The organism is Paraglaciecola algarum (genome assembly GCF_021532655.1).
GTDB classification, from domain to species: domain Bacteria; phylum Pseudomonadota; class Gammaproteobacteria; order Enterobacterales; family Alteromonadaceae; genus Paraglaciecola; species Paraglaciecola algarum.
Window position 1 is genome coordinate 57672 of record NZ_JAKGAS010000012.1, and the last position, 51638, is coordinate 109309.

Consider the following 51638-nt stretch of genomic DNA (forward strand, 5'->3'; position numbering starts at 1 on the left):
AGGTTCAATTCTAACGCCACCAAAAACCACCCCATAGCGCAGATTTATATGCTGGCTATAGGTTGCGACACTCTTGGCTACTTGTGCAGCAAGTTCGCGAGTGGGTGTGATAATTAATGCCCGAGTATGTTTGGGTTTTGGCTTCGATTGGCTTAATAACTGAATTATTGGAAGGCAAAAGCTAGCAGTTTTGCCTGTGCCAGTATGTGCAGCGGCCATAACATCACGCTTGTTAAGTATGGCGGGAATCGATTTCATTTGTATCTGGGTAGGTATTTTATAACCTTGCTGTGTAACGGTTTTTATTAACTCATTATTTAGACCTAAACCGCTAAATGACATAAAACTAAATTCCTGTGTAACAAGGTTGTGGATGTTGCTAACTTAGGGCGGCATAGTAAGGCACATCCAATACTTTTACAAAAAGCGATTTTATCAGTCATCTCTAGTGATGGTAATAAATTGGTTGATGTTTAAGTCTGTTAATTCACTTTGTTTTCCATCGGGCCAAATGATTTTAACTTGGGTTAACTTTGTTGCTTGGCCTAGGCCAAAGTGAGCTTCCACAGGGTTTTGTGAAACATAATTATTACTGGTTCTCAATTCGCGCATTTGTTCAGTGTTATTGGCAGTAATAATTATTCGCGCGCCTAGGGCTTGAGTATTTTTAGATTTTTCGCGAAGTTTTATATTGACAAAGTTATTGATACTGCCGGAATTACAAAACAGTTTTGGTGGCTGATTATAATTGGCCACGTACAAATCCAAGTCTCCATCTTTATCATAATCAAAACACACTAGCCCACGTCCCATATCGTTATCGATAATGCCAGCCTGCTCAGATGATTCGGTAAAGGTACCGTCACCATTTGACATAAACAAACGAGAAGGGTCTTCTAAAAAGCGTTCATCAATATTTTCACCTTGCATACCGTTTACATGAAAAATATCTAAATTAGTGTCATTGTCAAAGTCAGCAAAACAAGCTCCCCATCCCCAATAACCGTCCCGAACACCAGCTTCATCGGTTTTGTCAATGAAAGTACCATCCCCTTGATTTTGGTATAACCGGTTACCTGGGGTTAGTGACCCAAAGTGAGTGACTCCGTCTTTAAATGTGATGGCAGAGACAAACCAATCAATGTCGCCATCATTGTCGTAATCACCAATTGCCGAGCCCATGCCAGCATTATCGCTAATGATTTCTCTATCAGTTGTATCAGAGAAGGTTCCGTCTTTATTGTTAATAAAAATTCTGGTGCGATGGTTATCAGACACCAACAACAAGTCTTGCCAGCCATCGTTGTTAATGTCAGCAAAGTTGGGAGTGAATGATTTGTCGCGGGTGCCAAATTGTTGCATGACCTCTGTGATCCCGACCTCAGTGCTTACATCGGTAAAGGTATTATCTCCATTGTTGCGCCAAAAATATGGGTAGTGTTCTTCTGATACTGAGCTCCAATGGGTAATAACTAAATCCAAATCATCATCTTTATCATAATCGCCCCATGTAGCCCCAAAATTGTTACCTGGTAAGACTAAACCTGAACTTTGAGTAATATCTAAAAACTTGTCGTTGGCTCTGCTTAAAAACAATTTTGGTGCCGAACCACCCACACTGCCAACAAACAAATCTAAACGTCCATCACCATCTAAATCACCAAATGCAGGACCACTTCCGCGAAATAATTGATTCACCTCTGCAAATTCGGCCACATCAGAAAATGTACCGTCAGCCATGTTTTTTAATAACAAGTTGGGCTGACCATCGCCACCCACCGCGTATAAATCAACCCAACCATCATTATCAAAATCACCAGCGGCAATACCGCCAGACATCTCTAAAATCCCGTCACCATTGGGCATGGAGTGGCTATAATTTATTCCTGCAAGTGATGTGATATCCACAAAATTGAGCTCTGCTGGGGCGTTATTTGCTGAGTGGCATTGGTGAGACGTATTGTCATTAGGATCAACTGACTCGACTAATACGGCTACACCAGTTCTTGTCGCAGGAGGAGTAACGGCTGGGGGAGATGTAGGCTGTACAGGCGAGCTGCTAGAGCCTCCTCCACAGCTTACTAATGAAAATAAAACCAATGGTGAAATAAGATAGGGAAGTAAATTTGTATTCATAATGTGTACTACAGGTGATTCTCTAGATAATGTTTATGGTCTTTAAAATTGAGTCCACACTTTTGAATAAAATCATCGATATATTCAAGATCATATTTATGTGCGGGATCAGTTTGCCCAACTTGCGTTAATTTTTCAGGAAATACCCCATATCCAGCTAACAGGCATTGCCATGAAAAAGGCGGGTAATAGCTAGGTAAGCTGTTTTTGCCATTTGCGGCAAAGGTTTGATTTAAATCTTCGCCAGCCATCCAAGCGTTCACAATCTTTTTTAATGTGTTAGATATATTTGGGTTTTCTGAATTGGCTCGCCAATAGTCAGTGTCATCTCGTGAACTTAAACGGTAATGGGCCACAATATAGTCGCGAATGCCTTCAAAACGATTATTAAGGTTTAGATTAAATGTGTCTTGGGGTTTTGTTGAAAAGCTTGCAGGCTCAAAAGCTTGTATGAAGCCTTCTATGGTTTCTTGCACAAAGTGCAGTGCCGTGGCTTCTAATGGCTCGATAAATCCTTGAGATAAACCCACAGCTAAACAGTTTCGATACCAATGTTTTTCTACTCGGCCCACTTTCATTTTTAGATGCCGAGCTTCCACATCAGAATCTACTAAATTGAGCTTTTGTCTAAGCTCTAACTCAGCATCGTTAGCGTTTGTATAATCTGAGCTATAAACGTAGCCGTTACCCGTTCTATTGGTTAATGGAATGTCCCAAGCCCAGCCATGTTTTAAGGTAGTTGAAATAGTTTGGGAATTTATAGATTCGCCTGTAGAGGAAGCTATTGTTACTGCGTTGTCATTAAACAAATTATCTTTATAGCTATGAAAGGGCACTGCTAAGTGTTTTTGGATTAATTCGCCATTAAAGCCAGAACAATCCACAAAAAAGTCTGCTGAAAGTTGTTGGCCATTATCAAGTTGCAAAAACGCCAAATCACCGTTGGCATGTTTGCCAACATCTAGCACTTTTGCTTGAATATGGTTAACCCCCGCCTGTACCGATTTTTTAGCTAAAAACTGACCTAATAACCCAGAGTCAAAGTGATATCCGTAACCTATTGGAAAAGGGAAGTTTTCGTTTGGAATAGGGGATTTATGGTGTTTGGCTAAATATGCAGATAGATAGAATCGGTCAGGGTGGCTATCTACCGAAATACCTTTTCTACGAAACATGCTGTTATAAAAAAAGGCTGGGGCTGAAAACGCATCGATTCGAGAGGCAAAGGGATGGAAGTAACTATTAAATCCTGGACGAGATGACCAACCTTTAAAAGTAATGCCATTTTTGTAAGTGGCATTACAAGCTGGCATCCATTCACTTTCTTCAATACCAATTTGCTCAAAAAATGTTTTCAGCTGCGGCGTAGAGCCTTCACCTACGCCAATAATACCAATGGCAGGGGATTCTACTAAGGTGATATTTACCGCCTTATCTTTCCACTTAGCCATCATCAGGCTTGCGCTCATCCAACCCGCTGTGCCACCACCTAGTATGACTATATGTTTGTGTGTTGAGGAAAGATCTGCATTCATAATTTTATTAATAATGATTATTAGCCTAAATTTTCGGAGATTTAATATTCATCTATTGTTTAAATTAAAAGTGATTATTGGTTAGAAAACAATACGTGAATAATAAAACAGCTAAAGGAAAAAGAGCCACGTTAGCGTGGCTCTTTTATTATTTATCGTCAGACTTTATAAGTTGTAGTTAATACCAAAGTAAATAGTACGCCCAAAGTATTGGATCGTACCGGTACGATTGGTTTGGCCAAAGTAAGACACGTTTGGTTCGTCGGTTAAGTTATCAACTGACATAACAGCCTGTAGGTTATCGTTATAGTTATACGACATCTGGGCTGAGATAATGGTTTCTTCATTAAAGTAAGCAGATTGGCTACTACCAATGGCAATTTGCTGGCTCAAATATGGTCCACGATGACGGGCACTAATACGCGCATTTAACTTTTCATCATAATCATAGAAAAGTGTGGCACTAAATACCCGATTAGATAAACCTTCAAGAGGAGCATCTTGGCCAGTTTCACCTGGTACAGCTGATAATTGGGTAATTTCACTGTCAGTGTATGACCAGTTAACATTGGCACCTAACCCAGACCATGCACCTGGTAAAAAGGTGAAGGTCTGTGTGTAAGCCACTTCAATCCCGCGCATGTAGCCACCTTCGCCATTGTTTTCAGCGTGAGTGTAATCACCGTCTTGGAATTGAATTGGTACACCGTTGGTATCAAATAACTGCGGAATATCGATACCTATTTGTGCTAAATCAAAATCTCTTTCAGTGATAGAGCTAACAAAGTTAGTAATATCTTTGTTCCACAGTGCTACCGTAATTGCACCGTCTGTATCAGTGAAATAATGCTCGTATGATAAATCAATTTGATTAGCATAAAACGGACGCAAAAACGGGCTAGTATCACTATTATAATCTAAGAATAATCCACCTTCACGCTCATTCACACTCACACCACCAGTAAGTGCTAAATCATTCATATCAGGTCGCGATAGAACTTTTGCTGCGGAAAACCTGAATAAGTCGCTTTGAGTAACTTCAAAAGTTAAGTTTAATGAAGGTAGATAGTCAGTGTAAGTGACACCATCAGTACCACGCACATAACCGTCATAAACTAGGCCGTTATCATCAGCGATAGGTTCACCATTACCTGGGCCTACATCTAACAATCCGGTACTTGATTGTTCTGTTTCAACCGCACGAACACCAAAATTACCACGTACTGGAATATTACCCACTTCAGCATCGATATTGGCTTGAATGTAGGCTGCAGTGACATTTTCCTCAATTACGTTATTTTGAGTTAACGTCCAGGCATTATTCCAATCTGTTTTAGGCGTTTTATCTACATTAGGGATCCAACTATCTAAAATCTGATTCACATCCAACGCCAAATACTGTGGCATGTTGCCAAAGTCGCCACCTAAGGTAGAAGTGGTGACTTCTCCACTAGATAACTGATAAGGTTGAAAACGTTCTGCTTCAATAATGTTACCATCGTCATCTTGTCCGTAAGTTATGTATTGACCGCTACGTGATGTTTGATCAGAAACACCATATACAAAACGGCCACGCTCTAATGAATACTCTCGTTTAGATGAACGTATTCCACCTTCAATTGAACTAATAAACTCATTATCAAGGGCATATTTAAAGTCAATTTTGACTGCATCGGACGAATTAGATTCAATACGTGGATAAGCTTCAGCGGCGACAACCATCATATGGTTAATGTCAGTGAAATCTCGGTTGATGCTAACGGTTGGTGACTCAAGGCCATTTAGTTGGTATTGCACCACTAAATTATCGTCAATAATTGGCGTGTCTAAACTTGCATCTTCAAAGTAGGCTAAACGCATAACTCTGTCTTTACTGTCTTCGTCACCTTCAGAATGGGCGATATCAACAACAACTGTTAATTCGTCATTCACGTCCCATTCGCCTTTTAAGCCCCAAGAAGATACTGAACTTTCTGTGGTAGCATCATCTGCTTGAGTTTGTACCCGAATTCCACCACGTTGTGAGGTTAGGGCTGGTGGAGCATCAACCATGTTGTTTGGGTCACGAGAAAAAGTACCACCAATTAGGGTATCTCCAGCCAATATAGGATTAGTTAATACTCCTGCGTTAGGGGCTAAACCTAGATTGGCTAAACGTACACTACTTAAACCGTCAATACGTAAACCACGGTCAAATTTTTCTGAATCAAATTCTGAATGAAAACCATCAAATTGGAAACGTAAGTCGTCACGAGGAGCCCAGTTTAAAGCCACAACTAATGCTTCACGGCTATCTTCACCACCACGGTCGTGGAGTTCAAAGCCATCTGAGGCAAATAATTGTTTAGGTAATCCATCGTAAATACCGCCGTATTCGGCAGAATAAGAATTGTCGATGGGGGTCGCTCGATCGGGATCTTGATTGTATTCGTCGAATTGCAAGCTAATAAATTGGTTAGCAATTGTCGGCTGTTCCATCAAGGCAACACCAACCGAAACACCTACAGTGTCATCCATAAATTTGGCTTGATAAGAGGCAGTTAACCTTTTACCTAGGGTATCGAGGTATTCATTGTCAGCAACAGCATTATTCACATTGCCGTGGGCTGAAAAACGAAATTTTTGATCTTCGTCATTGTCTAAGGCGTTGGCCGTTTTAAGTTCTACTGTACCCGCTACACCACCTTCGATTAATGACGCTTTTGGTGATTTGTATACTTGAGCGGCTGAAATCAATTCAGCTGGAAATTGGTCGAACTCGACTGAACGCCCACCAGAAGAAGACACTTGCTCGCGGCCATTAAGTGTAGATAAAACAAATCCACCAGATAAGCCACGAATATTAAGTTCGCTCGATTGTCCATCTCGTCTTACAGATGTAACACCAGGTAAACGTGTTAACGCATCTGCAATGGATACGTCAGGCAAGCCACCAATGTCATCTGCCGAAATAGCATCAACTATAGTATCTGCATAGCGTTTTGTATTTAAGGATTTTATAACACTACCTTTAAATCCCTTAACCTGAATCACTTCCATTTCGTTGTCTTGGTTCGCACTCCCATCGGCATCAACTTCTTGTGCCAAGGCAGAAACAGAATGCAAAGATAACCCAGCAGCTATTAGGCTGAGTGTCATCATGCTCGGTTTGAATTTTTTCATTTTAATCTTTCCTAGTGTGTTCTAGTAACTTACAGTTCTGGAGGTTATTAATTACTCAATCAAGTGACTCACCAGTCTGCAACAATTTAGACAATCCATATCTATTTTAGGAAGTTTTAGCTGTAACGTGACAAGGCTAATGCTAATCGCTTAGGGCGTTTATTCAACCTTTTATTAACACTGAGAACTGACAAAAAGCTCAAAAAATAACTGTTTAGAATAACTATAGTTAATTAAAATCAATGGTTTACGTTTTTTTGTTGAGCGAAGTGACCAAAAATGAATACGTATTCATAGTGGCTATATTTCATTTACATCATATTACATTTCATCAACAATACGCCTGCATCGATTTTAAATGTACTAAGATTTAATTCGAGCAAGATGGTAGGGACTCCAGGAATAGTTTGTGAATACGTGACAGTATTATTTTATAAAACTAGAGAAATAACCATCGTAGTGACTGGCGTTTTATTTAGCTGGTGACTCAGTAAAAAACATTGGAGATACCAATTATGTCTATGTACATAAGAAAATTATTAACACCAGTACTGCTGGCGCTTACGGCCACAGTATTGTACGGATGTGGTGGAGGCGAACAAGGACTAACTGGCACCACTACTAGCCCACTTATTTGTAAAGCCCCTGAAACACTGACAGAAGACGGGACTGCATGTGAACTTGTTATTGTTCCTTGTAATTACCCTGAAGTGCCAAATGATATAGGTTTGTGTGAAATGGACACAGGCCCATGGAGAGACGGTGCAAATGGCATCACTATGCCAGAACCAGAATATATCCCTAAAGACGGTGAAGTTGTTCTTTATTATGGCCTTAAGAGCGGTGAATATACAGGCTGGGGATTACATGCTTTTAACGAAGCAACCTGTACTTCTTGGGCTATGTTTGATGCTCCTGGCGGCGAAACCACTGGTACAAGTTGGGGAATACCCATTGACCCAGTAGGTGTTGATCCTAATTTTGGTGTGTATTGGGTAATGGATATCAAAGCTAATCCAAACTGTGGTAATTGGATCCCGTATAACTTTGACGCAGGTGTGCAAGTACAATTTACCGCTATTGCAGAAATTGCTAACAATCCAGACAATCAAAGCTTCTTTTTGTTAGAAGGTTTAGATGCGGTTTTTCCGAACCCTCGTACCTTTGAATCGTTAGTGGTACCAGGTGGTGCAACACTTGTGTGTGAAGACCCGCAGGTATTAAACGAAGCTGGCGATGCATGTATTGATGATCCAACTGCGTTAGAAACATTTGTGCCTGGTGAAGCTGAGCTATACCTGAAAGGCTCGTTTAACGATTGGTTTGGTGAAGATGCTTCAGATGAAGTTAAAGCTCAATACGTATTTAGCTATGCTGAAGGTATTTATACTATGGCAACTGATATCACTGGTACTGCTGAAGACTACAGCTTTAAAGTGGCTGATCTTTTATGGTCTGAACCTACGTCATTTGGCGCAGCTGCCGGTGAAGAAGCTGTGGTATTAGGTGAGGGTAAAACCTTAGTTGTGGGCGAAGACGTAGGGCAAAATATTACCTTAACCGCTCCAGTTGATGCTAATTACCAATTTACCTTTGATGCAACGGATGCAGAAATGCCAGTGTTGACTGTAATTGAAGTACCACTAAAACGCGTTATGTATGTAAAAGGTACTTTAAACGATTGGTCGAATACTGATGTTATGACATATCAAGGTGATAATATTTATACAGCAGATTTAGTACTGACTGCTCAAGACTATGAATTTAAAGTCGCAGATGCTAATTGGACTGAAGATACTAACTTTGGTGCGGCCGCTGGCGATGAAATGTTAGCCTTAGATACCAATAAAACCTTAGTGTTTGGTGAAGGTATTGCACAAAATATAACTTTAACTATTCCCGCAGCTGGCACTTACAGGTTTACTTTAGACGCGACAGACACTGCTGCGCCTATTGTGAGCGTAGTAAATGCGGTTCCTTATGGCGCAACTGAAATGTTTGTTAAAGGCTCTATGAATGAATGGAGTAACGGCACAGCTATGGTTTATGAAGGTGATAATATTTATAGCGCGGTATACTCACTGGAAGCCACAGACTACGAATTTAAAGTAGCAGATGCAGATTGGACCGAGGCGACAAATTTTGGTGCGGCGGTTGATGACGAAGCGATTGCATTAGACATGGCAAAAACGCTAGTGTTTGGTGAAGGTATTGCACAAAACATAACCATGACAGTTGAAACCGCTGGTGACTTTAAATTCACCTTAGATGCAACTGATCCTGCTGCGCCAATTATTACAGTAACCAGTTATATGCCTTATGGAGACACAGAAATGTTCGTTAAAGGCACTATGAATGAGTGGAGTAATAGCGCTGCCATGGTGTATGAAGGCATGCATATTTACACCTCTGTATATGACCTAGAAGCAAGCTCTTATGAGTTTAAAGTAGCTGATGCTGACTGGACAGAAGCCACTAACTTTGGTGCGGCCGTTGATGACGAAGCCTTAGTATTAGATACAGCGAAAACCTTAGTGTTTGGTGAGGGAATTGCTCAAAATATTACTTTAGACCTAGCTGCTGCAGGTAAATATAAGTTTACTTTAGATGCAACGGATACAGCTGCACCTATTATTAAAGTAGAGCTTGTAACGGAATAGTTTTATTCTAAAAGTTTAATTGTATACATCGAAAACCGTGACTTAGGTCACGGTTTTTTTATGCCTGAAAATAAGCAGTTAATCATAATTTAACTTTTTGAATACGTATGTAACAACTGTTCAACATTTCATTAAACCCTTAGCATGAGTGAAATAGAATTTTTGTACTAAAGGTAAATACCGATGATGCACACCAGAGTAAAAAGTGCGCTTAGTTTGATGACAGTTGGGCTAATTTTTTCTGCTTGTGGAGGTGGTGGTAATTCACCATCACCAACCACTCCTCCCACAACACCACCAGTAAATAGTGCACCTAAAGTTGATACTTTCTCTAGCCAAATTAGTGAAAACAATGCCCTTGAAGTGACCTTTTCGTGGACTGTATCTGATTCCAATAGTGATACTTTATCCTGTGTTTTGGCCCCCGGTACGGGGGTAGAAAATATCAATATCTCTAATTGTGTTACTACCAATAATACAGTGGTTACTTATCCCCAAGCTGGAAATTATGATGCTAAGTTAACCGTATCCGATCCGAGTGCAGCGAGTGATAACGAAAATTTGGCGTTAGTCATTGAAGATAATTCCAATGGTATGCCTCAACCGGTAGCCATCGCAGGTGACAGTCAATTAGTAATTTATTACAACCGCCCTGATGGGAACTACCAAGGTTGGATTTTGCACCTTTGGAATAATGCTGATTGCAATGCTTATGCTGATTTTCCGGCTGATGGCGGAACAGAATGGACAACTGGCCAAACTCAGACGGGTATCGACCCCAATTACGGTGCCTACTGGACCATAACATTGCGTCCTGAGCTTGCTGCTTGTGCTAATTTTATTGTGCACAAAGGAGATGAAAAGGATGTGGGTGGACTCGATCACCGCGCCAACTTAACCGGCAATCGGATGATTTGGACTTTGTCAGGCATTGCTGATTTATATGCCGAAGCGACACTTTATCCAGAGGGCGTTTTAATTGCAGATACTGCCGCTCATTGGGCTGATGTTGACACTGTGTTTTGGGATACAAAAGCTCAAAACGTATCTAAAGTTCGAGTTTACAGTGCAGCAACTGATGATATGGGCTATGACGGCGAGAAAGGGATTGAAGGCGATAACTTCATTGAGTTTTCTCCCTCAGCAGGAACTCATCCCGCTAACACTTTGAATATGCCTAGATATAGCGGGTTAGATCCATTTACTGCTAGTGATGCTGCGGCGACAAAAGTTAAACAAATGCTTACCGGAAAATTGTTGGCAATAGCATATGACTCTGCAGATACTGTGCTTGCAGCGACATACGTACAAACGCCAAGAGTGTTAGACGCTTTATATACCCAAGCGGCTAATGATGCTGACGAAGCATTGTTAGGTTTGGATTATGCGGGATCTGGCATAGTGGCAAACGTTTGGGCACCAACGGCTCAACAGGTAAATCTAAAGGTTTATAACGCTGCTAAAGTCTTGCAATCAACCACAGCTATGCAGGTTGATAATAATACTGGTATTTGGTCTGTTGAGCTGGATGAAACAGTTGATAGGCAATTTTATCGTTTTGAGCTAACGGTTTACCATCATATTAATCAACGTTTTGTAACCCTTGAAACCACAGACCCTTATTCAGTTTCTTTGTCTACCAATGGGGAATATTCTCAATTTGTCAACTTAGAAGATGAAGATTTAAAGCCTATAGGTTGGGATGACCACGTATCACCAGAGCTTACTGATCCAGAAGATGCCATCATCTATGAAGGACATATTAGGGATTTTAGTATCCGTGATGAAAGTACTAGTGCTGAAAATAGAGGTAAGTATTTAGCTTTTACCGAACACAACTCTTTACCAGTAAGTCATCTAAAGTCATTAGCAGATGCAGGATTAAATTACTTCCAATTATTACCCTCTAACGATATTGCGACTATTGGAGAGGATCCCAATGACACCATTAATTTAACCAATACAGTTGATGAATTGTGCGCCAAAAACAATACAGCGCCAGTATGTGGGGTTGAAAGTGCTTCAGCAACATTGTTATCTGTGTTTGAAAGTTACGATCCTGAAACCTCAGATGCTCAAGCTTTACTTGAGTCTATGCGAGGTCTAGATAGTTTCAACTGGGGGTATGACCCTAAGCATTACTCTGCTCCAGAAGGAAGTTATGCAACTAACCCAGATGGTGTTAGCCGCATATTAGAAATGCGTGAAATGAATCAAGCTTTGCATGAAATGGGCTTAAGAGTGTCGCTAGACGTGGTTTACAACCATACTAGTTCATCAGGTTTATTCGATAACTCAGTGTTAGATAAAGTGGTACCTGGGTATTACCACAGACGAGATTTAACCACAGGTAACGTGTTCCAAGATACGTGTTGTGAAGATACTGCACCAGAACATCGAATGATGGATAAACTCATGACCGATTCATTAGTGTTATGGACTCAGGCCTATAAGTTCGACGCGTTTCGTTTTGATATTATGAGTAATAATGCCAAACAATCAATTTTAGGTGCTAGAGAGCTTGTTCAGGCTATCGACCCTGATAACTACTTTTACGGTGAAGGCTGGACACGCAATGACAACGGATACGAACAAGCTAACCAGAACAATATGGCTGGCAGTGAAGTGGGGACATTTAATGATAGACCTCGAGATATAATTCGTAGCGCATCACTTTTCAGTGATTCAGGTAGTCTAAATGATCAAGATATTATTCGCCTTGGACTTGCCGGAACTCTAGCTGACTATATGTTGCAAGATAAAAATGGCAATCTTAAAGCTGGCAGTAGCTATTCGGCTAAACCGGCGTATGGCAAAGATCCTGCGGATATCATTAACTATGTGTCTAAACATGATAACGAAACTTTATGGGATCAGTTGCAGTATGGTTTATCTGCAGATATGTCTTTAGAAAATCGAGTTAGAGTGCAGAATATAGCTGGTAGTTTGCCCTTTGTTAGTCAAGGAATTCCATTTTTCCAAATGGGTGGTGATCTTATTCGGTCTAAATCTATGGATAGAAATACCTATGATGCTGGTGATTGGTTTAATTATATAGACTTCAGCAAAACTACTAATAATTGGAACGTTGGATTGCCACTTGGCCAAGACAACCAAGGACAATGGACTACCATTGGTCAATTAATTGCGAATAGTGAAACCCATCCAATGGCTGCTCAAATTGAGCTGTCTGCTGCTGTATTTAGTGAATTCATCAACATACGTGATTCTAGTAAGTTGTTCAGATTGCCTAGTGGACAAGACGTGATCGATAGAGTGGGGTTCCACAATACCGGTAACAATCAAACTCAAGGTTTAATTGTGATGAGTATTGATGATGGTATCGGTGTTGATGATATTGACCCAAATCATGATGCGGTAGTGGTGGTAATTAACGGAACAGACACTGAGCGGTCCCAGACAATATTAACTGCCAGTGGATTTGAGCTGCACACAGCACAGCAAAACTCTGCAGATGTAATCGTACAAACTGCTAGTTTTAGTGCTAATGCAAATAGTGGCACATTTACAGTGCCTGCATTAACTATGGCTGTGTTTGTGAAACCACAAAGTTCAGAGCAGGGAACTGGTCTTGCTGCTGACGTAACTCTCAATAAGCCAGATGTTGCACCATATGGCAACACCACTGTTTATTTACGCGGATCGATGAATAACTTTGGTGATGATGGCTTAACCAGTGATGATACTTTGAGTTATGCAGGTGATGGAATTTATAGCCTTGATTATACACTTGCTGCTGGAACCTATAATTTTAAACTGGCTTCCGAAGATTATTCGATAGTAGATTTAGGTTTTGCACAAGTTGAATTTGCAGAGGGCTCTATTGCTACTACGGAAGATGGTGACGGTAATATTAGTTTTGAAGTACAGGCGCAGAGCAACTATCACTTTAAGCTTGATGCTTCGCAAGCCACTCCAATCTTAAGTATAAGTAGTATCAGCCCAACCGTAAACTGTGACGCTTTGACAGATTCTGCTGATGCTATTCCATTTAGTGTTACCGGAGGTGGGGATCTTTATGTACGCGGCAGTCATTCAGGTTGGGAGCCACAAGAAGCCTTCCGTTTGCACTATAAGGGTGAAAACAGATATCAAGCAGTGGCTGAATTTAGTGGTGACTTTCAGTTTAAGTTAGCTTCTGATGATGGTAGTTGGGTGACCCAACTATGGGCACAAGGCGAAGACTCCAATATTCTAACTGAGAATTTGGCTGTAGGGGTGACATACCCTGTTGCTTATAATGATGCTGGCTCTACTAATAATCAAACTGTATTAACCAGTGGAACCTATAGTTTTTTACTTATGTTAAATGAACAAAACCCATCCCAAGGTAGTTCGGTGGGGAGTCTTATTATTCAGCAATGTGAGCCATAAAATATTAAGTTAATTTAATTGAGCTTCTGGAAAATAAGCACAAAAAAGCCAACTTAAAAGTTGGCTTTATATTTTAAAAAAATGAGCAGAAGACTAAACGCTGATGTTAACCTGTGAACCTACTCTTTCACCTTCTTGTGGTGCATTTTCTTGAGTGGCAGTGGTTTCTAACTTTTCTTGTTGTTGTTCAGCTTGAACAACTTGTTGTGGCGAACCGGTTTGAGTCGGTGCACTTTGAGCAATTGAGCCTGCCCCTGCAGATCCTACGTCCATACTGTTCTCCTAATTAAAAATGACTGGATTGATAATTACCATTCTAGTTGTTTATTATTTATTCTGCTAGGAGAAAATTATTGCTCGTTTATAGTGAGATAATAGCTTCTAACCTAGTTTGCATGTCATTAGCTATAATTGGCTGGGCCAAGGCATTAGGATGTATACCGTCGTTTTGCATTAAATTATCGTCTAAGGCTATGTTTTGTAAGAAAAAAGGAATTAATGTTACATTAAGCTCGGTAGCCAAACTGGTATAGGTATCGGTAAACATACGTGTGTATCGCTTGCCATAATTGGTGGGGATCTGCATTTCTTGCAGGATGACCTCTACGCCACTTTTTTTAGATAAAAGGACAATAGATTTAAGGTTATCAGCCATTTTATTCACTGGATGACCTTGTAATCCATCGTTCCCCCCCAACTCTACAAATATGTGGGTAGGTTGATGTTGCTTAAGTAACCTGGGTAATCTAGCTAACGCGCCGTCTGTGGTTTCACCACTAATGGCGGCATTAATAAGTGTGATTGGTTTATCTTTCCACGCATCTTGTAACAAACTTACCCATCCTTGCTCTTGCTTTAGACCGTAAGCTGCGCTTAGGCTATCACCTAAGATCAATAATTTTGTTTGTTTGGCTTGTAAGTGATCCGAAATCAGTAACAAGGGTATAACAAATACTAGTAATTTAACTTTATTTAGCAACGATTGGGTATTAATAAACAACACTATGACTCCAGAACTTATAAATAATACAAATATGATTAGTACAAAGGGTATCAGTAAAATAGTTAATACGACCCAAGGTGAACTTCAGATCCTCCAACCAATTAGTTTTGATGTCAAGGCGGGTGAGTCGGTTGCCATAGTGGGTGCGTCGGGTTCCGGTAAATCTACTTTGTTGAGTTTGCTTGCTGGCTTAGATGAAGTCAGTGATGGTGAAATATACTTGGATAACCAAGGTATGCACTCTATGGACGAAGAACAAAGAGCACAGCTTAGAGGTGCTAAAGTCGGCTTTATTTTTCAAAGTTTTATGTTGGTGCAAAGCTTAACTGCAATCGAAAATATTATGTTACCGGCGGAAATAGCTGGCCACAGTGATGCAAAACAACGAGCGTTAGATATTTTGCATAAAGTTGGGTTAGAGCACAGAGCTGATCATTATCCTAACCAGTTATCTGGTGGAGAGCAGCAAAGGGTGGCTATCGCAAGGGCCTTTATTTCAGAGCCTAAAATCTTATTTGCCGATGAACCAACAGGAAACTTAGATGCAGTAAATAGTGAAAAGATTGAAAAACTGTTATTTGAATTGAATCAAAATTCCAATACCACCTTGGTATTAGTCACCCATGATCAAGAATTAGCCGATAAATGCGAAAGGCAATTACACATGCAAGCTGGCGTGTTAACAGAGATAACTACTGAATCTGAGCAGCTAGAGCAAGCTGTGAATGCAGGTTAATTGACATGACTAATCATACTTTTAGTTTAGCTTGGCGTTTGTTTCGACATGAAACCAAACGAGGCGAATTGACCATTATTTTGTTGGCAATTATTTTATCGGTCGCCTCAGTTTTATCTCTATCTTTGTTTAGTGAGCGATTACAACAAGCTTTGAGTGACAAAAGTGCTGAATTTATTGCCGCTGATCGCGTGTTGGATGCTGATAAACCCGTTGATTTGGGGTGGATAGAACAGGCTAAACAGATGAAGCTAAATACCGCGCACCAAGTTTATGCACGCTCTATGGTGTTTGCTAACGAGCAAATGGATTTAGTAGATTTACGAGCTGCTGATAGTGGTTACCCACTTAAAGGTAAAGTAAAAATATCTCAACAACCGTTTAGCCCTGGTGAGATAACTGAAACCTTACCAGCAACCGGCGAAGCTTGGATCGAATCCCAATTATTTCAAACTTTATCAGTATCTATTGGCGATAAAATTGAAGTGGGTGATGCAGAGTTTACCGTCACTCAAGTGTTAAGCGAGGTACCTGATGCCGGATTTAACGTGTTTGGCGGCGATCCCAAAGTCCTTATCCCTAAAGCAGATTTGGCTGCAACTAATATTGAAGGTCCAGGTAGTCGGGTTGGGTATAGTTACTTTTTTACCGGCGAAAAGGATGATTTAGATGATTATTATACTTGGCTAAAACCTCAACTGGATAGAGAAATTCATGATTGGGATTCGGTTGAAGATGAGAATACGAGAATCGGCCGGTCGGTAGGAAGGGCAGGACAGTATTTTTTATTAGCCAGTTTATTGGCCATAGTGTTGGCTGCAGTGTCGATTGCTGTGGCTGCGCAACGGTATAGTCAGCGACATTATGATCCTGTGGCTATCATGAAAACTTTAGGCGCACCTAAAGCCATGGTACAAAAAATTTATCTTTTACAGATTTTATTTATTACTGCATTGGGCATTACTATTGGGGCTGTGTTGGGCTTTGTGATCCAACAGTTAGTAGTGACTGCCATAGCAGATAAGGTAGATGTTTCCATTGATGTATGGCATTGGCGACCTTTATTGATAGCCATTTTTACCGGTACTGTGTGTGCAGTATTGTTTTCTTTGTATCCATTACTTAAATTATTTTCTGTTTCACCGCTCAGGGTTTTGAGACGAGATTTAGGCGCAAACTTGAGCTCTCGCTTAATTCAGTTTTTAGCCTCTGGCGGCGCCATATTTTTATTGATGTGGGCTTATAGTCAAAACCTTAAAGTGAGTGCCATTTTATTTTCATCTGGTATTGCTTTAGTCGTAGGTTTGTTATTTGTGACTTATGGCTTAATTTGGCTCGGCCGAAAAATGGGCCAGGGGAGAATGGGGGCTTGGCAATTAGCTTGGGCGCGTATCCACCGCAGAGCCATGGATAATAGTGTTCAACTGATTAGTTTTGCGGTCACTATTATGTTGCTGCTGGTGGTACTTGTGATGCGTAACGATATGGTTCAGCAATGGCAAGATCAGCTGCCAGAAGGAACACCTAATTATTTCATGGTAAATATTAGTCAAGCTCAACAACCTGAGCTTGAGCAGCACTTTTTGCAAAATGGTGTGGAAGTTAAAAAGTTCTATCCTATTGTGCGCGGTCGTTTCGCAGCGATAAACGATGAAAAAGTGCGGACTGCGGTTTCTAAAGAAGATCCTGAGAAACAGAATCAAGGGCGCAATGGGCTAGGGCGCGAAGCTAATTTAACGTGGAGTAATGAGTTACAAAATGGCAGTAAGGTAATTGATGGCAAGTGGTTTGGAGATAACCCCTTACCTGAAGAAGATCCTAGTCCTTTTCAAGTTTCAGTAGAGCAAGGCTTAGCAGAGCGTATTGATATTAAAATGGGTGATACTTTAACCTTTAATATTGGTAGCGAAATTGTGCATACCCAGGTGACCAGTATACGAGATGTGCATTGGCAGTCTATGCAGCCAAACTTTTTCTTTGTTATTGAACCTAGAGCATTACAAAACTTTACACCTACCTATATTTCAAGTTTCAATTTGCCAACCCAGCGCAAGGCAGATGTGACTCAGCTTATGCAACCATTTGCGAATGTCACCTTAATTGACGTAGATGCGAGGATAAATCAATTACGTAATATCGTTGATCAGGTTTCTATGGCGGTAGAGTTTATTTTGATTTTAGTCCTAGCCGCAGGCTCTTTGGTTTTGATTGCCCAAGTACAGGCCAGTATGGATGAGCGACAGCAAGAGTTAGCTATTTTGCGCACTTTAGGAGCCAAGGGTAATTTGATACGGGCCAGTGTGGTATTTGAATTTGTGATTATTGGTGTTGTGGCAGGCATTATGGCAGCACTTGCCAATGAGCTGACCTTATACATGTTGCAAACTCAAATATTCCAAATGCAAGCTAGTTTACATTGGCAATATTGGGCAGTGGCACCTATTGCTGGGGCGATTGTGGTCGGGATTTTGGGAGCATTGGGTTGCTGGCGATTATTGTCGTTAAATACTAGCCACTTGCTCAGGCAGATGGTTTAGGGCAGCGTAAAAGTAGTATAAGCCGCTTGAAGCAGAATAAAGAAGGAATTAGCAGAAATAGGCAGTAGTTAGAATGTAGTGGAGCTTTGTTAGTTGCTAGTTATGCCGGTTGGTATTACTGCCTCTAGTACCGTCATCCCTGCATTCTCGGTGGTTCAATTTATTTTTAGCTCGGGTCTCGGTAGCTGGCATCTTGTGACTATCCACTGCGTTACTTTTTAACGCAGTGGAATACGTGGGAAAGCTCGGGGTAAACAAACTCATAGCCACTTTCTAATAATCTTTTTGGTACTACTCTTTGTCCGTAAATGAGTAAATCCGCCATTTCGCCCATCAGCTTTCGTAACACGAATTCAGGCATTTTTAAAAAGCATGGTCTGTGTAAGGCCGAGGCAAGTTGCTTGCTAAATTCAGCATTTGTAACGGGGTTAGGTGCGGTAAAATTATATACACCACTACACGTATCATTTTTAATTAAGTGCACTATGCCTTGTAACATGTCTTCAAGATGTATCCACGACATATATTGTTGCCCATCACCAATTGGCCCTCCTATCCCTAACTTAAATGGGGGTAACATTTTAAATAGCGCCCCGCCTCTTTTACTGATGACGATACCTGTTCGCAAAATACAAACTCGGGTTTTATCTGACTGTGCTTGTTTGGCTAAAAACTCCCATCGTTCACATAATTGATGGCTAAACTCGTCATGAGCTTGGTCAAAGCTTTCATCAATTATTGTGTCATCTTGGCGACCGTAATATCCAACTGCCGAACCACTTATAAACACTTCGGGAGGAAATTCACTGTTTTTGATTAGTTGTACGACTTTTTCTGTTATGGACCAGCGACTGGTTTCAATTTGTTGTTTTTGTTCCGGTGTCCACTTTTTGTCTGCAATGGGCTCGCCAGCTAAATTAATCACCACATCATATTCGTTAACATTTTCGAGCTGGTCTAAATTCGATATGAAGTGGATTTTATGGCCTAATATTTTTTCAGCCATGGCCACATTTCGGGTGTAAGCTGATATATCGCATGGCCTAAGTAGAGGAATAAGGTTTGAGCCTATTAGCCCTGTACCGCCTGTCATTAGTATTTTCATCATATCCCTTGTTAATTCGTGGTCCGCTTTAAATCGTGAATAGTTTTAATTCAGCAAAAGTTTTATTATTTATTGCAAGATAAACATAAAGACACTGAATCTGCAAAGCGTAATGCGTGAGGCTTATCTACTTCTGCTTCGGCATAGATCACCCAAGGATGTTCTGCTGCTATTTCAAGTACATCAGCGGTAAGTTTTTCTAATAATGAAAAACGGTTGTTTTCAACTAGCTGAATAATACGCTTGGTAATGGTTTTATAGTTTAGCGCATCCTCCATCTTATCTGTATCAGTAGCTTGGTCGGCTTTATAATCAATTTTAACGTTAACAATCACATCTTGCATATTGGCAATTTCATCATCGTTAATACCTATATACGTACGTAACCTTAGATTTTTAATCCTAATTGTGGCTGGATTTAGCGTCATTATTTGTCCTTATGTTTTCTTTTTATTCTACGCTATAAAACACGATACAGATCTGTTAGTTTGCTAACAAGACATTCATTTAGAATTATATAATGCAAAGTAAATCTCAAACATCGATTAAAGCACTCTTAGTGTTGGCCTCACTTGTTGTTATTTTGGCTGGAGTAAAAGCTGCCACCGCAATTGTGGTGCCTTTTTTGTTATCAGTATTTATTGCCATGGCTTGCAGCCCCATTATTACTTGGGCTAATCAATATAAATTACCCCGCGCTGTAGCGGTTATTATCGTTATCTTATTAATTGTGTCTCTCGGCTTAGTGTTGGCTGGATTAGTTGGCCAGTCGATGAATGAATTTAGCCAAAATATGCCAAAGTATCGCGAGCAGTTGGTGCAAGAGTTTGCATGGGTAATAGGCCAACTAGATAGTTTCAATATTAGTATCGATAAACAGCAACTTTTATCTTATCTAGATCCGGGGGCTGCTATGAATATGGCTAGTAACTTGTTATCTAGTCTGGGTGGCGTGTTAACAAACTTCTTACTGATATTGCTGATTGTAGTCTTCATGTTGTTTGAAGCAGAATCTATTCCTAAAAAGATCCATATTGCATTGGACGATCCGAATATGAAGATGCAACAAATAGATAAGTTTTTAGTATCGGTAAAAAATTATCTGGCGATTAAAACTTTAGTCAGTTTAGGTACAGGGTTGGTGATTGGTATTTGGTTGTATGTGTTGGGCGTTGATCACTTTTTACTTTGGGCTGTGTTAGCATTTTTACTCAATTATATTCCCAATATCGGTTCTATTATCGCAGCGGTGCCAGCTGTATTGTTAGCCTTTGTTCAATTGGGGGCGGCAAGTGCTGGTTTAGCCGCATTAGGTTTTGTGGTATCGAATATGGTGATGGGTAATGTGGTTGAACCTAGGTACATGGGGAGAGGATTAGGCTTGTCTACCCTAGTTGTATTTTTGTCCTTGATTTTCTGGGGCTGGTTGCTCGGTACTGTAGGTATGTTGCTGTCAGTACCGCTCACTATGATAGTCAAAATTGGCCTAGAATCTAGCCCAGACACACGCTGGGTGGCGCAATTGTTAGCGGGTGAAGACAATGAACTTGATGCAAAAAAAGAACAGGAAATAGCAGCTGGTGAATAAGGCCTATACTCAAAATTATTGAAACTAACTGACAGGGTTGAACGACAAGCGGAACAAGACTTTGCTGGTAGTGAGGATGGGCTTTACCGAGCAAGATTAACACTATGAACAAATGGTAGAGGCTGACTGATGACAAATTTGGCAAATTACTTTATTTATACAAAAAAACAACGTTCTTCTTCGATGTCACTTGTTTTAAATGGGGGCATATTATTTTTTCTATACTTGGCAGCACATAAATATCTCCCTTATTTAACGAACGATAAAAGTGCGCTTTCACAACTTCTTGATATTTTAGACATAGCTATTTGGTTTGTTGAAGCTTTTATATTTGGGCTAGCAATCTGGTTTTGGTTTGAAAATAAGGAAATTAAGGTTTGTGTTACGCCGACCACATTATCTTATTTTGATCCTACCTTCAGTGATGTAAGCTGGCAGGTCAATATTTCCGATATTACTGAATTAAAGCAAATAACCGATACAAGGCAAGATTTTTCTTCTAACTTAATAGTCCTAAAAAACGGCGATACCAAGCAACTAATGTATGGGAATTATCGTGGATTTGATCGTCGAGCCTTTTTCGACGCCCTTGTATTAGCTAATCCGAACATCACTGTTCCAGAAAAGATATATAGCTACAAAATACAAAGACCAACCTGGGCAAAACGTATTCGGAATAAATTTGGAATAAATGAGTAACACCAATTCATCTTGATATGCAGTCACTCAGCGAGAGGTTAAAAGGGTTTAATCAAGGCCCATGATTGGTAGCTCTTTACTAAAAATCACCTCGTTCTCTTTCGAGGTCATGCAACACAGAGTAACCCCTTTTGAAACTCGCCTGAAAGGAATGCCCCAGCGACTTTTTGCGCCTATCTTTTTAAAAAGAGCTGGTTCTGGCTATTTAAAAGGGAACAACCATTCTGTATACCGACGCCTTATTCAAAACACGCTGGACGAATTCTGAATGGTCAATTATTTACTGTAATTGTTATTAGATCTGGGATTTGTTTTTGTTCTATCACAGATGGCTCCCTGCTAACAGCATAAGGGGATGACTGTGTAACACGTGACATAGTTTGAGCTAAGATCCACTGAAATTTGTGGATAGAATAGAACTCCTAAATGCAAAGTCTTAGCTAATTCTTGTCTTTCACCTTTTCTGTATGAAGCTATGTATTTTGTGATTTGTAGTGAGCGTTTTTAGCTTTTGTTGTCACTAGAAACTAGTCACTAGTCTAGTAGCTGTTGTTATCTTTGTTCGTTGTTAAACATAGTTTTCATTTGGTTGGCGAAAGCCACAAACTTTTCTTTGATGGTGCGTTTTATTTTAATATCTAAACCGCCAAACATGACAAGTCCTTCAATTGTGAGGGTAGGAGCTTGCTTTGATGCGATAGAAGGTGCGGTATTGTCTATGCCACCCAATATACAAAAAGCTTTAGAGATAATATTGATGTCTTCTGGCACTTTTATATCGGTACCGCCAAATAGGCAGAGTACCTTTATAGTGACATTAGGTGTTGTAAAAATTGCATCAGTAAAATCAATATCGGCTCCACCGAATAGTGTAATGATCCTGATTTCTTGAGGTACGGTCCATTGACCACTGCGGCATGAGCCTCCTAGAATATTAACAATCGTGTCTGTTTCATTGTTATTAGCTGCTGCATAATTGACGTTAAATTGGCGTTCTTTTTGAGCGCTAAATTTTTCATCTTTTGGTTTTTCTAAGTCTTTGGCTAAATCGACTATTTCTTGATGATTGGTACTTGCCATGGCGTGGTCGAGTCGTCTTTCGAATGCTTTATCAGAAATAATGCCGTGGCTGTAATTATAAATAAGGGTATCAATTACTTCTTCACGTACTTTTTCGATGGGGCGATCTTCTAGAATAACAGCCATAACTTTTCCTTAACTTTTTGCAATAAACTTGAATAATATTTATAGAACAGCAGTAAGTATGCCAATTAAAATATACTTTATATTCAATAGGTTAGCTTTTAAATTAAATGTATGAATTGTCAAATTAACTATATTTTCGTGGTTTTAACTATTTATTAAGATTAAATATCAGGGTAATGGCTGCACCACCGAGCGCACTTGTGGTAATTTCTAATTTTCCTTGATAGGCCGCTAGTAGGTCACTAACTACTGCCATGCCAATACCTTGTCCTTCTTTATAGCTATCTAGGCGAGTACCTCTCTTCAATAAGCTTTGTTGTTTATCGGCGGGTATGCCAGAGCCATCATCTTCAATAGTAACCTGAACATTTTTTTGCATCACTTTTGTGGAAACCAGAACCTTACTAGAAGCAGCTTTACAGGCGTTATCGATGACATTCCCCAAGATTTCCATGAGATCAGTTATATCTCCTTGAAATTGACCATTTTGTTCATCTTCTTGATAGCTTAATTCTAGTTTTTTATCTACGTAGACTTTGCTCATGGCATTTAATAACTTTTTGACTACAGGTTTAATCTCAACACCCTTTTCAAATGCACCTGAAGTGCCTGCTACCGCACGCTTAAGTTGTCTTTGTATTTGCATGTCAATTTGCTGAATAGGCTCCCTAGCGTCTGAGGGCAGGGCAGAATTACTAGACAAAACCGCCAATGGAGTTTTTAAGCTATGGGCAAGATCACTTAGGCTGTTTTTATAACGACTGCGTTGTTGTTCTTCTGAATCTAATAAGTGATTAATACTGGTTTTTAACTTTTCTAATTCAGGTGGATATTGTTGGTCGACACGTTTTAACTGGCCTTTTTCTGCTAAACGTATTTGTTTGTTTAATTTGTTTATCGGCAATAAAGCAGCGTTTAAACTAATTAGCAATAATACCAATAATAAAATGGCTACTAAGCCTAACCACTTCCAAAGGGTATTGGCGAACTTTTGTTTTTCGGTATCGAATACGTTTTTGTCTTGAAGAATGTAAAAACTGACTGCTTGATAACCTTTAGGGTGTTCAAATTCAGCTGTGTAAGCGTAAAGAAAGTATTCTTGATGAAAGCTAAAGTCTTCTTCTCCAATTTGAGGACCGGGTATGTTGGGAATGTCTTGCCAGTTTAAGGTAGACAAGGATTGCCATAGAAGGCCTTGTTCACTTTGAATAAAGGCATATAGACCAGATCCCGGAATATTAAACTGGTCATTATACAATTGTTCAGGCATAGCTACTTTGCCTTTCACGAACTCAAACTCTGAGATTAGACTGAGACTTTGTACTCTGAGTTGTTGCAACATGGATTGGGTTAAGCTGCTATTAAAGGCTTTTTCTAGGGTAAAGGCTGTGAGTGGAATAAAAATAAATAAGGTTAATAGAGCAGCAGCGAAAGTCCTTAAGCGTAATGATAAATTTTGCATTTATAAGACTCGGTTTATTCGATAACCTCGGCCACGCAAAGTTTCAATAGGGTTAATACTGCCATCTGGATCGATTTTTTTACGTAATCTACCCACAAACACTTCAATCACGTTACTGTCTAAATCAAAATCCTGATCATATATATGTTCAGTTAATTCTGTTTTCGAGACAATTTTTTGTGGGTTGAGTAAAAGGTACTCGAGAACCTTGTATTCATATGCAGTCAACTCAACGTACTCTCCATTAATGCGAACTTCTTCGCTTAACGTGTCTAGGCTAATGGGTCCTTTTTCAATAGTTGGATGAGCTTTACCTGCTGCACGACGAATGAGTGCTTTTACCCGGGCTAATAATTCTTCGTTGTGGAAAGGTTTAGTTAGGTAGTCGTCTGCTCCAGCGTCTAAACCTTCTACTTTTTCTTGCCAGCGATCCCTTGCGGTTAATATTAAAATAGGGCAGGAGATATCATTTTTTCGGGCCTTTTGGATCACTTCAAAACCGTCGATTATCGGTAAACCTATATCAATAATGGCTAAGTCGTAGGGGTGTTCCGCTAATAAAAACAGGGCTTTTTGTCCATCATCAGCTAGATCAACACTGTAACCATTTTGCTGTAACAAAGCGTCCAGTTGAGTTAATAAGCGGCTGTCGTCTTCAACTATTAAAATTCGCATAATTAATTCTTTGAACCTTGTTGGCTAACTTTTCCTGATTTTTTATCAACATTTACTGACACAACTCGTCCTGATTTTTGTAACAGTTTGACCTGATATTTATGTTTATTTTGATCCACCTTTAATACTCGTCCATTCACCTTTTGCTGTGCCTTTTGAGCAGCTTGAGATTTATTTAAAGTACTCGGTTTTGGGTCATCAGCCGTAACATCTGTCGAGATGATTAAACAGCTGATAACACAAGTCATTAAAAACCGAATGTAACTAGGTGATTTCAAGGTTTTACTCTAATTCTGTAATATTGATTAAACGAGTTTACCTTAATCATGGTAAGACTTAAAAGCACTTGCAGCTTTGTGTTAAATGATTAAGGTAATTACTGCTTATTTACCTATAAATACGAATGTATTTATTAGGTCTATCTTGGCTGAAGGTACTGTAATATCGGCCTTTATTTTTATAGGTAACTTGGTATCCACGTAATCTTCTTTGTTTAATAGTTGATAGGTGACTAGCATTACAACTGTTATGAGAATAATAGTGATTTGAGTGGTACTTTTTGTGTTTACGATCAATTTCGTGAGCAAGCACACCACCAATAATTGCACTAGCTAACGTACCTGCTACTTTATGCCGATCATCACTTGCTGCATTACCGATACTACCGCCTATCACTGAGCCTATTACTGCAGCATGATTATTCCGATCTCTATGAATGGGATAGTTTGAATGATGACGGTAGTCACAACTGTCTCTGTTATGTCTAACAGACACATATTCATACACAGGTGTCACGTCAATTACTCGCGCTTTATAGTAGTTTTTATGGCTACGTTTTTTGTTGAATGAGGCGTTGTTATGAGTGACTTTGTTATAAGAGTTTTTATAGTAAAAAACTGGATCGTGATTAGCCTGAGCTAAAGGCGTAATTAAAAATAAAATTAATGCACTGCTGATTATATATTTCATTGTGTCACCTTCTTGGTACTAAAAAGTAGTAAGTGACTATGATGTTAATCTTCTATGGCTGAATTTTAACTGAACTGAACTGAACCTTTACCCTAAATTTTGAGCTTAAACCCCTAGACTGAATTAAAGACTGTTATATAAGACTTTAGCTTGCTCTTGTTCGGCAATCATCACTTTATTGGCAAATAAGGTGTCTAATTCTGCTTTTGCTTCTTTGTTTAATCCAAGTTGGCTAAGACTCTGAGCAATATAATAATGAATAGCAGGGTTTTGTTGTCCAAGAGCGACTGCTTTTCTCAGTAATTGTAATCCTTCATTGGCTTGTTTTTGTTGAGTTAATAACCAGCCATAAGTAGTTAACACTTGTACATTTGTAGCATCTAATTCAAAGGCTTGTTTTGCATAGGCAATACTTTTTTCGATATTGTTTGTGATATAGGTGTTGGCTAGCCTGACTAACATAGCCGCTTGATTTGGTAGATCTTTATGCTTTAACAATATTTCGTAATGCAAAGCGGCTTGACTTAAATTGCCTCTATAATAGTAATATTGAGCGAGTAAGTTTCTTGGGAAATAGCGGTTAGGGTAGGTTTCTACTATCTTGTCTACTTTGTTTTTAAACAAAGTGTCTGCAACACCGTTTGTGGTTAATGCATACATTTTTCCCAATGCTAATTCATATTCATCATTAATTTCTAAAGTCTTAGCATAGAGTTGGTTGGCTTTGTTTAGATCGCCTAACTGCTCGGCTAACCTTCCTTGTAAAAAGGTGACATCAGCAAAGTCTGGAAATTTTTGACTAATATGTTCTATATGTCGCACTGCGGCGTCGGTTTGTTTGTTATTTAACAATAATTCTGTGAACTGTATGGCTAATGGTAAACTATTTGGTTGGATTTTTTGCGCTGTACTTAACGAGTTAATAGCCGCTGGTAAGTCGTTTGCCATAAGTTGCAATTTGCTCAAAGCAATCAACAAAGCAGCGTTACCTTTTGCGATCCTAGCTAAGTTTCGTATTTGATTATTACTATTTTCTTGGTCTTTTAGGCTTATGTAAATTTGTGCTTTTTGGATTACATACTTAGGGTGGTCTCTTTGGATTTTAGTTAACTTATTTAGTTGAGTTAAGGCATTTTGTAACTCACCTTGAGCCAGATAAATAGTAGTGACTCCCTCTAAGGCCTCAATACTTTGTCTGTCTTCTACTAACACTTTTTTGAAATTAGCTAGAGCTAGGTTTAATTTATTCTGAGTTGTTTGAATTTTTGCTAAAAGCAATAAAGCAGGGGCATATCTAGGGTTTTGGTTTAAAATACTGTCTAATGTGGCTTGGCTTTGCGAATATTTATTTTGCAAAAAGTAAGTGCTGGCTAAATTAATTTTAGCTGAAATTAAATTTGGCTCATAAGTTAACGCTTGGCGTATATATATTTGTGCTTGATCAATTTGGTTTAATTTAAGTAAAACAGCGCCCTTTATGTTTAATTTCAAAGGGTCTTTAGGTTGTAATTCTAATAGTTTAGTTATGCTGTCATTAGCTTTATTATATTGTTCAGTTTGTAGGCTCAATACACAATGTACAAATAACACGGTTTGGTTATTTGGAAAGTCTACAGTGAGTTGCTCAATGGCCTTTAACCCTTCGGCTGTTTTGCCTCTAGCGATCATTAATTTAGCTTCTAATAATTGTATTTGTAAATCATTAGGATATTGAGATTTTAGGTTTTGTAATAGAGATAGAGCTTTAAAATTTTTGCCACTATTTATGTATAAGTCACCTAACATTGCCATCACATTTGGTAATGTTTGTAGTTCTTGTTCTTTACTTTCTAATATTTCAACGGCATCTCTCTCTTTGCCTAAGGCAATATAGCTTTTTGCCAACAGAATTGAGGGGGATAAGTCATCATCATCTAACTTTCTTAAATTAGTGAAATCGCGCACTGCATTTACAAAATTTTGTTCTCTGAAGGCGACTAGAGCGCGTAAGAACAATAAAGATTGCTCCTGATTAACATATTCATCTGAAAGGTTATTAATTTTAGCCGCCATTTCTTTAAATTTAGCTTCGGCATCAGTTTCTAATTCTGTGTTTTGATGTAGCCAACTATTCACTAATATTGCAAAAGGATCATCCGGGGAGGCAATTAGTATGTTTTGTACTGTTTTTTTAGCGTCTTCGTTTTTGTTTGAAGCTAAATAAACATCAGCTAAATGTCGTAAAATCAGAGGTTCGTCTGGTGCTAATTCAAAAGCTTTTTGTAGATATGATAAAGCCGCTTCAAGCTTGTTTTGGCTTCTGGCTGTTAAACCTTTGAGCTGCCAAGTGGTAGAGTTGTCGGGAGTCAACTCTAAAGCTTGGGCTAGTAAAAGTTCTGCTTTGGTGTAGTTTTTAAGGATTAATTCTATTTGGGCTAAGCCATTAAGTTGTTCTGCTTGGTTACCTGACAATGAGCCTATTGTGGTAAAACTTTGTTTTGCACACTGATAATTTTGGGTTTGTAAACAAGCTGACGCTCTGAGTCTTTGCCAATCTATTTTTTGTTGTGTAGAAAAATTATTAAATTGAGTGTAATTAATGATTTGCTCATATTCTTTGTTTTTCAATAATGTCGCTGCCCAGTGATTGGCAAAAGAACTGATATCAGCTCCTTGCCTAATAACTTCATCAAACTCGACTTTTGCTGTAACAAAATGCCCTAGTTGAGCAAGTAATTTACCCATCAATATTTTTGACGGAAGATTTTCAGGAGCAGCTTGTAGTGCATTTTTGAGGTGGATCATTGACTCGTCAAATTTCTCTTGATTAAAGGCTGACAAGGCTTTTTCGTAATGAATTTGACTATTGGCAAAAGTATATGTTGAAAAGTAAAGGTTAAATGTGACTCCTGCAATTAAAAAGAATTTTTTTACAGATAGGTGAGCAAATAACACGCGCATTTATTTCCCTTACTTTAAAATAAAAAAGACGGATAAATCCGTCTTTAAGATCATAACAGTTAAGTTAGATTAACTGCAATATATGCTTATTTTTTGAATCTACGATAACCCATGAAGATTAAGCCTAAGCCCATAAACAAAAGCCCTGCTGGTGCTGGAACGTCGTTTGATGGGGGAGGAGTGTAGGTGAAAAGTGCGTTATGAAGTTCACTTTGAGCGTCTAACGATTTGGCCGCAATGCCTCCGTCAATATTTCCCCCCGCCAAAGTAATATCTGCTCCTGGTGCTAAAACAGAGCCATACCATGAGCCCGAGTTGAAATTGATAGTACTTGCTTCATAAAAATTCCATAAAACGTTAGATGCATTAGCAAAATTAGCAAAAGAGCCAGAAGGTTTTGATGTTAAATTGATAACACCTTCGCCACTAACATTAATTATGACAGGTACAGTAGGGGTTGATAGGAAATCAAAAGTACCATTAGAACTTAGACTATCAGTTGTTATGGTAAATACATTTAAATCAAGAGAGTTGTCATTTTTAAACTTTAAAATGTTGTTATCTGCAGTATCAAAAACACTGGTAGGAGTTAGCTCTTTAAATGTCTTGCTATCAGCCACTGCTTGTGACCATATTGCATTAAACTCTGTTTTTAATATATCAGTATCACGCACATTAGTAGTGCCACCTTCAAATGTTGTACTACCTATATTTGATTCATCTCCGTACACGATATTATTGTTATTGAATACTCTTACTGTACTCGCGTTTATATTTCCAACTACAGTGACCGCATCCACGCTTGGGCTGCTAGGTAAATGTGCACCGACTTCTAAAACTTGCCCTAGCATATTAACGTTGCCATTAATGAAGGCTTGACCTTGTATGTCACTGTTAGTGGTTAGGTCACCCTGCAAAATTAAATTGTATGTGCCTACATGAGCTGCTGTATTGACCGAAGATGTTGTTGCAAATACTTGTGGCGTTAGCAGACTTAAGGAAACAACGACAGATAATAAAAATTTATTTTTCATTCCTAATTCCATTAATGTAAAACGTTTTCATATGATTTTAACTACCTTAAGCAAAAATTAGTCCGAATATGTATGTATTTGATATTTAATGTTTTTATGGTTTTTTTTGTGACTTTTAGATTGGTACTGTAAAAATACATGACACTTTTTATAAAAAATGAATGGTTATTCTCGAATATTTTTAGTTTAAGCACTAGAAGTCTTGATTATCTTTGCCGTTCAATAGGTATTATTTCTAATAACGGTGCGCTATACAGGTCTATATTGAGATTGAACATATGCTTTAGTTAATAATCAACTTTCTTACGTAAGGCTTTGGTTTTACCTGATTTTACTTTGCTATCCACTCGCTTTTTTTGTGAGCTTTTAGTTGGTTTGGTGGCTCGTCTGGCCTTTTGTAATTTGCCTGCTTCACTTAGAATAATTTGCAGTCTATCCAGTGCATCTTGTTTATTCATTTCTTGAGTACGATGACTTTGGGCTTTGATAATTAGAGTACCGTCTTGTGTCACTCGTTTATCTGAGCCAGATAACAATTTTTGTTTGACGTACTCTGGTATTGCAGACGCACGAATATTAAAACGCAAATGGATCGCACTGGATACTTTATTAACATTTTGCCCGCCAGCGCCTTGAGCCCGCATAGCGGTTAACTCAATAGCGGGCATTAAATTTTCAATATTTGGAATGTACATTTATTTATAATCGTTAACTATTATGGAAACACTTTTTTATAAGGTTTAACAGTAACACTTTTATAAACCCCAGCTGTAACATATGGGTCCGCATCTGCCCATGCTTTAGCTTGTTCAAGACTATCAAAATCTAAAATGACCAATGACCCGGTAAAACCAGCTTCACCAGGATCTTCGTTGTCGATTGCAGGACAGGGTCCGGCAGCAAGAACCCGACCTTGATCGGCTAAAGTCTGTAAACGCTCAAGGTGCGCTGGTCTAGCTTGTTTACGCATAGGTAAACTGTTTTCTACATCTTCACTATAAATTACGTACCACATAGTTGAATTCCTATTTTTGAGTAAATTTAAAATATATTATTTTCTGAAAATGGCATTACTGTCACTTACATTAATACCTATTAGTTGTTGTGAAATTGAATCCAGCTGTATATTGGTGCCAACAAAATGCATAACTTGGTGAGTATGTGTGACTGACTCATTGGTTTTTAACGCTAACATAGGTGCTGCACTTTCTAATTCAAAAAATGCTGACTGGCCCAGTAGACTGCCGTCCATATTGCCGTGATTATAGGCGTTAGTTACGTCACCTTTAAACAAACTAGTGTCAGCACTCTCCATTGAGTTTGGATATGTTGCTGCTGGATCTAAGGTAAACTGAATGACAGTTAGACGGTTTAACGTCGGTGTATAACAGAGCATTAAGTTTTTACTAATATCGGCAGGAATACCAATTTTACTGCGATATTTACCATCTGTTTTGTAAAACACTAAGTGCTCTTTGCTTACTAGTCTGTCACTATTCAAAGGATACAAATAACTTTGGACAGTACCTTGTTCTGGTTTAATAGGAAATATAGATATGCTGTCATTTGAACCTTGCAACATGGCCATTGACCAAATAGTAATGAGCCCAGTTTCGGTATTCCAGTCTTTACCAATATTAGTCAGGCTATTGAATGAGTTATAGCCTACTAAATCAACGGTTTTAGGTATTGTTATATTGAGTGATTGAGAAATTTGTCTCGAGTCTAGTAATCTTATTTTTCTATCTAATTGCGCTGAAAAGTGGGTGTTTTGGTGATTAACCAAATTTAATTTTTGTTGAAAGTGGGCTGAGGTTTCATTGTGTGATATTACTGTGTAATCACGGGTTTGAAGTGCTGGCGGTACACGCCAGTTTTCGTTGGTGATTGTTTTACCCGGCGGATAATACAAGGAAAACCTGGAGCCTATAGGTGCGATCCAAGTTCTATCTTCACCGCCTACATTACCCTGTTTGTTTTTAATCGCAACTCTGTCCAACCAAGCATTACTGTGACCTTTAGGGCCTCTTGCTGTGCTAGTAAGTACTCTACCTTGATGTTGAGCTGATAGTACAATTTGGCTTTGTTGATCTTGTGATTTCAGTACTATGGGAGAATCAAATTGACGAATGAAATTAAGCTCTTCAGCAAAGGTTCCAGCCGCAAAGCCCTTAGCTGATATACAGCTAAGGGACAAAAATAAAGCTAACAGTTTGATTAAAAATCCATGTTTAATCATAACGTTACTTTTTGGTTGCGTGTTTCATGTCACTGACAAAATTGCGGAGTGTTTCATACATCTGTGCTGGATTAGTTAAGTTTTCAGCCACAATATTGACCGTTGCAGAGCCTGATATTGCACCGGCGGCACCTGATTTTATCGCATCAGATACTTGTTGCGGGGTAGAAATCCCAAAACCTAATAAAGGTGGAGCCACTTTATACTGAACCAGTTTTTCAACTAATTCACTGGCAGGTATGGTTACCGCTGTTTCTGCGCCTGTTACCCCTGCACGACCTAACAGGTAGGTATAACCTTGAGATTTCTTGCCTATTTCAGCCAAAGTTTCATCACTGGCATTAGGCGGAGCAATTAAAATTTGTTTAATACCCGTTTGTTCCGCAATGGCAATAAAACGATCGGCTTCTCTAAGCGGCACGTCGGCAATCAAAATCGAATCAACACCTGCTTCAGCTGCGTCCGTGTAGAACTTCTCAATTCCCCGTTTTAGCACTAAGTTACTGTATAACAACAACCCAATCGGAATGTCAGGGTTACTTTCACGTACTTTTTTAATCACTTCAAAACACTGTGTAGTTTTGATTTTATGGCTTAAAGCTCTAATGGCTGCTTTTTGAATAGTGGGTCCATCAGCAATAGGATCTGAATAAGGAAAACCTAGTTCTAATGCGTCTGCCCCACCTTCAATTAGTGCGTTAATAATGTTGACTGAAGTATCTACATCTGGGTCACCTACCATGACAAATGGCACAAAAGCGCCTTCATTTTTAGCATTCAGTTGTGCAAACATATTTGCATAACGATCAGTATTTAACTGAGAATTAGTCATTGTTGGCTCCTCCCATAAAAGTATCTCCCAATATGCTATGCACATGGGCTAAGTCTTTGTCTCCGCGGCCGGATAGATTCACAACAATAATGCTACCATCTTCGGCTTCATCAGCCATATTTAAGCCATGAGCTAAAGCATGAGAAGACTCTAGGGCAGGGATGATCCCTTCTTTGCGAGATAAAATCTGGAAAGCATTTAACGCTTCTTCGTCTGTTACTGATACATATTCAGCACGACCAATATCTGACAAGTGAGCATGTTGCGGACCAACTGCTGGGTAATCTAAGCCAGCTGATACAGAGTAAGACTCTTCAATTTGGCCATCGCCATCTTGCATAATGTAACTATAAGCACCGTGTAAAATACCGGTAGTACCTTTACCGATAGCCGCGCCATGATCTTTGGTGTGCACACCTTTACCAGCTGGCTCTACACCCACTAATTTCACGCTAGGTTCGTCAATAAAATCAGCAAACATACCAATCGCATTTGAACCACCACCAACACAGGCCACCACTGCATCTGGTAAACGACCTTCTTTTTCTAATATCTGAGCACGAGTTTCTTCACCTATCATGCGGTGAAATTCACGAACAATAGTAGGGAAAGGGTGAGGACCAGCTGCTGTGCCCAATAAATAGTGAGCCTTGTCGTAACTCGCTGACCAATCACGCATTGCTTCATTTACTGCATCTTTTAACGTACCAGAACCTGCATTCACAGGGATCACTTCAGCGCCCATTAAGCGCATTCTAAATACGTTTGGTGCTTGACGTTCAACATCTTTGGCGCCCATGTAAATACGTGCTTTTAAGCCCATCAATGCGCAGGCTAGCGCAGTTGCTACACCATGTTGGCCGGCGCCTGTTTCGGCAATGACCTCAGTTTTCCCCATACGTTTAGTTAATAGCGCTTGGCCTAAAACCTGATTGGTTTTATGGGCACCACCGTGTAATAAATCTTCGCGTTTTAAGTAAAGTTTTACTTTGGGGTTATTGACTAAATTACGCGTTAAGGTCATGGCTGTTGGTCGACCAGCGTAATTTTTTAATAAATCCATAAACTCTGCTTGGAATTCAGGATCTTTTTGCGCATCGATAAAGGCTTGTTCCAGTTGGTCTAGTGCCGGAATAAGTAATTCTGGGACATACATGCCGCCATAATCGCCAAATTTACTGTCTAAATGATTCATTATTTTCTCACTTTAAAAATCTATATTTTTAGCTTTGAGCTACGAGAGCTATGCTGTTTTAAGTTTTTTCTTTTCGAAGCTCGTCACTCTCAATTCGCGACCTTTGCTCATCACTACTGTTAATACTGTCTAAGTAGCTCAAAAGATTGATTTATTTTTTGTTGATCTTTAATCCCTGGAGCAGATTCTACACCTGAATTTAGATCTAACATGGCACAACCTTGTTGAGCCGCTTGTTTTACGTTACTTGGAGTTATACCGCCTGCTAAAACCAGTTTAGATTTATCAGACAATTGGTCTAACAATTGCCAACTAAAGCTTTGACCTGTGCCGCCAGATTCGCTGCCCACTTGGCAGTCTAATAAAAAGTAATCGATTTGTTTTTCATCTAAAGTGGGCAACTCAGACGTTACCCCTTTAGCTAACCAAATTTGGCAATCTTGGTTTAGCTCCACACCCAGCTGATCAATATATTTTTGATCTTCTTGACCATGCAATTGAACTGCGACTAATCCTAACTCTTTAGAGTATTGGATAACCTGCTCAATAGGCGCATCAACAAATACCCCCACGTAATTAAAAGGTACTGCATAGGTAATTTGTTTGGCTTGTTCTAAGGTCACAAATCGCTTGGATTTTTCAGCAAAAATAAGTCCAGCATAACTGGCGTGGCTGTCTTTCACTAATTTAGCGCCAGTGAGGTTGGTTGTGCCACAAATTTTTACTTGGCCATAAACTAATTTTTTAGCCGCTAAGCTAATGTCTTGTTCGGCCATTAATGAACTACCCACCAAAAAGCCTTGCACAAGTGGAGCCAGTCGTCGCACATCTTGATGAGTATAAATACCTGACTCAGAAATGATTACGTGATCATGAGTGGCGAGTTGTTTGATTAGAGGAACTAAGCGTTCTGTTGTGGCTAGATCAGTACTTAAGTCACGTAAATTGCGATTATTAATGCCAATAATATTAGCCTTTAATGCAACGGCTCTGTGTACTTCTTCTTCATTACTGACTTCGGTTAATACGTCTAACTGATATTGCTCGGCAAGTTTTGCCAGTTCAATATATTCAGCATCATTCAGCACAGATAACATTAATAGAATGGCATCTGCATTATGATAACGAGCTAGGTGTACCTGGTAAGCTTCTACAAAAAAATCTTTATTAATGACAGGTTGTGTAACGTTTTTACGCACGTATTCTAGATATTCAAACTTACCTTGAAAGTACTTCTCGTCAGTTAGTACAGAAATGCAGGCTGCATATGGTTGATAAGCTTGAATAATTTCATCTAGATTAAAGTCTTCGCGGATCAAACCTTTTGATGGCGAGGCTTTTTTACACTCTAAAATGAAACCTGCATTGGGTTGAGCCAGTGCATCATAAAAACTTCTATCAGATTGAGTTAATTGATTGACGAAGCTGTCTAATGGTAAGTCAATTTTACGCTGGGCGATTTCTTGACGTTTATCTAGCACAATTTTTTCTAATACGTTGGCCATCTAATTCACTGATCCCTATATTTTAATTTATTGTGCTTGCTGGCTAATTTCAGCCGACAAGTTAATTGTGGTTATAGGCAACTGCTGTTGCATGGCTTCAATTGCCATTTTTGCCCCTTGTTGATAAGAATCGGCTTTACCACATAATTTTAGTAACGCCCCTGTATTCATGGCTACTGCGGCTTGATGGGCTGGTTGACCTTTGCCCATCAATACGTTTTCAATCAAGGTTTTATTTTGTTCCGGCTCGCCGCCTTTAATGGCATCTAGAGCATAGGTGTCCAATCCAAAATCGGCTGGGCATAAGGAAAATTCGGATAGTTTGTCACCAGCCACTTCCACTACTTGTGTATCACCATGTAAAGCAAATTCATCTAATCCGCTACCGTGCACTACTAAGGCTTTTTGATACCCTAACAATTGCAATGTTTTAGCAAAAGGCATTAACAATTTAGGAGCGTATACGCCAATAATTATGTGACTTGGACGTGCTGGGTTAACCAGTGGGCCAAGTAAATTAAATAAAGTGCGGGTTTTTAATGTGGTACGTACAGGCATGGCATGGCGTATGCCTGAGTGGTAATTTGGCGCAAACAAAAAACATAGATTAGATTGGTCTAAACATTCACGGGCGGTCTCAGCTGACATAGTCAGTTCAAGACCAAAGGCTTTAAATAAATCTGCAGATCCTGATTTACTCGATACGCTACGATTACCATGTTTGGCTACTTTTAACCCGCAACTAGCAGCTACTATGGCAGAAGCAGAAGAGATATTAATAGTGTTATGGCCATCACCACCTGTACCAACAATATCTGCAAATTCATAATCTGGACGCGAGAACGAACCAGCATTTTTAATTAAAGCTGTAGCAGCACCGGCTATTTCTGCTGGGCATTCACCTTTGATTTTTAAGGCTGTTAGTAAAGAAGATAAAACAATGTCATCAACTTGTCCGGTAACCACCTGAGAAAAGACTTCTGTTACTTCAGCTTGTCGAAGGTTTTTGCCCTGATATAGCTGTTCTAGAATGTCATGGATCATAATTTCTGCCTTCTTTTTTTAATTTTGGGGCTGGTTTAGGGGTTGAGTGCGGGTTAAATACTCAATGCTCTGCATTAATAACTGACTGCCTTGAGAGGTTAAAATCGACTCTGGATGAAATTGAAAACCTAACATCATGTCTTTTAAATGAGCGACTGCCATAGGTATGTCTTCAAACTTTGCCAGTAAACTTAATTCGGCGGGTATATTGGCCGCCATTAATGAATGATAACGAGCAACGGGTAAAGGCTGTGGCATATTGGCAAACATCTTATCAGCACTATGTTCAATTAGTGATGATTTGCCATGCATAACTTCATTTGAGCGCACTATATTTCCGCCATAAGACTCTACTATGGCCTGATGACCTAAACAAATCCCTAATACTGGAAAACGACCTTTAACTAATGCTAAAAGCGGCAACATGGAGCCCGCTTGAGAGGGATTACCTGGACCAGGTGACAGCATTAACATTACCTGTTTATGTGGTTTTTTCGCCTGCTCTTGCATTTTTTCTAGGATTAACTCAGCGGGTACCGAGTTACGATAAATAATCAGCTCTAAACCTAAACTACGTAATTCGTCTACTAGGTTATAAGTAAATGAGTCAAAGTTATCTAATAAAAATACACAGATATTGCTGTTGTTTTGTGAACTCATTACTTTGCCTCCGAATCAGTGTTTTCACTTAGCTGTGAGCTAGTCACTGAACTAGAAATCACTGCGTTAATTACCGCTTGTGCTTTACCGCGAGTTTCGTCCGCTTCGGATTGTGGATCTGAATCGAACACCACACCTGCTCCAGCTTGGATATACGCAGTGTTGTTTTTCACAAAGGCAGAGCGGATAACAATACAGGTGTCCATATCACCATTATTATTTATGTAACCTACCGCGCCGCCGTAGCTGCCTCGGCGCTGTTTTTCAACTTCACGAATGAGGGTGGCAGCACTGACTTTAGGAGCACCGACTAATGTGCCCATATTCATACAGGCTTGATAGGCATTTAAAGCATCTAAATCCTCACGTAGTTGTCCAACTACCCGCGAGACTAAATGCATCACATGTGAGTATCTGTCGACTTTAAGTAAGTCGGTGACATACCGTGTACCAGGTTTAGAAACTTTGGCAACATCGTTACGCGCCAAATCCACTAACATAATATGTTCGGCTCGCTCTTTTTTGTCTTCTTGTAGGTTTAACTCCAAGCGACTATCTAAATCTAAGTCGATACTGCCATCGGCACGCTTACCTCTTGGTCGAGTGCCAGCAATAGGGTAAATTTCAACTTGGTTAGTTTCTTTGGTGTATTTTAATGCTGACTCTGGTGAGGCGCCAAACATACAAAAGTTATCATCTTGAATGAAAAACATGTAAGGACTTGGGTTTTGTTGTTTTAACGTACGATATGCATCACGAGGGTGAGAACAAGGCAAACTAAACGTACGAGAAGGAACCACTTGGAAAATATCACCGGCTAAAATATGTTCCTTTAGACCTAACACGTCTTGCTTAAACTCTTCATCTGACTTGTTGCTAACTAGCTGACTCACATCGATAGCTTGTTTTTCTTCAACAGGTAAGGCTTTGATTGTGCTGAGTTTGTGCTTAATTTGTTCTAAGCGTTGACTCACAACAAAATAATTTTCTCTTACATGTTCGCCACTAAACACACTACCAATAATATCTGTTTGCTGAGTTTGATGGTCAATCACCACTAATGACTCGGCCAAATAAAATACAAAGTCAGGACATGAATTTTCACTGTTTGCTACGTCTGGTAATTTTTCAAAGCTAGCCAATAAGTCATAGGCTAATGCGCCGCCCAAAAATACTGCATTAGGATGCTGACGTATGGTGGTAATTTTTTGGGTAATTAACCTAAGTGCATCAAACACTGCGGGAGCTTTTAATCGACTGTCCTCATCAAGCGCTGGGTCGGCCTCAGGAAAAGTCAGTGTGATTAAACCTTTGTCTTGCTCAAACACATGATTAACCCCAGTTGGGCAGTGTTCAATAAATATGGGTAATACCGCGCGGCCATTATCTGTTAAAGCGCGGCAGGTCACCTGATGTCCATGACATTCTAATTTGACAGCTGCATCAACTAGTAACAGACTTTTTAGGTTGTCTTTACTGTCTATTTCGGCTGATTCAAGTAGTAAATTATTGGTACTTTGTTGACAAAGATATTGATATGCATGCAAAGGATCGGCTATATACTCTGCCGAAACGATTAAGCTTTCTACCTTGCCTACTTCTTTTGTTAACTGGGCTAAACTCATTTTTATTCTCGTAATTTTGTGCTATTTATTTTGTTAATCTGAGTATCTTTGCGGGTCTAGTTTATTTTTGGCTATACGTAAAAAAGCCCGCATTATACGGGCTTTTTTAAAATTTATTTGTAAAAAATACAAACACTCACAGCCCGTTAGTTCAGGTTGTGCCACCACCAAGTAATGTGTGTTTGAGTATTTTTCATGTTGTTGCTCTTTATCTAACTAAAATTTCTGAGTTAATTGTGAAATAACACTTACGAAAGCGTATAATACGTTTATTCACAACAATATTGTGCCTATAGAAGAAAACAAAAACGCGTCTGTGTCAATACACAAATTGCTTCTAGATATAAAAATTAATGATATAAGAAATAACACAATTAATATAAGAAATGACTTACTCAACATAAGAAATTATTTAAACAATGAAAATCGACCTACATAGCCATACTCATTACTCAGACGGGCACTTGTCTCCGAAGGAGTTAATTGATCGTGCGCATAATATGCAAGTGAATGTATTGTCGATAACTGATCACGATACTGTGAACGGGATTGATGAAGCTTTGCTCTATCAGGCTCAACAAAAAAGGCAGATGCAAATTCTACCTGGGGTAGAAATATCTACCTCTTGGCATAATTTTGATATTCATATTTTGGGTTTAAATGTAGATCACAATGATCCTGTTTTTTTAGAGCGCCTCGAGCAACAAAGCCAAGAGCGAGATAGAAGAGCCCAACAAATGTCTGACAAACTAGCCAAAGCGGGTATTGAAAATGTGCTAAGTGAGGCCAAAGAATTAGCAGGAGTAGGACAACTCACTCGTGCTCATTTTGCCCGAGTATTAGTGCAGCGAAAAGTAGTGAATGATTTTGATTCAGTGTTTAAAAAATATTTAGGTAAAGGCAAACGAGCCCATGTAAAGCCTAAATGGATAAGTATTCAAGAAGCTGTCACTTGGATACAAGAAGCGGGTGGCAAAGCAGTATTGGCCCACCCTGGTCATTACGATATGACGACTAAATGGCTTAGACGTTTGGTTGCGGAATTTGCACAGGCAGGTGGAGACGGAATGGAAGTGATTCATTCCCACCTAACGCCAGAGCGCAAAAAGTTGCTGGCTGATATGGCACAAGAGCATGATTTATATGCCTCTAGCGGATCTGATTTTCATTTTCCTAATCGCTGGACTGAATTAGGTAAAAACCTTTCGCTTCCTGAGCAGCTTGTGCCAATATGGCATGATTGGGAACTAACGTCGATAGACTAAATGATCGTTTTAATCGTTAGAATGGTCGGCACACATAAACAATAATCCCCACTCAAGGTACTGCTGGGATAGTAGAATTGGAGTTTTAATATGAGTCAGTTTTTTTATATACATCCGGATAATCCCCAGGCGCGTTTAATCAAGCAAGCCTGTGAGTTAATTCATAGTGGTGAAGTGGTTGTTTATCCGACCGATTCAGGTTATTCCATCGGTTGTCACATGAACGACAAAAAAGCTTTAGAGCAGATTTGTCGTATTCGTCATATTAGTAAAGAGCATAACTTTACTTTGATGTGCAAAGACATGTCTGAGTTGTCAGAGTATGCGCGAGTCGATAATACGGCTTTTCGTATGATTAAAAACAACACACCTGGTCCTTATACTTTTATTTTAAAAGCCACCAAAGAAGTACCCAAGCGTTTACAAAACCCTAAACGTAGGACAATAGGAATTCGGGTGCCAGATAACAAAATAGCCTTAGATTTGCTCGAAGAGCTTGGTGAGCCTTTGATGTCTACTACCTTAATTTTACCTGATGCAATTGTGGCTGAGTCAGATCCCGATGAAATCCGCGACAAACTCGAAAAGCAGGTGGGTTTGATCATTCATGGTGGCTTTTTAGGTGAGCAGCCCACCACTGTGATTGATATGTCTGAAGGTGAAAACACCATTATCCGTGAAGGTAGTGGTGATATCAGCCCATTTGTTTGAGCTAATTAAATTTTATGTCCTCAGATAATTCTTCTTTTTCAGATGCAGACTTCCCTAGTCAAAGTGCCAATGAGCCTGTACAGCAACCCTTGCCGTTGGCATTTGTAAATGGCCAAGCCTTAATTGAAAAACCAGAAGACTTATACATTCCGCCAGATGCCCTAGAATTAATTTTAGAGGCATTTGAGGGGCCGTTAGATTTACTCTTATATCTTATTCGGCGGCAAAAATTCGATATTGTTAATTTACCGGTTTACCAGGTGACGCAACAATACATGGAATATGTTGATTTAATGAAAGACTTAAAGCTTGAATTAGCGGCTGAATACTTATTAATGGCGGCCATTTTAGCTGAAGTAAAATCTCGTTTATTGTTACCTAAAAGGCCTGACGCAGAAGAGGACGAAGAAGACCCTAGAGCTGAATTGATCCGCCGTTTAAAAGAATACGAGCGGATCAAAAAAGCGGCACATGAGTTAGACAATATCCCAAGACAAGAGCGTGATGTATTCAATGCCCTTGCTCAACCTGCACCAAGTGTAGAACCGATTAAAATTTTGCCTAAAGTGAGCATGCAAGAATTGGTATTGAGCTTTCAAGGTGCGATGAAGCGAGCCGAGGCGTTTAATCACCATCATATTGAAAAAGAAACCTTATCCACCCGTGAGCGCATGAGTTTGATATTAGAAAAACTTAATAGTGAACACTTCACTAGTTTTGATGAGTTATTTTATGCTAACGAAGGCAAAGCCGGCGTGGTTGTGACTTTTTTAGCTGTTTTAGAATTAACCAAGGAAAGCCTAATTGAGTTAGTTCAAGGCCAAGTCTTTGGTAATATCCACGTGCGTTTGAACAGCGCTAGATTTGGTGGCCCAGTGCATCACTTGGTGGACCAAGCAGTAGGACAAAACAATGGCTAAAATTTCACGAAATCAATTAAAACAATTAGTTGAGGCCAGTATATTTGTCGCTGACCAAGCCATTTCTTTTGAGCAATTACAACTCACAGTATTAGAAGGTTTAGATGTGAGTAAAAAAATGCTTAAAGACGTGTTGGCTGAACTAAGTTTAGACTATCAACCAAGGGGCATTCAATTGGTTGAAGTGGCATCTGGCTACCGATTTCAGTCTATGGATAGTTTAAGTCCTTGGTTAAGTAAATTATGGCATGAACAAGCCCCTAGGTATTCGCGGGCTATGCTAGAAACATTATCTCTAATTGCCTATCGCCAGCCCATTACCCGCGGAGAAATAGAAGATGTGCGTGGTGTATCTGTGAGTAGTCATATTATGAAGACTTTAACTGAACGAGGTTGGATCAAAGTGATAGGCCATAAAGAAGTGCCGGGCAGGCCTTCTTTGTACGCAACAACCAAAGAGTTTCTCGATTACTTTTCGTTAAAAAGTTTGGCTGAGTTACCTAGTGCTGAAGATTTTTTGTTGGCAGATGATTCAAATCAAGGCGCAGATAATACTAATAATCAATTAAATATACTTTCCGATGTGGCTAATAATCAGCAATCCGGAGAGCTTAAATCTAATCTAAATATGGAAGAAAAAAGTGGAGCGTCGAATATGTCGGTAGCGTCAGATCTTCCAGATGAACCAGAGCAATTACATTAATGAGTGATAAATTACAAAAAGTCCTAGCCAATGCCGGAGTAGGCTCTCGTCGCGAGATGGAAAGGTGGATCGAAGCAGGTCGTATTTCTGTCAATGGTAAACTTGCTACTTTGGGCGATAGAGTAGAGCCTGCAGATAAAATTAGGGTAGATGGCAATCCGCTAAATACCCAGAATGATTCGCCAATATGCCGTGTTTTGATGTATAACAAGCCTGAAGGTGAGTTATGTAGCCGTAAAGATCCTGAAGGGCGTGCAACTGTATTTGATCGCCTACCGGCCATTAAAAATGGACGTTGGATTGCTGTTGGGCGATTAGATATTAACACCAGCGGTTTATTGTTATTTACTAATGATGGTGAACTGGCAAATCGACTCATGCATCCAAAACATGAAGTAGAGCGAGAGTATTCGGTTCGTGTGTTTGGTGAAGTAGAAGATAAAATGTTAAAGCGTCTAACTGATGGTGTAAAACTTGAAGATGGCATGGCAAAATTTACTAATATCGTTAAAAAACCAAGCGATGAAGAAAGCACCAACTCTTGGTACAACGTGAGTCTGTCTGAAGGTCGAAATCGCGAAGTTAGGCGGTTGTGGGAATCTCAAGGAGTGCAGGTTAGTCGTCTAATTCGAGTGCGTTACGGTGAATTAGAGTTGCAAAAACGTTTACCTCAAGGTGGTTGGATAGAGTTAACTTTGCCTGACTTAAATGGTTTACGTAAAAGTGTCCAGTTGCCAGCAGAAACCAATACCCTAATCAAAGTTGAGCCTGGTAAATTAGACCATGTGAAGTTGAGCAGAATGCGTCGCTCGGTGAAAAAACATAGAGTGAAACAGGCGAATAAAAAACGTTCTTAATATTTTTGTCGTAGCGATGGTTTTCTCGTGTATGAAGTAACCTTAAATTCGAATAGTGGACTTAGGTTAATAAAGTCAGTGCTTTATCAACATGGGCTAAAATTTTTCTATTTTTTCATAATTCTGCATGCGTTCCTATGATTCATCGATTACACTTTAACTCTAGGAACGAATAGGTGAATAATTTTACATGAAAGTACAAGATTACGCGGTTAAAGCTGATAACGTGTTTGTATTGCCAGAGGCTGTCACTAAAATTAAACAACTAATTGATGATGACTCAACCTCTATGGATGATATTGCAGAGGTAATTAATTATGATCCTGCGATAATGTCACAAGTGTTAAAAATTTCTAATAGCGCACTATACAAATTCCCTAGTACTATCACCACTGTCAGTAAGGCGATCCAAGTCATAGGCACTCGGTCTGTTTACGATTTAGTTTTGGCTTACGGCGTTGCCTATGCATTTAAAGACTTAAATAAGGACGTGATAGACCTTGATAAGTTTTGGGAGCTTGGGGTTAATTGTGCGTTATTAGCTAAATATTTTGCCGAAGAAATAGGTATTAAAGAGCCAGAGAAGCTATTTGTTTGCGGGTTATTGCATAATATAGGGGAACTTGTTTTCGTTCAGGTTGCGCCCAATCTTGCACAAAAAAACACTTTGTTGAGTACTCATAAGAGACCTGTAGAGCTACAGAAAAAAAATCTTGGTTTTTGCTACACTGATATTTCCGCTGAATTGCTGAAACTCTGGGGGATCCCTGATGACATTTCTCAAATTGTAGCGGCCACGCATGCCACTGATAGAGAAGCAACAACGCCTGAACAAAAGATATTACAGCTGAGTTATGTATTAGCCCTAAATAACGTATATGCTGACTTTTACGTTAAACATGATGGGGTTACTCCAAATATGTATGAAGATTTAGGTTTGCAGATAGAATGCGTAGATAATGCATTAGATTTTAGCAATTTACAGTTAATGAGTGCGATGGCTATATTTAGCCCGTCATCTTTCGCTATGTTTTAATGAGTCAATGTAAAGGTTAAATTAGGTCTGATTTAACTTCTAACCAAACACTGTAACTACCTGTCTACTGATGGCTAGCAACTCATTTCTTGCATCCCAAATATTTGCTTCAGTATGCACATAACCGTCTGATGCTTGTCTTGTGGTTGCTTGATATGCGAACCATTCATTTTCCCCAATAGATAGGTGTGGATGAATAAACTCAAGGTTCCAGCTTAAAGTACTAGCCATTTTTGGTAGTTTAAACATCTGTAAAATAGTAGGTGGCCAAGCATCAATTAGGGATACTAAATGGGCATCAGTAAAGTGAGCTGGTGGTTTTTCAAATCGCATCCAACCATGTATGTCTGACTCCTTTCTACCTGTAAAGGGCAATCCACCTTTAACTTTCGCTAATTGGTAATGGCGTAAAAATTTGGGGGTGACTTTAGGGATATGAGGTAAAAAACTAGGTTTTTCTGGTTCGGTCATTTCATGTGTATGTAAGTCAGGAATTTTAATTTTGGATACGCGAGCTAGCCCAAAACTAGCTTGGCTTATTAACGCTGTATTATTACCTTGAATTACCTTAGTCGTTACCTGAGTGACATTTTTACCTTCTCTTAATACTTCAACTTCTATAGTTAACTCTTTATCAACATTTATAGGGCCTATGAAACTAGTATGTAAACTTCGTAATAACTTGTTTGGTGAGATTACCTGTTTCGCAGCGACATAAGCTAAAGAAGCTGATAAGCCGCCATATACTGTACGCCCTTGTCCCCAACTACTTGGAATAATTAATTTGGCTGTATTTTTGGTAGGGCTGATTTGTTCAGCAACAGAGTTAAATAGTGAGTCAATATGCATATAGGTGCTTAGTCAGTTTTTTTATAGTTATACCGAGCAACTGGTCAGATGTCTAGTCTAGGTTTGATGTTACTATATTTAGAACAATAAAAAGCCGCTTAAAATAGCGGCTTTGTCTCTTTTTCTAAAAAGTGGATTTAATAACCGACTTTTAGTCCGAGCATTTCTCGTGTGACCAGTACCACTCCTTTATCAGTCACTCTAAAGCCTCTGGCTAAATCTTCTTCGCGGCTATGCCCGATTACAGTACCTTCTGGGATTTCACACCCACGATCTATAATGGCTTTGCGAATTCTACAGTTTCTGGCAATTACTACGTCTGGTAATAACACAGTGTCTTCTACTTCACTATAAGAATGCACTCTGACATTGGAAAAACAGATACTTCTTCGCAGTGTTGCCCCAGAAATGATGCAACCACCTGACACTACTGAGTTTATAGCCGTACCTCGGCGATTATCTTCTTCCCACACAAATTTAGCTGGGGGAAGCTGCTCTTGGTAAGTCCAAATTGGCCATTTTTTATCATATAGGTTTAGTGCAGGTTTCGGTGACACTAATTCCATATTAGCTTGCCAAAAGGAATCTAGTGTACCAACATCACGCCAGTAGTTTTCTGCTTCACTATCAGAACCATATGGATAAGCATAAACAGCATTATCTTGGATAATAGATGGGATGATGTCTTTGCCAAAATCTCTTTCTGAACCTGATGTTTCAGCATCACGTTTTAATTGGTCGAATAAAAATTCTGTATCAAACACGTAGTTACCCATAGAGGCTAAACACATACTTGGATCATTTGGCAATGGCGCTGGGTTTTCAGGCTTCTCTTCAAAGCCGATAATTCTATAATTTTCATCGACTGTCATTACACCGAACTGACCAGCTGCTTCTTCAATAGGAACAGGCATACAACATACAGTCATTTTCGCGCCAGATTCATCATGTTTAGCTATCAGGTTACCGTAATCCATACGGTATATGTGATCACCAGATAGGATCATGACAAATTTGGGTAACTCATCTCGGATGATATCGATATTTTGAAATACTGCATCAGCGGTTCCTTCATACCAATGATCTGAATATCGTTGGGATGCAGGTAGTATTTCTACTGATTCACCTAGTTCTTTTTTAAAATGGCCCCAGCCGCGAACTAAATGACGAATTAAAGAATGGGATTTGTATTGTGTAACGACGCCTACGTTACGAATACCAGAGTTGATACAATTTGAAAGGGGAAAATCGATAATGCGAAACTTACCACCAAAATATAATGCTGGTTTCGCTCGCCAATTTGTCAGTTCATAAAGTCTTGACCCTCTGCCTCCAGCTAATATAAGCGCGTATGTGTCGCGGGTTAAATTACTGATATAGCGAGATGGTTGCTTTGCCATAAATCCGTGCTCCAATGTCAATTAAACAGCTTATTTTTATTTGTATAAAACCTTAACTCTTAACACTTTTCACTTATGAGTTTACACGAGAGGTTTCTAAATTCAATTGGCTTAATGGCTTGAAATTGATAAATAGATAAAAATGTTAAAAATTGGTAAAGTTTAGGTGGCATGAAATAGTTTTTTGGTTAATAAATAGCCATTTTGGCAGGGGGATGAATGCATAAAGTCGCTATTTTAGCGTATAACAAGGTTGCTACTTTCGAATTAGCATGTGCGATTGAGGTGTTTGCATTGCCAAGACCAGAGTATGACACTTGGTATAAAACAGAGATAGTCAGTTTTGAGCCATTACCTATTCAGGCTACTGGTGGGATAAAAATTACTTGTAAACTTGTGCAAACCCTAAGTGATTATGACACCTTAATTGTGCCAAGTTGGAGTGCGATTGACAAAAACATTCGATTACATATGGCCGAACAAATTAGCGCTTTCGCTGAGCAAGGTAAAAGAATTATAAGTTTATGTTCAGGTGCATTTTTATTGGCTCAATTAGGTTTGTTACAGGCTAAACAAGCCACTACACATTGGCGTTATGCTGAAGTTTTCAAACAACGTTTTCCTAATGTAGAGTATGTAGATGATGTGTTATATGTACAAAATGATAATATATTTTGTTCTGCTGGCAGCTCTGCCGCGTTAGATTTAGGATTAGAAATTGTGCGCCAGGATTTTGGTTATAAAGTCGCTAATCAAGTGGCCCGTCGTTTAGTGATTTCACCGCATAGAAGTGGTGGCCAGTCTCAATATATCGAGACACCAATAGTAAAGCAGCAAGGTATGTTTAGTCGTACTTTAGATTGGGCTATTGAAAATATTAACAAACCGTTAACAGTTAATGATTTGGCTTCTCAAGCTAATATGTCAAGGAGAAGTTTTGATCGACACTTTAAAGGTGCTTTGGGCACCAGTCCAAAATCTTGGTTAAATCAACAAAGAGTCAATTTAGCCAAACAGATATTAGAAAGTGAAAACCTATCAGTTGAGCAATTAGCTCAGAAAGTAGGTTATGAGAATGGTATTACTCTGAGGTTTAACTTTAATAAGTATGTCGGTGTGGCACCTAGCCAGTATCAAGCTCAATTTAACCAACAATAAAAAATGTAAGTTATTGTTTGTAATTGACACTTAAAAGATAGTGCGTAAAAATATTCTCTTAATTAAATTGCATGGATATGCAAGTCATTGATAACATTGTTGCTATACAAGAAAATTCGACTTTTTAGAATAGTTATATAGGTGTAGAAGTGGGACGATTTACCGTACATGGCAGTGTTGAACTTCGTATACAAGATAGAATTTTGGAAGTAGAAGGTGATGGCCCTTGGAATTTAGAAGCGGTTACTCAAGCCAATCTTAATTTTTCAGAACTAATCAATGGGTTATCAAGTGAGCCATGGGGAGCTCTGGTTGTATTACACGGTGATCCTATTTATGTGCCAGAAGCGGCTGATTTTTTAGTTAAATCTATTCGGTCTGAATGTGATTCGGGGAGAGTTGCTACAGCTATTATGGTTGAAGACTCAAATTCACCAGAATTTGCCAAGCGCCACCTAAGTGATATTTATCAAAGAGCAGGGTGTGAATACCGCTTTTTTTCAGATAAAGCAGAGGCATCTTGGTGGCTAATTCAAAAGATCACCTCTGCACAGAGTAAAGATTAAGCTTTTTTTACTGACTTAATAATTAAATAAAGCCCAATTAAAAAGAAAGGGATACTCAAAATTTGTCCAGTGTTTATTAATACTTCACTAGAATAGGCAGCTTGTTTTACTTTTACAAATTCAATTAAAAACCTAGCGCTAAATACTAAACTTAAGAAAAGCCCTAAAGTAGCACCAGAATAACGTTTTATATTGGTGAATCGATAGAGTGCGAACAAAATGAAAAATATTAAAAGGTAGGATGCTGATTCATATAGTTGCGCCGGGTGTCTAGGCAGATTATCAATACGTTCAAAAATAACAGCCCATTTAACATCGGTTTGAACGCCAATAATCTCAGAGTTCATAAAGTTAGCAAATCTTACAAAAAAGCCAAATAAAGCAGTGGCAATTGCTAATCTATCCAATAACCAGAGGTAACTTAGTTTATGTTTCTTCTGAAAGAAATAAACAGAAATAATTACACCTAGGCCTCCACCATGACTGGCTAAACCACCTTCCCATATGGCAAGTATTTTAAATGGATTGCTTAGATAATAGCCAGGGTCATAAAACAAGCAATGGCCTAATCTAGCACCCAGAATAATCCCTACAACACAATACACTAGTAAGGAGTCTAGTATCTCAAGGTTGATGTTCTCTTGTTTAAATATCCATTTCATTACTTGCAGACCAGACAATATGGCTGTAGCAAATAACGCACCGTACCAGTGGATTTTTAATCCAAACAAAGAAACTAATACTGGATCAATGTTCCAAGTAAAATATTCCATTTAAATAACCTTACCTCTTAGTTAATAATTGAGAAAAAACATGGGTTATTGTAACTGATGCTTGAAAGTTGACGTGATTAAATTTTATTTATTTTTGTTTTGGTATACGAGGTAATTTGCCAGTGAAAACTATGTAATAACAAATCAAACCTAGAGTAGAGAAAATAATCATGCTGATGGACACGTTCTTCCAGCCAATAAATAGTATGGTGTATATCAACATACCAATCACCATTAAAGTAGGGCTAGCTACTAAGGCAATTAACACTCTTACGTTGGCTGGAATAGTTTGTTTGTGCGACTTATCTTCATCCATTTTGTAATTAAACCCCGTCTAACGTGATGCGTATTTTATGGTAACGTTCTTGTTGGTCTTCATTTAAAACTGAGTTCTCAATATTTTTTATGCATTTTTTTAACAAGGGTTTAGAGGTTTTACTAAAGCCTAATTTGCTAGCCTTTAAAGAGATAACTTGTAATAAATTAAGTGCAATAGAAGTGTTTTTTGGCATTAAAGTAAAAGCTTTGGTAAATGCCTCCAAAGCATTATCAACATCGCCCTTTTGATAATAGTCGACGGCTGAGTTATTTAATTCTTTCGAGCTTTGTTTAATATTCGACTTTTCTTCTTTTTCTTGATGTATGTAGTGTAAAAATATTTCACCTTGCTCTGAACCAACTTTACAGCGGTTTTCAATTTGCTCTAACATCGCTTGAGAGCGTTCATGTAGACCTAAATCGTGAAAAATTTTCGCTTTGTCCAATAAGGAATCGATACTGTCATTATCCCAGTTTCCCTCATCTAATTGGTCTAACAAGGCTAAAGCATTGGTTTTTTCATCATCCAAATACAATAAACGAGCATTTATTATCTGGATTTGGTCATCCATTTCGGCTTTTGGGAAGGCTTGTCTAAATTGGCGTACGTATTCCTTTGCCTGCTTAATTAATTTGTCTGTGTCAGAGGCATCAGTTGTCATTGCATAGTCAATACCTGCTCTAGCAACGTTTAAGTAATTCTCAGGCTTGTCATGAATTGAGTTTTTGGCAAATCGGACTATTTTCTTGGCTGCTTCAAATTGAGTTTCATAGTCATGGGTAATTCGAGATAAATTCATTGCTGTTTTATGTCTGCGAATACTTCTTGGCGATATCTCAGTGGCCATCATGACGCACTCTAGAGCAGTGTCAAAATCATTTTGTTTTATTTGTAATGCAGTTAATAAGTCATAGGCAGCTAATTGGTGGTCAGCCTTAAAAGCAAGGCGTAAAACTAGTTTTTCTGCCTGTTCATCTTCATCTAATCTAAGGTAACTGTTAACTAAGCCCAACTGTGCCCAAGTAAAAGTTTGAACTTTTAAGATTGCTTGATAAAACTCTTTGGCTTGCTGAAACTGTCCGGAGGCAGCTAACATTTCACCTTTTATTTTTAATGCAATTGGAAAAAACTCTGCATTCTTTGGAGTAGCTAAAAATAGCTCTACTTGAGATAAAGCTTTGTCATATTTATTTACTTCAATAGATAGATAAATATCTTTTAACGCCTGTTTACGACCTAATACTCTACTCAAGCGCCGGTCTAACTCTTTTACTGTAAATGGTTTTGCTAAAAAGTCGTCAGGTTGCAACTCGATAATACTTTGCACGAGATCAGAATTGGTATCAGCACTAATAAATACAAAAGCGGTGCTAAGGGGAAGCTCGCCATTAGCTTTAATTTCATCATAAAAATAATAACCGTCTTGCTCGCGTCTTAAATTATACGAACAAATTATTAAATCAAAACGCTGATTTCTTATGGTGGTTAGGGCTAAATTTATCTTATCGACATATGTGATATCACCAAAACCAAGTTCCTCTAAAGAGTATTTCATATACCCTTTAGCTAAAGCTTGGTCGTCAACAATTAAAACTTTGGTATTTTTAGCTAGTTGTGAATTCATTTATTGCCAATATTGCTTGTCTACATAAAGGTTATCGTATTTTTTACAAAAATAATAAGTAGAAAATAATATATAAATTAAATAGATCACGAAACAGGGGGGAGATGTTTTATCAATTAAGTAAGTGTTGGACGTAATTGAACTTTAAGCACTCGCCTTTGCTTTATAAAGGACGACGATACTCAGACGATTTAACTTGGAATTAAGAAAAATGGTGGACGCTACTGGGCTTGAACCAGTGACCCTCGCCTTGTAAGGGCGATGCTCTCCCAACTGAGCTAAGCGTCCATATTTTGTTGCTAGGTTTAAGCTACTGGGCTTGAACCTGTGACCCTTGCCATTCTTGTATTAAGAACGGCGATGCTCTGTCTTTTTTCAACTGAGCTAAGCGTCCGAATTTTTGACTTCACTGAATTTAACATCAATGAATATAGAAAGTGGTGGACGCTACTGGGCTTGAACCAGTGACCCTCGCCTTGTAAGGGCGATGCTCTCCCAACTGAGCTAAGCGTCCA

Annotated in this window: 43 protein-coding genes and 2 tRNA genes (1 of these 45 only partly in view); 14 read left to right on the top strand and 31 right to left on the bottom strand. The window is 39.0% G+C overall.

Annotation, left to right across the window (positions count from 1 at the left end; translation table 11 throughout):
- The 4 genes from L0668_RS17520 to L0668_RS17535 all read right to left on the bottom strand — a co-directional run.
- On the bottom strand, positions 1 to 342 hold the beginning of the coding sequence (locus L0668_RS17520; protein ID WP_235314026.1) for a DEAD/DEAH box helicase. 975 nt of this gene lie to the left of the window's left edge; 342 of the gene's 1317 nt are visible here — the first part of the coding sequence; it begins with the start codon at positions 340 to 342; the stop codon falls past the left edge of the window.
- A gap of 93 nt (positions 343 to 435) precedes the next feature.
- The gene (locus L0668_RS17525; RefSeq protein ID WP_235314027.1) at positions 436 to 2136 is read right to left on the bottom strand and encodes a CRTAC1 family protein; all 1701 of its coding nucleotides are present in this window, start codon (positions 2134 to 2136) and stop codon (positions 436 to 438) included.
- An 8-nt stretch (positions 2137 to 2144) separates the two neighbouring features.
- A complete protein-coding gene (locus L0668_RS17530; protein WP_235314028.1) occupies positions 2145 to 3671 on the bottom strand; it encodes a tryptophan halogenase family protein in 1527 nt (508 codons plus the stop codon).
- 165 nt (positions 3672 to 3836) lie between these two features.
- A complete protein-coding gene (locus tag L0668_RS17535; RefSeq protein ID WP_235314029.1) occupies positions 3837 to 6833 on the bottom strand; it encodes a TonB-dependent receptor in 2997 nt (998 codons plus the stop codon).
- A 515-nt stretch (positions 6834 to 7348) separates the two neighbouring features.
- Between L0668_RS17535 and L0668_RS17540 the strand changes: the two genes are divergently transcribed.
- Positions 7349 to 9493, top strand: a complete 2145-nt coding sequence (locus L0668_RS17540) for a hypothetical protein (RefSeq protein WP_235314030.1) — start codon at positions 7349 to 7351, stop codon at positions 9491 to 9493.
- 183 nt (positions 9494 to 9676) lie between these two features.
- Positions 9677 to 13888 (top strand): alpha-1,6-glucosidase domain-containing protein, encoded by a 4212-nt coding sequence (locus L0668_RS17545; protein ID WP_235314031.1) that lies wholly within the window; start codon positions 9677 to 9679, stop codon positions 13886 to 13888.
- Positions 13889 to 13981: 93 nt separating this feature from the next.
- On the opposite strand, the gene L0668_RS17550 is transcribed toward L0668_RS17545, so the two are convergent.
- Complete coding sequence (locus L0668_RS17550) at positions 13982 to 14161, bottom strand: hypothetical protein (RefSeq protein WP_235314032.1); 180 nt, start codon at positions 14159 to 14161, stop codon at positions 13982 to 13984.
- Positions 14162 to 14249: 88 nt separating this feature from the next.
- Entirely contained in the window at positions 14250 to 14888 is a 639-nt protein-coding gene (locus L0668_RS17555; RefSeq protein ID WP_268820434.1) for an arylesterase, read from the bottom strand.
- A 34-nt stretch (positions 14889 to 14922) separates the two neighbouring features.
- On the opposite strand from L0668_RS17555, the gene L0668_RS17560 reads away from it, so the two are divergent.
- On the top strand, positions 14923 to 15627 hold the full coding sequence (locus L0668_RS17560; RefSeq protein WP_235314034.1) for an ABC transporter ATP-binding protein: 705 nt from the start codon (positions 14923 to 14925) through the stop codon (positions 15625 to 15627).
- A 5-nt stretch (positions 15628 to 15632) separates the two neighbouring features.
- On the top strand, positions 15633 to 18164 hold the full coding sequence (locus L0668_RS17565) for an ABC transporter permease (RefSeq protein WP_235314035.1): 2532 nt from the start codon (positions 15633 to 15635) through the stop codon (positions 18162 to 18164).
- 211 nt (positions 18165 to 18375) lie between these two features.
- Here the strand turns inward: L0668_RS17565 and L0668_RS17570 are convergent, their stop codons facing one another.
- Positions 18376 to 19269 carry a TIGR01777 family oxidoreductase gene (locus L0668_RS17570; RefSeq protein WP_235314069.1) on the bottom strand — a complete coding sequence of 298 codons (894 nt, stop codon included), beginning with the start codon at positions 19267 to 19269 and terminating at the stop codon, positions 18376 to 18378.
- A 65-nt stretch (positions 19270 to 19334) separates the two neighbouring features.
- Positions 19335 to 19697 (bottom strand): dihydroneopterin triphosphate 2'-epimerase, encoded by a 363-nt coding sequence (folX, locus tag L0668_RS17575; protein ID WP_235314036.1) that lies wholly within the window; start codon positions 19695 to 19697, stop codon positions 19335 to 19337.
- Positions 19698 to 19789: 92 nt separating this feature from the next.
- Here folX and L0668_RS17580 point away from each other — a divergent pair, with 92 nt between their 5' ends.
- Positions 19790 to 20857: an AI-2E family transporter gene (locus tag L0668_RS17580; protein ID WP_235314037.1), complete on the top strand. Its 1068-nt coding sequence runs from the start codon at positions 19790 to 19792 to the stop codon at positions 20855 to 20857.
- A gap of 129 nt (positions 20858 to 20986) precedes the next feature.
- A complete protein-coding gene (locus L0668_RS17585) occupies positions 20987 to 21556 on the top strand; it encodes a hypothetical protein (RefSeq protein ID WP_235314038.1) in 570 nt (189 codons plus the stop codon).
- Positions 21557 to 22108: 552 nt separating this feature from the next.
- Here the strand turns inward: L0668_RS17585 and L0668_RS17590 are convergent.
- The 16 genes from L0668_RS17590 to L0668_RS17665 all read right to left on the bottom strand — a co-directional run bounded on the left by L0668_RS17590 (position 22109) and on the right by L0668_RS17665 (position 38942).
- Positions 22109 to 22762, bottom strand: a complete 654-nt coding sequence (locus L0668_RS17590; RefSeq protein WP_235314039.1) for a LiaF domain-containing protein — start codon at positions 22760 to 22762, stop codon at positions 22109 to 22111.
- Between the two features lie 148 nt (positions 22763 to 22910).
- Positions 22911 to 24224, bottom strand: a complete 1314-nt coding sequence (locus L0668_RS17595; protein WP_235314040.1) for an ATP-binding protein — start codon at positions 24222 to 24224, stop codon at positions 22911 to 22913.
- Positions 24225 to 24899: a response regulator transcription factor gene (locus L0668_RS17600; protein ID WP_235314041.1), complete on the bottom strand. Its 675-nt coding sequence runs from the start codon at positions 24897 to 24899 to the stop codon at positions 24225 to 24227.
- A 2-nt stretch (positions 24900 to 24901) separates the two neighbouring features.
- Complete coding sequence (locus L0668_RS17605) at positions 24902 to 25177, bottom strand: PepSY domain-containing protein (protein WP_235314042.1); 276 nt, start codon at positions 25175 to 25177, stop codon at positions 24902 to 24904.
- Positions 25178 to 25286: 109 nt separating this feature from the next.
- A complete protein-coding gene (locus tag L0668_RS17610) occupies positions 25287 to 25868 on the bottom strand; it encodes a glycine zipper 2TM domain-containing protein (RefSeq protein ID WP_235314043.1) in 582 nt (193 codons plus the stop codon).
- Positions 25869 to 25991: 123 nt separating this feature from the next.
- A complete protein-coding gene (gene prsT, locus L0668_RS17615) occupies positions 25992 to 28808 on the bottom strand; it encodes an XrtA/PEP-CTERM system TPR-repeat protein PrsT (RefSeq protein ID WP_235314044.1) in 2817 nt (938 codons plus the stop codon).
- A gap of 86 nt (positions 28809 to 28894) precedes the next feature.
- Positions 28895 to 29842, bottom strand: a complete 948-nt coding sequence (locus tag L0668_RS17620) for a collagen-binding domain-containing protein (protein WP_235314045.1) — start codon at positions 29840 to 29842, stop codon at positions 28895 to 28897.
- A 287-nt stretch (positions 29843 to 30129) separates the two neighbouring features.
- Entirely contained in the window at positions 30130 to 30537 is a 408-nt protein-coding gene (arfB, locus tag L0668_RS17625) for an alternative ribosome rescue aminoacyl-tRNA hydrolase ArfB (RefSeq protein WP_235314046.1), read from the bottom strand.
- Between the two features lie 20 nt (positions 30538 to 30557).
- Positions 30558 to 30857 (bottom strand): YciI family protein, encoded by a 300-nt coding sequence (locus L0668_RS17630; RefSeq protein WP_235314047.1) that lies wholly within the window; start codon positions 30855 to 30857, stop codon positions 30558 to 30560.
- Between the two features lie 36 nt (positions 30858 to 30893).
- Entirely contained in the window at positions 30894 to 32081 is a 1188-nt protein-coding gene (locus L0668_RS17635) for a DUF6786 family protein (RefSeq protein WP_235314048.1), read from the bottom strand.
- A 4-nt stretch (positions 32082 to 32085) separates the two neighbouring features.
- Entirely contained in the window at positions 32086 to 32913 is an 828-nt protein-coding gene (gene trpA / locus L0668_RS17640) for a tryptophan synthase subunit alpha (protein ID WP_235314049.1), read from the bottom strand.
- Positions 32906 to 34108: a tryptophan synthase subunit beta gene (trpB, locus tag L0668_RS17645; RefSeq protein ID WP_235314050.1), complete on the bottom strand. Its 1203-nt coding sequence runs from the start codon at positions 34106 to 34108 to the stop codon at positions 32906 to 32908. Before trpB ends, trpA begins: the two co-directional genes overlap by 8 nt.
- A 119-nt stretch (positions 34109 to 34227) precedes the next feature.
- On the bottom strand, positions 34228 to 35613 hold the full coding sequence (trpCF, locus tag L0668_RS17650; RefSeq protein ID WP_235314051.1) for a bifunctional indole-3-glycerol-phosphate synthase TrpC/phosphoribosylanthranilate isomerase TrpF: 1386 nt from the start codon (positions 35611 to 35613) through the stop codon (positions 34228 to 34230).
- A gap of 27 nt (positions 35614 to 35640) precedes the next feature.
- On the bottom strand, positions 35641 to 36657 hold the full coding sequence (trpD, locus tag L0668_RS17655; RefSeq protein ID WP_235314052.1) for an anthranilate phosphoribosyltransferase: 1017 nt from the start codon (positions 36655 to 36657) through the stop codon (positions 35641 to 35643).
- 18 nt (positions 36658 to 36675) lie between these two features.
- Positions 36676 to 37317, bottom strand: coding sequence for an aminodeoxychorismate/anthranilate synthase component II (locus tag L0668_RS17660; protein WP_235314053.1), 642 nt, complete (start codon positions 37315 to 37317; stop codon positions 36676 to 36678).
- Complete coding sequence (locus L0668_RS17665) at positions 37317 to 38942, bottom strand: anthranilate synthase component 1 (protein WP_235314054.1); 1626 nt, start codon at positions 38940 to 38942, stop codon at positions 37317 to 37319. The genes L0668_RS17660 and L0668_RS17665 overlap by 1 nt, the downstream gene beginning before the upstream one ends.
- A gap of 419 nt (positions 38943 to 39361) precedes the next feature.
- Here L0668_RS17665 and L0668_RS17670 point away from each other — a divergent pair, with 419 nt between their 5' ends.
- The 6 genes from L0668_RS17670 (at position 39362) to L0668_RS17695 (ending at position 44434) form a co-directional block, all read left to right on the top strand.
- Positions 39362 to 40207 (top strand): PHP domain-containing protein, encoded by an 846-nt coding sequence (locus L0668_RS17670; protein ID WP_235314055.1) that lies wholly within the window; start codon positions 39362 to 39364, stop codon positions 40205 to 40207.
- Positions 40208 to 40297: 90 nt separating this feature from the next.
- The gene (locus L0668_RS17675; protein ID WP_235314056.1) at positions 40298 to 40918 is read left to right on the top strand and encodes an L-threonylcarbamoyladenylate synthase; all 621 of its coding nucleotides are present in this window, start codon (positions 40298 to 40300) and stop codon (positions 40916 to 40918) included.
- A 14-nt stretch (positions 40919 to 40932) separates the two neighbouring features.
- Positions 40933 to 41838, top strand: coding sequence for a segregation and condensation protein A (locus L0668_RS17680; RefSeq protein ID WP_235314057.1), 906 nt, complete (start codon positions 40933 to 40935; stop codon positions 41836 to 41838).
- Entirely contained in the window at positions 41831 to 42541 is a 711-nt protein-coding gene (gene scpB, locus L0668_RS17685; RefSeq protein ID WP_235314058.1) for an SMC-Scp complex subunit ScpB, read from the top strand. The genes L0668_RS17680 and scpB overlap by 8 nt, the downstream gene beginning before the upstream one ends.
- Positions 42541 to 43398 (top strand): 23S rRNA pseudouridine(2605) synthase RluB, encoded by an 858-nt coding sequence (gene rluB / locus L0668_RS17690; protein ID WP_235314059.1) that lies wholly within the window; start codon positions 42541 to 42543, stop codon positions 43396 to 43398. The genes scpB and rluB overlap by 1 nt, the downstream gene beginning before the upstream one ends.
- A gap of 190 nt (positions 43399 to 43588) precedes the next feature.
- Positions 43589 to 44434, top strand: coding sequence for an HDOD domain-containing protein (locus L0668_RS17695; RefSeq protein ID WP_235314060.1), 846 nt, complete (start codon positions 43589 to 43591; stop codon positions 44432 to 44434).
- A 39-nt stretch (positions 44435 to 44473) separates the two neighbouring features.
- Here L0668_RS17695 and L0668_RS17700 read toward each other — a convergent pair whose 3' ends face one another.
- Positions 44474 to 45283, bottom strand: coding sequence for an acyl-CoA thioesterase (locus tag L0668_RS17700; protein WP_235314061.1), 810 nt, complete (start codon positions 45281 to 45283; stop codon positions 44474 to 44476).
- A gap of 137 nt (positions 45284 to 45420) precedes the next feature.
- Positions 45421 to 46683: a glucose-1-phosphate adenylyltransferase gene (gene glgC, locus L0668_RS17705; RefSeq protein WP_235314062.1), complete on the bottom strand. Its 1263-nt coding sequence runs from the start codon at positions 46681 to 46683 to the stop codon at positions 45421 to 45423.
- 219 nt (positions 46684 to 46902) lie between these two features.
- On the opposite strand from glgC, the gene L0668_RS17710 reads away from it, so the two are divergent.
- Both L0668_RS17710 and L0668_RS17715 read left to right on the top strand, forming a co-directional pair.
- On the top strand, positions 46903 to 47841 hold the full coding sequence (locus tag L0668_RS17710) for a helix-turn-helix domain-containing protein (protein WP_235314063.1): 939 nt from the start codon (positions 46903 to 46905) through the stop codon (positions 47839 to 47841).
- A gap of 149 nt (positions 47842 to 47990) precedes the next feature.
- A complete protein-coding gene (locus tag L0668_RS17715) occupies positions 47991 to 48407 on the top strand; it encodes a hypothetical protein (protein ID WP_235314064.1) in 417 nt (138 codons plus the stop codon).
- On the opposite strand, the gene lgt is transcribed toward L0668_RS17715, so the two are convergent.
- From lgt to L0668_RS17740, 5 genes are all read right to left on the bottom strand, one after another.
- Positions 48404 to 49180, bottom strand: coding sequence for a prolipoprotein diacylglyceryl transferase (lgt, locus tag L0668_RS17720; RefSeq protein WP_235314065.1), 777 nt, complete (start codon positions 49178 to 49180; stop codon positions 48404 to 48406). The genes L0668_RS17715 and lgt overlap by 4 nt on opposite strands.
- 88 nt (positions 49181 to 49268) lie before the next feature.
- On the bottom strand, positions 49269 to 49496 hold the full coding sequence (locus L0668_RS17725; RefSeq protein WP_235314066.1) for a hypothetical protein: 228 nt from the start codon (positions 49494 to 49496) through the stop codon (positions 49269 to 49271).
- A gap of 7 nt (positions 49497 to 49503) precedes the next feature.
- Positions 49504 to 51123: a response regulator gene (locus tag L0668_RS17730; protein ID WP_235314067.1), complete on the bottom strand. Its 1620-nt coding sequence runs from the start codon at positions 51121 to 51123 to the stop codon at positions 49504 to 49506.
- A gap of 212 nt (positions 51124 to 51335) precedes the next feature.
- Positions 51336 to 51411: transfer RNA gene (locus L0668_RS17735), tRNA-Val, on the bottom strand.
- A 150-nt stretch (positions 51412 to 51561) separates the two neighbouring features.
- Positions 51562 to 51637: transfer RNA gene (locus L0668_RS17740), tRNA-Val, on the bottom strand.
- Between the last annotated feature and the right edge of the window lies 1 nt (position 51638).

What these genes read in the sequence shown, in the direction of transcription:
- L0668_RS17525 (WP_235314027.1), bottom strand. Translation starts at nt 2,136, where the DNA reads ATGAATACAAATTTACTTCCCTATCTTATTTCACCATTGGTTTTATTT.
- L0668_RS17530 (WP_235314028.1), bottom strand. Translation starts at nt 3,671, where the DNA reads ATGAATGCAGATCTTTCCTCAACACACAAACATATAGTCATACTAGGT.
- L0668_RS17535 (WP_235314029.1), bottom strand. Translation starts at nt 6,833, where the DNA reads ATGAAAAAATTCAAACCGAGCATGATGACACTCAGCCTAATAGCTGCT.
- L0668_RS17540 (WP_235314030.1), top strand. Translation starts at nt 7,349, where the DNA reads ATGTCTATGTACATAAGAAAATTATTAACACCAGTACTGCTGGCGCTT.
- L0668_RS17545 (WP_235314031.1), top strand. Translation starts at nt 9,677, where the DNA reads ATGATGCACACCAGAGTAAAAAGTGCGCTTAGTTTGATGACAGTTGGG.
- L0668_RS17550 (WP_235314032.1), bottom strand. Translation starts at nt 14,161, where the DNA reads ATGGACGTAGGATCTGCAGGGGCAGGCTCAATTGCTCAAAGTGCACCG.
- L0668_RS17560 (WP_235314034.1), top strand. Translation starts at nt 14,923, where the DNA reads ATGATTAGTACAAAGGGTATCAGTAAAATAGTTAATACGACCCAAGGT.
- L0668_RS17565 (WP_235314035.1), top strand. Translation starts at nt 15,633, where the DNA reads ATGACTAATCATACTTTTAGTTTAGCTTGGCGTTTGTTTCGACATGAA.
- L0668_RS17570 (WP_235314069.1), bottom strand. Translation starts at nt 19,269, where the DNA reads ATGAAAATACTAATGACAGGCGGTACAGGGCTAATAGGCTCAAACCTT.
- folX (WP_235314036.1), bottom strand. Translation starts at nt 19,697, where the DNA reads ATGACGCTAAATCCAGCCACAATTAGGATTAAAAATCTAAGGTTACGT.
- L0668_RS17580 (WP_235314037.1), top strand. Translation starts at nt 19,790, where the DNA reads ATGCAAAGTAAATCTCAAACATCGATTAAAGCACTCTTAGTGTTGGCC.
- L0668_RS17585 (WP_235314038.1), top strand. Translation starts at nt 20,987, where the DNA reads ATGACAAATTTGGCAAATTACTTTATTTATACAAAAAAACAACGTTCT.
- L0668_RS17590 (WP_235314039.1), bottom strand. Translation starts at nt 22,762, where the DNA reads ATGGCTGTTATTCTAGAAGATCGCCCCATCGAAAAAGTACGTGAAGAA.
- L0668_RS17595 (WP_235314040.1), bottom strand. Translation starts at nt 24,224, where the DNA reads ATGCAAAATTTATCATTACGCTTAAGGACTTTCGCTGCTGCTCTATTA.
- L0668_RS17600 (WP_235314041.1), bottom strand. Translation starts at nt 24,899, where the DNA reads ATGCGAATTTTAATAGTTGAAGACGACAGCCGCTTATTAACTCAACTG.
- L0668_RS17610 (WP_235314043.1), bottom strand. Translation starts at nt 25,868, where the DNA reads ATGAAATATATAATCAGCAGTGCATTAATTTTATTTTTAATTACGCCT.
- prsT (WP_235314044.1), bottom strand. Translation starts at nt 28,808, where the DNA reads ATGCGCGTGTTATTTGCTCACCTATCTGTAAAAAAATTCTTTTTAATT.
- L0668_RS17620 (WP_235314045.1), bottom strand. Translation starts at nt 29,842, where the DNA reads ATGAAAAATAAATTTTTATTATCTGTCGTTGTTTCCTTAAGTCTGCTA.
- arfB (WP_235314046.1), bottom strand. Translation starts at nt 30,537, where the DNA reads ATGTACATTCCAAATATTGAAAATTTAATGCCCGCTATTGAGTTAACC.
- L0668_RS17630 (WP_235314047.1), bottom strand. Translation starts at nt 30,857, where the DNA reads ATGTGGTACGTAATTTATAGTGAAGATGTAGAAAACAGTTTACCTATG.
- L0668_RS17635 (WP_235314048.1), bottom strand. Translation starts at nt 32,081, where the DNA reads ATGATTAAACATGGATTTTTAATCAAACTGTTAGCTTTATTTTTGTCC.
- trpA (WP_235314049.1), bottom strand. Translation starts at nt 32,913, where the DNA reads ATGACTAATTCTCAGTTAAATACTGATCGTTATGCAAATATGTTTGCA.
- trpB (WP_235314050.1), bottom strand. Translation starts at nt 34,108, where the DNA reads ATGAATCATTTAGACAGTAAATTTGGCGATTATGGCGGCATGTATGTC.
- trpCF (WP_235314051.1), bottom strand. Translation starts at nt 35,613, where the DNA reads ATGGCCAACGTATTAGAAAAAATTGTGCTAGATAAACGTCAAGAAATC.
- trpD (WP_235314052.1), bottom strand. Translation starts at nt 36,657, where the DNA reads ATGATCCATGACATTCTAGAACAGCTATATCAGGGCAAAAACCTTCGA.
- L0668_RS17660 (WP_235314053.1), bottom strand. Translation starts at nt 37,317, where the DNA reads ATGAGTTCACAAAACAACAGCAATATCTGTGTATTTTTATTAGATAAC.
- L0668_RS17665 (WP_235314054.1), bottom strand. Translation starts at nt 38,942, where the DNA reads ATGAGTTTAGCCCAGTTAACAAAAGAAGTAGGCAAGGTAGAAAGCTTA.
- L0668_RS17670 (WP_235314055.1), top strand. Translation starts at nt 39,362, where the DNA reads ATGAAAATCGACCTACATAGCCATACTCATTACTCAGACGGGCACTTG.
- L0668_RS17675 (WP_235314056.1), top strand. Translation starts at nt 40,298, where the DNA reads ATGAGTCAGTTTTTTTATATACATCCGGATAATCCCCAGGCGCGTTTA.
- L0668_RS17680 (WP_235314057.1), top strand. Translation starts at nt 40,933, where the DNA reads ATGTCCTCAGATAATTCTTCTTTTTCAGATGCAGACTTCCCTAGTCAA.
- scpB (WP_235314058.1), top strand. Translation starts at nt 41,831, where the DNA reads ATGGCTAAAATTTCACGAAATCAATTAAAACAATTAGTTGAGGCCAGT.
- rluB (WP_235314059.1), top strand. Translation starts at nt 42,541, where the DNA reads ATGAGTGATAAATTACAAAAAGTCCTAGCCAATGCCGGAGTAGGCTCT.
- L0668_RS17695 (WP_235314060.1), top strand. Translation starts at nt 43,589, where the DNA reads ATGAAAGTACAAGATTACGCGGTTAAAGCTGATAACGTGTTTGTATTG.
- L0668_RS17700 (WP_235314061.1), bottom strand. Translation starts at nt 45,283, where the DNA reads ATGCATATTGACTCACTATTTAACTCTGTTGCTGAACAAATCAGCCCT.
- glgC (WP_235314062.1), bottom strand. Translation starts at nt 46,683, where the DNA reads ATGGCAAAGCAACCATCTCGCTATATCAGTAATTTAACCCGCGACACA.
- L0668_RS17710 (WP_235314063.1), top strand. Translation starts at nt 46,903, where the DNA reads ATGCATAAAGTCGCTATTTTAGCGTATAACAAGGTTGCTACTTTCGAA.
- lgt (WP_235314065.1), bottom strand. Translation starts at nt 49,180, where the DNA reads ATGGAATATTTTACTTGGAACATTGATCCAGTATTAGTTTCTTTGTTT.
- L0668_RS17725 (WP_235314066.1), bottom strand. Translation starts at nt 49,496, where the DNA reads ATGGATGAAGATAAGTCGCACAAACAAACTATTCCAGCCAACGTAAGA.
- L0668_RS17730 (WP_235314067.1), bottom strand. Translation starts at nt 51,123, where the DNA reads ATGAATTCACAACTAGCTAAAAATACCAAAGTTTTAATTGTTGACGAC.